Below are 57,671 nucleotides of genomic sequence, written 5' to 3'. Positions count from 1 at the left end.
AAAAATACTTTCAACTTTTAGGGGAGGGACATCGTCAGGAATACGTAATGAATATTGAGCTTGCCCTAGATTGACATCTAGTAGGTCATGATGCAATACACTGGAGCCAGGATCAAACGCTGATTTAGCTAGCATCTCAACCGCGACACTAGGTGTACATTCAACGTTAGGACAATGTTTTTGTAACAGGCCAACCAAGCTTTCATCATTAAAATAGGCGATCATCTGGGATTCTGGATTACGTTGGCTGCAATACAAAGCTGTTGTCATGGTTAAATCGTCTTCTGGGTTATCCATTATAATCACGCTAGCTTTAGCGATACAGGCTTTGTCCATATCTATATCGTTACTAAAGGTGGTAACTTTTACAAACTCAACTTGATCAGGTAGTGGGTTGGTTATGTCGGCTCGAACACATAACACAATGTCTGGATTTTCTTCTATGGAAGAGCGTTCTCGAATTAAAAGTTCTAATAAGCGAATAGTACGGGGGCCATTCCAACCTAAAACTAGAATGTGATTCTCAACGTCAAGACTTTTCAATCCTCTTGCTCCTTTTTGCCATTGTTCAGATACCCAAGCGGCAATCCGCCCTAATACCAAACCAAATATGCTTAACCCTAAAGGTATGATGTAAATAGAGACAATATATTTGCCAGCGGTAGTCGTTGGAGATAAATCACCATAGCCGACAGTAGAGCCTGTCACCACCAACCAATATATAAAATCAACGGGTTGGGTTAAGGCTTGCTCTCCAGCAATAAATAGCAATAACCAGCTAGTTACCCCATAAAAAAGAAGCGCTAGTACAATAGTGTACCAGCGCATCTCGGCGAAGACTCTGACCAACAACTTACGAAACTTTGGAAACATATTCGCCTTATTGATATATCTAGCTATTACTTACCTAATATGCGACTAAGTTCATCATCTGCAGATGTTGTGCCGCCTGCTATACCTGCCTCTGCTAATCGCTTAGATAGGTCATCACTAGACTCTTCACTTGCCAACTCTTCAGCTGCTTGTAATTCAGCATTACGTAAGTTCTGCTTTTCCTGAATTCTTGATAAGGACTCAGTAGCAGTTTTCATTTTACTGTTAGCCCCTAAATGTCTAGATGACACGGCTACCTGTGCTTTTTGAACTGACTCAGTAGCTTTTACCATATCAACCTGTTGTTCCAACCTTTTAAGGTTAGACTTTGCTTGGCTAATATTTGTGGCTAACTGTTTTTCAGACAGTTTAAATTGATCTAGATATTTTTGCTCGCCATCTTGCTCTGCACGCAAATCACTGACTTTTTGTGCACAATCTAATGCCAATTGACGGTCGCTATCTACCGCTTTGCGAGCGTGAGCTTCATATTGCTCAATTGAACCTTGTAAGTTATCTACTTTTTGCTGCGCAAGTTTACATTTTGCTAAAATCTGAGTTCTAGCATGATCTGATTTGCGTAACTCATCTTTAGCATCACGGATTTCTTGTTCAAGAATACGAATTGCCTGGCTATCAACTACTGATTGAGCAGCTTCAGTTGCACCGCCTTTTACTGCAGTGACTAATTTTCTCCAAACTGACATATTATTTCTCCTAATTTTTACAAAACTTATTGCAAATGGCCTTCATAAGCATCTATAAATGCTTCGACATTTTGAAATAATGTTGTTAACTCAATAATGACGCTTTCTGCTTTTGACTGAGAGCTTAGAGAGCCAAATGCAGTGTAATATTCATCACCTGCTACCTGTGAAATACCGACTGTTGTTAATGGAAATATCATGTGAGTTTTCAATATTTCTTCGTTTAATACTGCAGTATCTTTGACTTCAGATTTTGCAAACAATAACGATTCTACCAATATTTGTTCCCCGCTAATGGCGAGCCAAGCATCAATGCCATCACTATTGGCAATTAATAAACAGTTTTCTTCTCTAGTCACAACCAAATCTTGGTTGTCAGCTAAAAGGGTCTCAAGTTGGTTAAGATCCCAAGTCATGGATATTCTCCTATCAGGCTAATGACTATAATGTGTTGATGTTTATATACCGGTGCATCTTTCTTCAAACACAGGCATAGTGTAGCCATTATAAAGTTAATTAGTCAAATTGTTTTTATCAACATTTGATATTTATTTGTTTTAAATGTAAATTATGATTCACGTTTGTTCTGTTTGGTGTTTAATATGTCTAGTCAAAATGACGCAAAAAATTCTCATGTCACTGCATCTCACTCTGGAGATTGGCGACAGCTGGTACAGCGTATTCTAAAAGCTGAAATGTCGAAACGTGGGACTAAGTATCAAGACCTCAGCGATAGATTATCTACTATAGGGATACATCAAAGCGCAGACAACCTTAGAAATAAAGTCAATAAAGGGATTATGGGAGCAGATTTGTTGTTACAAATCATGTACGTGCTTAATATGAGAAGAATCGAGCGAGATGATATTTTAGATATATTTGCCGATTTAGGAAGCCCACTTGAATAAGTGAAAGCTTTGAAGCATGTTTAAAATTTTGTTTTTAGTAAATGTTGAATTTTTGAAAGGTTATCCCCTAAAAAAAAGTCCGAGCAGGGCTCGGACAAGAACAGTTCTGGGAGAAACGTCAATAAAAACTGTAACTTAATAATAAATCAGCTTGCCAAAACCGCAATTGAAATTGGGTATCTTGAGTTAACTATAGGTATAATAAAAAATACCATACGGTAAACCTTTGAATTCTAAATTAGACAATTTGGATTCTCCTAGTCTTCTTAATATTGATTGGGAGCGAATATGCAAGAGTTTGTAGGAATTTTGTGTTTTGGTAAAAAAAGCCCGACATGATGATAACATCACTCGGGCAAAAGCAGTTTTGGAAGAAACGTCAATAAAAACTGTAAAGGTATAGTAATTCAGCACACCCAAACTGCAATCTCGTTTGGGTATACTCCTCCAACCCTAGGTATATAAAATTAAACAAAGCTATAATATTTGTATTAAAGGTAATGAGTTTAACTATCGAAATCGGTGGTAATTTTTAGAGTTTAATTGGAGGGTATTTCAGATTTTTTTTGAAATGTAAAAAAAAAGCCTGAACAGATAAAATTATCATTCAGGCAAAGAGCAGTTTTGGGAGAAACATCAATAAAACTGTGCGTTAATAGTAATCCACACAAATCAAACTTCAATCGAAAAAGGGTATGTAGAGTAAACTATAGGTATAAAAAAGCACCCAAACATACTGTCCTAATTTAGATGCTAATTAAGCTTGCTGGTTAAGTTTTAAAAGGCGTATTTTGCTGTTAGTTGAATTCGTCCCATTGTTCCATCACTTCCTGATTCAAGTTCTTTCTTAGCGTATGCATATTCGCCGCCTAAAGTGAGCTCCTTTGTTGGAGAGTACATTAAGTTAACTCGGGCACTAAAGGTGGATTTTATTGGATCAATAGAGCCATTCAAGCTCATGTCGTTATCAGCACTAAACGCTGAGTACATAAGATTACTTCGAAATTTTTCATTCCAAACATGACGATAAGCAACAGTAAAACCTGTTGAGTCTATAGCTTCTAATTCATTGTCTGCGTTAAGAATAGCGCCATTGACAACGTTAAGGCCTAAATACCTTCCTAAACCTTTGCCGGTGTTCGCCATAAGCCTAATGTCATCTTGTCCTAGTTTGAATTTAGCAGTCAGGCTCAAGCCCATCGATGTTTCAGAAGTGTCTATATCTGTGCCATCTTGCTTGTTAACGTAAGATAATTGACGGGCTAAACCAGCTACCGCAAAATGCCCCCAATCCCCTTTAAATGTATATCTTGCAGTGATATCAGGAAATGCATTATCGTCTGATACTATTCGTCCGCTGGCTTGGTAGTTTGATATGGTACTTTCAGGGTTTTCTGCTGCAATTTCAAAATTTCCTGATGTATATCTAACCATCATTTGACGAACAAAAATGGTACCGTCGGTAACACCAATAAAGTCAACACTTTCAGGTAAGGCTCTTACGTCTTGAAAGGTTGACCATGTTTGTCCAATCAACCAATTGTCATATTTAATAAATGCATGTCGAATCCGTGGCGTATATGAGTTACTTATGCGCTCATCTCCGCCTGCAGTGGCGTGAAAATCAAATTCCAATACGCCTGAAAGCTTTTGACCGTTTGCAAGTGCGGTATCTGTAGTAAAGCGAAAACGACTTTGTTTTACGTGTGCGTCAAATTGTGTTGATTCTTCAGTGCCACCTGTCGGCGTAAGGCTAGGTATGTAAAAGTCTCTGCCAATAGAGCCAGAAGACAAGGTTCCATCGCTATATGAGCTAAACATGGCGTCGGCTTTTATATAGCCGCTAAATTTGACATTGGTTTTTTCTAATACATTAGCGTGGGCAGCGCCGGCTAAACTTGATATGACAACTGCTACTGGTAACACTGTTTTTAGTTTCATTGTTTTTTCCTTACGATATTTACTTTAACATTGTTTTAACATTGGACGATTTATTGAGGTTTGCATATAGGCTGTTGGTCTATAAGACCAAAGTCTCATGTAGAAATTAAGTAGTGCGGTTAAAGTATTAGCAAATAAATTCAAGTTTGGAATAAAAATTATGACTGAATCTCGTTTCCCAGTGCCAGAACAGGCAAAAATAGGCTCTCATCTCACGCCAGAAAAATATCAAGAGATGTATCAAGAATCAGTCGACTCACCTGATGTTTTTTGGGGTAGGCAAGCAGCAACAATTGATTGGTTTAAAGCCCCAACTAAAATTAAGAATACTTCTTTTGACAAAAACAACCTGAGCATAAGGTGGTTTGAAGATGGGGAATTAAACCTTAGTTACAACTGTATAGATAGGCATTTACCAACAAAGGCTAACACAACAGCCATCATTTGGGAGGGAGATACCCCTGATCAAGATAAGCATATCAGCTACCAAACACTACATAATGAAGTGTGTAAATTAGCTAATGGTTTAAAAAAATTAGGAGTGACTAAAGGCGACAGAGTGGCGATTTATATGCCGATGATCCCTGAAGCCAGTTATGCAATGTTAGCTTGCGCACGTATAGGAGCCATCCACTCAATCATTTTTGGTGGATTTTCACCAAACGCTATAGCAGACCGAATTAATGATTGTGATGCAAAAGTTGTGATCACTTCTGATGAAGGACGCCGAGGTGGTGGCGTTGTGCCACTTAAAGTGAACGTAGATGAAGCTCTACAGGATGACAAATGTCCAAGCATTCAACATGTTGTTGTTTTTCAAAATACAGGTGGTGATGTTGAAAAACAAAGTAGGGACATTGATTGGAAAACTTTAACCGATAGTTGCAGTTTCAACTGTGAGCCTACCGTAATGAATGCTGAAGACCCTTTATTCATTCTTTATACATCTGGTTCAACAGGTACCCCAAAAGGAGTGGTACATACCACTGGGGGGTACTTAGTGTATGCTTCTATGACTCATAAGTATGTATTTGACTATCGAGAAGGAGAAATATATTGGTGTGCAGCAGATGTAGGTTGGATTACGGGTCACACATATATGGTTTATGGTCCATTGGCAAATGGCGCAACTACATTATTATTTGAAGGTATTCCGACTTACCCCGATGTCAGACGTATATGCCAAGTCGTTGATAAACATAAAGTAAACATACTATATACAGCACCTACAGCAATTCGTGCTTTAATGGCTCATGGAGATTTTCCAGCTGAAGGCAGCAGTTGTGATTCATTGAGATTGTTGGGTTCTGTTGGAGAGCCTATTAACCCAGAAGCGTGGCATTGGTATTATGAAACTATCGGTAAAGGTCGATGCCCAATAGTAGATACTTGGTGGCAAACAGAAACTGGTGGGGTAATGATGACACCATTACCAAGCGTCACTGACTTAAAACCAGGGGCTGCAAGTACACCATTTTTTGGTATTCAGCCAGCGCTTGTGGATAGTGATGGCAATGAATTATTGGGGGAAGCTGAAGGAAATTTAATCATTAAGGATAGTTGGCCAGCACAAGCACGTACTGTTTATGGAGACCACGAACGCTTCATTCAAACTTATTTTAGCACCTTCGATAATGCTTACTTTACTGGTGATGGTTCTCGTAGAGATGCAGATGGCACATACTGGATAACAGGCCGAGTTGATGATGTGTTGAATGTCTCTGGACACCGTTTAGGTACCGCTGAAATTGAAAGTGCTTTGGTTTCGCACTCAGCAATTGCTGAAGCGGCAGTTGTTGGATATCCACATGATATTAAAGGGCAGGGCATATATGTTTATGTAAGTCCTGTTGAAGGTATCGAGCCTACCGAAGAGTTAACCAAAGAACTGATCAAGTGGGTTAGAAAAGAACTTAGCCCAATAGCGTCTCCGGATTTAGTGCAGTGGACTTCAGGGTTACCTAAAACTCGTTCAGGTAAAATTATGCGCCGTATTTTGCGTAAGATTGCTGCCAATGAACATTCTCAGTTAGGCGATACTTCGACATTGGCTGATCCTAGTGTGGTTGATAACTTAATCGAGAATCGCTTAGTACGTTAGTCACCACTTTTGTTTTTATTTCTATTAGTTAGTCCGATATAGATCAATATCAAGTGATGTTATTGATTTGTATCGGTTATACTGTTTCAATAACTAATTATTAACAAAAATAATCGCGATATCATGTATACACTGCTCGTTGCCGATGATCACCCTCTCTATAGAGATGCTCTTAAAGGAGCTTTAAATGGTTCTTTACAATCACTGTCACTATTAGAGGCTGGCACTCTCGCTGACACATTAAAAATCATTGAAAGTACAGAGATTGACCTATTGCTCCTAGATTTACACATGCCAGGAAGTCAGGACTTATTTGGATTAATTCATGTGAGAAAGTTGTTTCCAGATTTGCCGGTGATGATTATTTCAGGTTTAGAAAATAAAGATATTGTCTCCAAAGTACTAAACACAGGTGCTATGGGTTTCATACCTAAAACTACAAGTTCCGAAGATATTGCCAAGGCTGTAGAAACGGTTCTACAGGGTGATATTTGGGTGCCTGATACATTGGTCAATGAACTTGATTCTCAAGATGATGCATTTACCGAGTTAGCGGCTAAAATAGCCACATTAACGCCAGCTCAGTACAAGGTTTTATGTTTGATGCGTGATGGGTTGTTAAACAAACAAATTGCCTATGAGTTAGGAATAGCAGTGGCAACTGTTAAAGCGCACGTTACAGAAGTGTTTAAAAAATTGTCTATAAATAATCGGACCCAAGGCGTGTTAATTGCCTCACAATTACAATTAGAGCCGCCTAGCCCAGCTAACTGTCATCACTGAGTTTAGTGAGTAAAGAACTGTAAAATAATTTGAGTATTATATTTTAGTTTTAAAGCTATTCAATAAAGCACGCAATTTAGCGGGTTTAATGGGTTTGCTGAGATATTCCACTCCTTGTTGTTTACATTGCTCCAGTAAACTTTGTTCTCGATTAGCTGTCACTAAAATAGCAGGCAAAGCTTTACCCATTTGTTCTCTTAGTTTCGTGATTAACTGTAAGCCATTTTCTGGATCTGATAATTGGTAATCTACCACAAGCGCATTGGGCTCAAATTTGGCTGCGACTGTTATGGCTTGATACGTAGTTTGTACGCAGCCATTTAAAATATTCCACTTTTCAAATAGGGTTGAAATTGCATCTAAATTTTCTGCTATGTCATCAACACACAATACTTTTAATTTCGCTAAGTCGGTTTTAACGGCTGGTAATGTGATGGGTGAAAAAGGTTGAGGTGTTGCTATGGGTAAGATTATTGAAAAACAACTTCCTTTTCCTAATTTAGAGCGAAGTGTCATGGGTATATCAAGTTTTTCTTTTAATCTAGATACCACGCCTAGACCTAGTCCTACACCTTGTACTAGATGTTCTGTAACGCGGTAAAAATCGTCAAATACTTTATTTTGTTCAGATTTTGCCATACCTATTCCAGTATCCCAGACCTGCAATAACACTGATGGGCCATCATCAATTGAGGTGCGAATTCTTGCCGTGATTAGTATCTTTCCTGTATTAGTATACTTAATAGCGTTAGACAAAAGGTTCTGTACAATTCGATATAATGATGTTTTATCCGATGTGACCCAACAATCAGTAAGTCGAGTCCGAAAATCTAATCCTTGCTCTTTTGCTTTCATTGAAAATTCATCGATTAATGGGCTAAGCAACATCCTCAAAGATAGGGGCTCTTTGTTAATACTTAACTCATTCTGGTCTAGTCTGGCTATATCTAATAGAGTCGCGATTAAGGTTTCGCTCGAAATTACGCTGTCATTTAGTTTATTTAATACTTCTCTTACATCATTGGTCACATCTGCTTCATCTAAAACTGATAAATAAAGTTTTGCAGCATTTAAAGGTTGCAACACATCGTGGCTAGCAAAGGCTAAGAAACGCGTTTTACTAGCATTGGCTTCTTCAGCTGCTTGTTTGGCCTTGACTAGGTCGTGTTCCAATTGCGCGCGGCGGTCTATCTCTAACCTAAGCTCGGCATTAATCGCTTGTACTTCTTGGCCTCGTCGCTCAATTCTTCTTTCCAAGTTTATATTGGCTTCTTTTAGTGCTTTTTGAATCTCGATATGTGAAGTAATGTCTGCGAAACTAGTTACAAAGCCACCGCCAGGCAGAGGGTTGCCGACCATCTCAATCATCTTTCCATCGCTACGCTGGCGCACAAATTTATGAGGGTGGCCTGCTTTTAAATGATCGATTCGTTTTTTAACTAAAGTATCTACCTCACCAATACCACATTCACCTCTTACGGCATTAAAATAGACCATTTTCTCTATAGGAGTACCGACACTTATTAAATCGTCTGGGTAGTCGAACAACTGCAAATAACGTTTATTCCACGCTACTAGATTAAGGTTTTTATCTATTACGCTTATCCCTTGCTCTAAATTCTCGATAGAAGTGAAAAGTGCTGAAGCATTAAATTGGATGGCTTGGGTGGTATCGTCGAAAAATGTTACCACTTCTTCAAAGTTGAGTTTTTTACCAATTAGTACACTATCTATCAACCGTTTAGCACTTGAGCTCCCCAAAACTCCTCCAAGGGCTTTTTCACAAAACATTAAAAAGTCGGGTTGAGGTGGCTTCTGCCAATCTAGTTGTATGTCACTGCGGCGTTCAAAATCTACTAACAAACTTTGAGTTCGTGGTTCACCTAGAAAGGTTGAAAGTAGAGTTGATAAATCACTTACTGTTGCTAAGGTTTGCCTTTTTTTGGATTCGTCTACTTGTCCCTCTCGAGGAGACACAAATGCTTGAGACTGTAAGCGGTCAATCAGTCTGTCTGGGGCAAAATACGAGAAGACAATATAGGTAAGTGTATTAATGCTTAGACTTAGGAGAGCTACCATACTGATGGCGTCAGAATGTAAAGTGTCATTAGCCAACTCGTTACTTAAAGGTAAGATAATCCACAATATCCAAGTAAACAAGCCACTTGATAAACCGGCATAGACACCATGAGCATGGCCTTTTTTCCAATATAATCCACCCACAATGGCAGGAAGAAGCTGTATGACTAAAGAGAAAGCGATTAATCCTATGGAAGCTAATGAGCGACTTCCGGTCATCTGTTGTTGATAAATATATGCCAGTAGTAATAAACACCCAATAACCAAACGCCTTACAATTAAAATTACACTCGCATAATTCTTACTGGTGTTAGTTGAAGTGTCTTCATTATGTGGTTTGGATAAAATTTTTGGCATGATGACATCATTGGTGATCATAGTACTCAAGGTAAGGGTAGCGATAATAATCATTGCCGTGGCTGCAGATAAACCTCCTAAAAATACCAGTACTTGAATAAGTATAGTGTCAGATGCCATTGCTAAACTAAGGACGTAAGTGTCAGGATCTTGATGTCCTAAAATGGTTTGCCCTGAAGCGGCAATGATGGGAATTACCGCGGCAGTAATAGCCAAGTACAGTGGGAATAGCCATCGAGCCGTTCTAAGGTGCTTTAATTTAAGATTATCTATGACGGCAATATGATATTGACGTGGCAAGCAAACCACAGCTGCGGCCGCCATTATAGTTTGAGCAATAAATGAAAATGAGCCAAAGTCGCTAATATCGTTAAAGTTTTTTAATGTATTTTTAAACGTCTCTTGATCCACAGATATCGACCAGCGATAGCCAATAAAGCAAACGCCAACTAATGCTGCCAACTTCAAAGACGATTCCAGTGCAATTGCCAGGATTAAACCATGCCGGTGTTCTGTGACATCTGTTCGTTGGGTACCAAAATAAATAGAGAATAACGCAATAAAACCAGTGGCTAACATTACTATAAGCTCACTATTCTCTTGTTTGGTGACTATTTGGAAAGCTGCACCAATGGCTTTTAGTTGCAATGCCACATACGGGATTGTGGCCAATAAAGCGATTATAGTGACTAATAAAGCTACTAACTGTCTTTTGCCATATCGTGAGGAAATAAAGTCGGCAATGGTAGTGATATGTTGTTTTTTGCTAACGAGAGTAAGCTTAAATATAAACCGATAACCAAATAGATACACTATTATTGGTCCGAGTAATATAGGAAGGTATTGCCATGTATTACGGGCGGCTTCGCCCACTGCACCGAAGAATGTCCAAGCAGTACAATAAATTGCTAATGCAAGAGAGTATATAACCGGATGGGAAGTAAGCTTTGTCGCTAAGGGTGATCCCTTTTCTCCCCATTTCGCCACAAAAAACAACCCAACTAAGTAGGTTAACGCTAATATAATCCAACCAAATGCCATTTATTTTCTCTATGAAAGCGATTGTTAACCAAAGGCTTAGGGAACTTTACCATACCTTTAGTGAGGTTTTGTTAACTATACGACTATGGTCTGATCTCTAAACAATAAAGTGCATAAGCTGGCTATTCCAGTTTTGACTCAGGAAAACGAGTGTTTCGTACCCTAAATGTAATAGAGCTCAAAATACTCAGCTTTTTTACACCTTGACTAGAGACATCTTGAGCTAAACGACACATCACCGTAAAATGCACGGCGATTTAATGGCGAGAACCTTATGAAATTATCTGATTTTCAATTTGATTTACCTGAAGCACTTATAGCTCGATACCCTACAAAGCAACGCACAGCGAGTCGTTTGATGCACCTAGATGGTGACAGTGGAGTTGTCTCCCATCAAAAATTTAACGACATAGTCAGTTTAGTTAATGAGGGCGACCTTTTAATCTTTAATAATACTAGAGTGATACCGGCTCGTTTACTTGGGCAAAAGGAATCTGGCGGTAAAGTAGAAGTATTAGTGGAAAGGGTGCTAGACCAACACAGGGTATTGGCACATGTCAGAGCCAGTAAATCACCTAAAGTTGGGACAATACTCATTCTTGAAAATCACTTAAAAGCCGAAATGGTGCAGCGTCATGATGCATTATTTGAGTTGAAATTTCTTAATGAGGAACCAGTGTTAGCATTGCTTGAGCAATATGGGCATATGCCGCTTCCACCATACATCGACAGGCCAGATGAAGAGTCTGATAAAGAGCGCTACCAAACTGTATATAACCAGGTCCCCGGTGCAGTTGCAGCTCCTACTGCAGGTTTGCATTTTGATGAAGCGATTTTACAGCAGCTTAAAGACAAAGGGGTTAATTCTGAGTTTGTCACTTTACACGTTGGGGCAGGCACTTTTCAGCCTGTCAGAGTAGATAATATTCTTGAGCATCAAATGCACTCAGAATACGCCGAGGTTTCGCAACAGGTTGTTGATGCTATCGTTGCCACTAAAGCCGAGGGTAAAAGGGTTATAGCTGTGGGGACCACCTCGGTACGTTCTCTAGAGTCTGCAGCGCAAGCCTCATTAAAATTAGGTAAGCCCCTACAACCATTCTTCAGTGACACCGATATCTTTATTTATCCAGGTTACGAATTTCAGCTAGTTGACGCTATGTTAACTAACTTTCATTTATCTGAATCAACGTTGCTGATGTTGGTAAGTGCTTTCTGTGGTAAGGCAAAAATTGATTTTGCATATCAACAGGCAATCGAGCACAAGTATCGATTTTTTAGTTATGGGGATGCTATGTTTTTAGAGAGAGCAAAAGGCCTAGATAAATAAGCTTTTCACTCTCAACTTGCTAGAACTAATTACAATTTAAATTGATTAACAATGTTGTCTAGTTCATTTGCTTTCTCACGTAAATTGTCAGATGTTTTATTATTTTGCTCAATTATATCGTTTAAACTTGATGTTTGAGTAAATATTTCCACTATCTGTTTTCCAATATCATTACCAACTTGATTTTGTTCTTCTGCGGCATTCGCAATTTCTGAATTCATATTGGTAATTTTTCTTATTGAACCTACGATATCGCTTAGAGTTGTTGAGGTTTGAGATACACTTTGCTCGGCGGCTGAACTGCAAGTCATGCTGCGCTGCATCCCCTCAACAGCTAACTTAGAGTTGCTTTGGAGTTTGGCAATCATTTGTTGAATTTGTTCTGTGCTACCTTGCGTTTTACTTGCTAAATTTCTAACTTCATCAGCTACTACAGCAAAGCCTCGTCCTTGTTCTCCTGCTCGAGCTGCCTCTATCGCAGCATTTAATGCTAATAAGTTAGTCTGTTCTGCAATGCTTTCAATCACTTGTAAAATGGTGCCGATATTTTCAACATCACCACCTACATCTTCCACAATACCATGGGCTTTTTTGATTTCAATAATCAGCTCTCCCATCTCGCTACTGCTTTTTTCTATCTGATCTAGTGCTTCTTTACCATGACTGTTTGCTGCGTTGGCGGCATCAGATGCAGTTTTAGCGTTAATTAATACTTCATTTGAGGAGGCATTCATTTCTGTCGTAGCAGACGCTACTGACTCAACAGATGTTTGTTGTTGACTGCTAAGAAGTTTAATATTGTCTGTTTGCTCTACTAATAAATTAGTCTCTGAATCAACATCCAACGCTACATTGTAAATGTGCTTTATATCATCTTGTAAGGATATTAAAAATGAATTTAGATTCTCTGCAAGAATACCCGTTTCAAACTTGTCTTGAACGGGAATTCTCTGTGTGAGGTCTCCATTACCGGCACTCAGTTGACGAATGGATTCCGAAACTGTATTGAGTGGGGTTAATATGGAACTGACAATAAATAAGCTTACAGCTACCATAAGAATAATCAGAATAATGGATATTACAGTAACCGAGGTTAGTAGTGTGTTACTGACTTCTTCCACGTGCACTTCAAAAATAGCAGAGTCTTTTTCAATACTATCGACATAGATACCGACCCCAATCATTAAGTCCCATTTTTCTAAAAATATTGAATACGATAGTTTAGGTGAGGCCACTGTCTCATTAGGTTTTGCGAAGTGATAGGTGACAAACTCATTACCGTCTCCTAATTTGTTCTTGCGACCTGCTGTCACTAAGTCATTAATAAGAAATACACCGTTTACGTCTTTAAAGTCGCGATAGCTGTTGCCAATTCCTGCACTACTTGTTCCACTAAAAATACGTGTTGAATCTCCATCATAACCAAAGATATAACCATCTTCTCCAAATTCCATACGTTTCATTATTTGAACCGCTTCTTCTCTACTTCCTCCTCCTTCATATAGTGGTTTTATAGAGTGATAAGCTAAATCAATTATATTTTTAAGCTCTGTCTTTTTAGTCTTAGTAATTAGTTGTGTCGCCGACGCCTTCTCCGTTTCTATCAGGTTGCCTAGTTGAACATAAATGATAGATAAGAGTGCGATACATGTAATGACAAGTGGCAGAATTGATGTCGTTAAAAGTCTATTGCGGATCGAAAGTTTATTTAGAAGCATAAGGTAAGATGGCCTTTGTTTGATATTTTAAATCTTACATCTAGTAATAATACAAATCTATTCGAAAGCAAGCTTAATTATTTGAAGTAAGTATGGCTAGCTAGTTATTTTGCTTAGTATGGTCATCGTTAAGTATCTACCGCAATATTATTGGTTAATTTAGAAACCGAATAAAATTTAGTAGTCATATAGTTTTCAAACCAGGTGGGGATTCGTATATAATCTCGCAAATTTTTTAGCTGTTCAAAATGAAATAGAGTTTGTTTTGAAGGGCTTGTTCGCCATCGGACTGTTTTCCGGTAAGCAGAGAGAGATAAATGAAATTTGAATTAGACAATACAGACGGCAAAGCTCGTCGCGGTCGATTGGTATTTGAGCGTGGGGTAGTAGAAACTCCTGCTTTTATGCCTGTAGGTACTTACGGTACTGTTAAGGGGATGACTCCTGAGGAACTAGATGAAACCGGCGCTCATATTTGTTTAGGTAACACCTTTCATTTGATGTTACGGCCAGGTACTGAAATCATCAAACAGCATGGTGATTTACATGACTTCATGCATTGGGATAAGCCAATTTTGACTGACTCAGGTGGTTTCCAAGTTTTCAGTTTGGGTGACTTGCGTAAGATCACTGAAGAAGGGGTGACTTTTCGTTCTCCAATTAATGGTGAAAAAATACTTCTAACGCCAGAAAAGTCTATGCAAGTTCAACGGGATCTTGGGTCGGACATAGTCATGATTTTTGACGAGTGTACGCCATATCCTGCCACAGAAAGTGAAGCAAGAGTATCTATGGAAATGTCGCTGCGCTGGGCTAAGCGCAGCAAAGCGGAGCATGGCGATAGTCCTTCGGCTTTATTCGGAATAATTCAGGGTGGAATGTACGAAGATTTGCGAGATGTTTCTCTGCAAGGATTAGAAGATATCGGCTTTGATGGTTATGCTATCGGAGGCTTATCGGTTGGTGAGCCAAAAGACGAAATGATTAAAATTCTTGATCATACCACTGAACAAATTCCTGCAGACAAACCTCGCTATTTAATGGGAGTGGGTAAGCCAGAAGACATAGTTGAAGCAGTGCGTCGCGGTATTGACATGTTCGATTGTGTGATGCCGACCCGAAATGCTCGCAATGGACATTTGTTCGTGACTGATGGAATTGTAAAAATTCGTAACGCTGTTCACAAGACGGATACAGGACCTTTAGACGATAAATGTGATTGTTACACTTGTAAAAATTATTCTCGGTCATATCTACATCACTTGGATAAGTGCAATGAGATATTGGGCTCTCGTCTTAATACCATACACAATTTACGTTATTACCAACGTGTAATGCAGGGGTTGCGTGATGCAATTGCAGCTAACGACTTAGATAGTTTTGTTAGTGAGTTTTACGCACAAAAAGGATTACCAGTACCCGAATTAAAAGAGTAACGGGTAGCTATTATTTTAACAATTAACAAAGATTAGGGGAATTTATGAGTTTATTTATATCGAATGCTTACGCGCAAGATGCTGGCGGAGCTGCCGGTGGCGGTTTTGAAATGTTGATCATGCTTGGTGTGTTTGGCTTAATTTTTTACTTTATGTTGTATCGCCCACAAGCGAAACGGGTGAAAGAGCATAAAAACTTAGTAAGCTCGCTAAGTAAAGGTGACGAAGTGTTAACCCAAGGTGGCATGGTTGGTAAGATTACCAAGGTATCAGAAGACAAAGATTTTATTGAGATTGGTTTAAACGATAGTACTAATATCGTTATACAAAAGTCTGCCATATCGGCTGTATTGCCTAAAGGTACTATGAAAGCTATATAAAGCTTTAGTTGTAGGGGCTTTGGCCCCTTTTTATTGAAAAACGGAAGGAATGTCTTGTGTTAAATCAAACTCCGCTGTGGAAATACTTTGCGGTCGTCATAGTTGTTGGTATATGTGCCTTGTATGCATCCCCTAATTTATATGGCGAAGATCATGCGGTACAAATTTCTGCTAGTAGTAACGCGGTAATTGACGGGGCTACTTTAGACAAAGTCTCAGCTGAATTAAAGTCAGCGAATATTCCAAGTAAAAGCGTTGTGTTACAAAACGAACAAATTTTAGTTCGTGTTCCCGATTCAGATACCCAACTAATCGCCCGTGAGACCATTGAAAAAGCACTAGGTGATGATTATTCAGTTGCCATGAACTTGGCTCCAGATACGCCAAAATGGTTAGAGTCCTTAGGGGGGACTCCGATGAAACTAGGGTTAGACCTACGTGGTGGCGTACATTTTTTGATGGAAGTAGATATGAAATCTGCTTTGTCAAAATCATATGAAGATATGGTGGGTGATTTTAAATCAGCTTTGAGAGAAGAAGGCATTCGTTACCGCACTGTGAAGCAGGTTGAAGATGGTGTTGAAATTTATTTTCGTGATGAAGAAAAGTTAGACAAGGCTGAATTTTTCCTAAAAAATCGTAATCGTGACTTTGTGTTTAGCAATAAAAGTGACTTAGTTCTTTTGGTGAAAATGTCAGAGCAAAAGTTACTAGAAACACGTGATTACGCAGTAAAGCAAAATATAACGATAATCCGTAATAGGGTAAACCAATTAGGTGTTGCAGAGCCTACGGTTCAAAAACAAGGCCCTGATCGTATTGTGGTTCAGTTACCGGGTATTCAAGACACAGCAAAAGCAAAAGAGATATTAAACGCGACAGCAACTTTAGAATATAGAGAAGTTGATCTTGAACATGATGTCCGTGACGCCATCAATGGACGGGTTCCTGCAGGTTCAGAGTTATTACCTTATGAAAAAGGTGGTCCTCAGTTATTGAAGAAAAAGGTCATAGTAAAAGGTAGCTCTATTATTGATGCCAACAGTGGTGTTGACCAAAACGGCATGCCTAAAGTGTCGATCTCTCTTGATTCTAAGGGAGGAGCTCAAATGCTTAATTTCACTAAACGAGCGGTAGGTAAACCTATGGCTGTGGTATTTATTGAATATAAAGCCACAGATGAGCGTGACGAGAATGACAAACTTATTTTTGAAGAAAAACGTCGTGTTATTAGTGTGGCGACTATTAATGGGGTATTCAGTAATAAGTTTGAAACCACAGGATTAGACTCCCCTAGAGAAGCCCATGACTTAGCATTATTACTTAGAGCTGGCGCATTGATTGCGCCTATTCAAATTATTGAAGAACGTACTGTAGGGCCAAGTTTAGGCCAAGAAAATATTAATTTAGGTATGCAGGCCATTATTTGGGGCTTTGTGGCAGTACTTGTTTTCATGTTGGCTTATTATAAAAAATTTGGCGTGGTTGCAAATATCGCATTAACCCTTAATTTAGTCATGATAGTGGGCATTATGTCTATGATCCCAGGTGCTGCACTGAGTTTACCGGGAATGGCTGGTATTGTGCTGACAGTGGGAATGGCGGTAGATGCCAATGTACTAATTTTCGAGCGAATACGTGAAGAAATAAAAGAAGGCAGAAGTCCCCAGCAGGCTATACATCATGGTTACGATAGTGCATTTTCAACTATCTTTGATGCGAACATTACAACCTTCCTAGTTGGTTTGATACTTTTTGCCGTTGGTACGGGTCCTATAAAAGGTTTCTCTATCACCTTAATGATCGGTATCGCTACTTCGATGTTCACTGCCATTGTGGTGACTCGAGTCATTGTTAATGCATGGTGGGGCGGAAAACGTCTAACCAAGTTGTCAATTTAGGAGCAAAACCATGCAATTATTAAATATGAAAGAAACCGTTGCCTTTATGGCATTAAAAAAACCAGCGGCGGCATTGTCAATTTTGTTGGTTATTGGTTCACTAGTGTCACTTGCAGTTAATCAACTTAACTGGGGGCTAGACTTTACTGGCGGAACGCAAATCGAAGTGGGTTATGAAAATACCGCAAACTTAGAAGAAATCCGTAAAGTATTAGAACAATCTGATTTTAAAGATGCGGTGGTTCAGAACTTTGGCAGTAGTACTGATGTATTGATTCGTCTAGCGTCGCGTGACGGGGTTAAACCCGCTGAGTTAGGTGATGAAGCCCTTAAGGTATTGAAAGAAGCCGATGATACGGCTGAAATGCGTGGTAGTTCTTATGTTAGTTCAAGTGTAGGCGAAGAGTTAACAGAGCAGGGCGGTTTAGCTATGTTAGTGGCTTTAGTTTGCATACTTATCTATGTTGCGATGCGATTTGAATGGCGTTTTGCGCTGGGTTCAGTCGCTGCCTTAACTCACGATGTTATCATTACTCTGGGTCTATTCTCTGTGTTTCAATTAGAGTTTGACCTAACCGTATTAGCGGCTGTATTGGCGGTTATTGGCTATTCACTTAATGATACGATTGTAGTGTGCGACAGGATCCGTGAGAACTTTCGTAAGATCCGTAAGGGTGAATCAGAAGATATAATTAATACATCTCTTACTCAAACCTTGAATCGAACCATAATAACCTCGCTAACCACTATATTAGTATTGCTAGCTCTATTCTTTTTAGGTGGTGCGACTATTCATGGTTTCGCAACAGCCTTGTTGTTTGGTGTGTTAATTGGTACCTATTCATCTATCTATGTAGCTAGTTTAGTAGCGTTAACGCTAGGTATTAGTAAAGAAGACTTAATGCCTACAGAAGTAGAGAAGGAAGGCGCCGATCAAGACGCTGTGGTTTAATCCCCTAATAGAAAAATACAAAACTAAAAACCAGCACTGATTGCTGGTTTTTTATTTCAGTAAGTGAGAACACCCAGTTTTTAACTGTATAAGTAGCACTTATTCTCTGTTAATCAGGTATATTTTAATGCTGAAATTACCAATGTCTTAGTTAGGAAAAACATGATATCAACCGAAAAATACAAGTTTGGCTCAGCAATAGTTCTGAGCATTAGCTTGTTAATTTCAGCTTGTGGCGCTACACATAAAAATGAAAATGAACAGGTTTCAAGTGAGCCTGAGGTGCAGCACCATATAGTCAAAAGTCCTAATGATGATCGTGAATATGCCTCTATTGTTTTAGATAACGACTTACAAATTTTATTGGTATCCGATCCAGATATTGAAAAGTCAGCGGTGGCATTAAGTGTGGCTGTTGGTTCATTTCAAGAACCCAAAGAGTTTGGTGGTTTGGCTCACTACTTAGAACATATGTTGTTTATGGGTACCAAATCCTACCCAGAGGTGGGGGGGTATGGCGAATTTGTTACCTTAAATGGCGGAACCCAAAATGCCTATACAGAGCTCGATCATACTAATTTTATGGTAGCGGTAAATAATGAAGCATACGACCAAGCCTTATCTAGATTTAGTGGATTTTTTTATGAGGCATTATTAAATGAAGAATATGCTGATAAAGAGCGTAATGCGGTGCACTCAGAATGGACTATGAAAAGCCCAAACGATTGGGTCATACTTGCACAGTTAGAAGGGAAAACACTAAACCCTGAACACCCTATATCACAATTTAATTGGGGTAATTTAGAGTCTCTTAAAGATAGCGGTAACCAAAAACTTCAAGACGCTCTATTAGACTTTTATAACCATTATTATTCTGCAAACTTAATGAAAGCCGCCATGATTAGTAATTTGTCAATTGCTGAGATGAAGTTACTCGCAAAACGTCATTTTTCTAACATTCCAAATAAACATACCCCTAAACCAACTATTAATGTACCGGTGGCAACAGCGCAGCAACTAAAAAAGATAGTTCATTATGTGCCACAAGCAGATATGAAACAGTTAAGTCTGCATTTTGTTATTGAAAATAACGCACATGAATTTGCAGTAAAACCAAACGGCTATGTCAATTACTTAATGGCAAATGAAATGCCTGGTACGTTAGCGTCAGAGTTGCGTGATGCTGGATATAGTGAAGCTGTATATTCTACTTACGAGGCCGATGAATATGGTAGTTCAGGTAGCTTTATTTTGTACATTGATCTCACGGAAACAGGCGTTAAAAACAGAGACAAGGTAATGGGTGCGGTAGTGAGATATTTACGCTTATTGCGAGAACAAGGAGTCAACCCACTATATTTCAATGAAATTAAGCAATCGTTAAATAATGACTTTCGTTTCAAAGAGAAAACTAATGACTACAACTACGCAATGCAGATAGCAGCAAACTTACAGCACATACCAACTGAATATGTATTAAGTAGTGAGTATGAATATCAAGGTTTCAATGCTGAGGCGATTCAAAAAGTTTTAAACCAATTAACTTTAGATAATGCTCGTGTTTTTTATATAGATAAAGCGCAACCTGCAGACATTGAAATGAAGTATTTTGCAGGTAAGTATAGTGTGCAAGATATTACTGACGAAAATATTAATACATGGCGAAAATATGGGACACAATTCAACTTAAGTTTACCTAGGGCAAACACCTTAATGCCTGAAAACTTTGATCTTGTTAAAACAGCCTATGTAGAAAAACCTCAATTGTTAGTTAGCGAAAAGGGTTATACGGTTCATTTAGGACACTCGGCACTGTTTAAGCAACCTAAAGGTCGGATCTCATTCGAGTTAAATAGCGGCTTTACTAAAATAAGTGCAAAAAATCATGTTTTAGCAAGCCTATTAAGCAGAGCATTAAGCCAACAGTTAATTGAGTTGCAGTCTGAAGCAGGGGCCGCAGGTATGGGGCTGAATACCAGCTTACATAATGGTTTGTCACTTACTGTGAGTGGTTTTACTGATAAACAAGGTGATCTAGTAACTCAAACATTGCAACAAATACATTCCTTTAACATTAGTGCTGCAGATTTAGACAATATTAAAGCGAGTTTTATATCTGATATTGAAAGCGGTAAGAAGCAAATACTACTCAACCAACTCTTTCCTAAATTTAGCGAAATAGTGAATTTAGATGGGTATAGCGACAATGCATTATTGGCCGAGGTAAATGGCATTTCACCAGCCGATCTTAAATGGTTTCGAGATCAATTATTAAAAAAAGCTAACTTGCGAGTCTTTGCTTATGGCAACTATACCGATGAGCAAGTTAAAGCATTGGCTGAATTAGTGTTAGCCGTGTTGCCAGATAAGCGGGATACTTCTGAGGTTTACCAAACTCCCACTTTACATCCTTTACCAGGAAGTATTTATAGCTGGAAAGAAGACTTAGATATACCCGATGTAGGGTTAATCGATGCTTATTTAACGCCTTTAAACTCCACTGATTTAGCTGCAGCACGTGTGTTGTCGCAGTTGATACGACCAGCATTATTTAAACAAATCAGAACAGAAGAACAGTTAGCTTATGCTGTTAATTTTTTTGGAGAGACTTGGCGAGATCAAATGCTATTCGGTTTTTATATTCAATCACCCGCAAAAGGATTAGTTGAAGTACATGAACGTATTGAATTATTCCGTAAGGAGTTTGTATCTAAACTTGCGGCAGTGACACCAGAAACCTTAACCACCACAGTGAACGGTATTTTAGTTACCCTTAATCAACCCCCTAAAAACCTATCACAGGAAATGGGAGAGTTTATCGAAGATTGGCGTGATCAAGAGTGGACATTTGATAGTAAGCAGAGACTAATTAAAGAGTTGGAAGAAGTTACATTAGACGATGTCATTGCAATTTATAAACGCTTGCAGGAAGGTACCGAATTTGGACGAGTGCTAGTGCAAATGCGTGGCCATAATTTTGCACATAAAAACTTTATTGAATTGGAAGGCTCAGAAACAGTAACGAATGTGGATGTCTTTCATCAAGCATTAAGCAATTAAACCTCTTTCACTAATTTGTTTAATTACCTTAACAGTGATTAGTATTCAGTCGCTTATTGAAGATATAAAGAAAAAGGCGAGTATCACTCGCCTTGTTGTTTTTTTATTTCAAGTGTTTTACTAAAGTTTGGACGATTTTAGGGCTACCTGCCACTATTTCACCTTTGTGCATTGGGTCATTCCCCCCTGCAAAATCGGTTACTAATCCACCTGATTCACGAACCAATAACTCCCCAGCAGCGATATCCCAAGGTTTAATGCCACGCTCCCAGTACCCGTCATAACGACCTGCAGCAACATAGGCTAAGTCTAGCGCGGCAGAGCCTGAACGGCGAATGTCACCTGCTTGCATAAATATCTTATTAAAGCTTTGTTGGTACTCTGGTAGTGTGTCTTTTGCTTTGAATGGGAAGGCAGTGGCTAGAATTGTTTGACTTAACTCTTTAGCTTTACTTGCTCTAATACGAAAACCGTTTAATTGTGCACCCGCACCTTTGCTGGCAGTAAACAGTTCACCACGAAGAGGATCAAAAACTACCGCTTGATCAAGTCTACCTTTATGCATAAGAGCAATAGATACTGCAAAATGAGGGATACCTTTAATAAAATTGGTAGTGCCATCTAATGGATCAATAATCCATTTAAAGTCGTTGTCACCTTCAACTACCCCTCCTTCTTCACCCACAAAGCTGTGCTCAGGGTAAGATTGCTTAATTTTATGAATAATTGCTTGTTCGGCTTCTTTATCAATACGAGTAACATAATCGTTATCGCCTTTTGCTTCTGTCATCAAATCAGTTTGATTTTCAAACCCTTTAACAATAATGTTGCCCGCCGTCCGCGCAGCACGGATCGCTATATTCAGCATAGGATGCATAGTTAACCACCAATTTTAAAAGAACAGTAAGTAGACAGCTGTTGTATAAAAATATAAACAGTTGCACAAAAAATCGCCGCGCAGTTTACCAGAGTGATAAGCGTTTTACTAGCCAGATTGTAACTGATATTCGGGTATATTGATTGTAAAACCTTGAGATTGGACTTGTTAGATTCAGATGATTATGGCGGTTAAATATGGCTTACTTACTGGTTTAATTTGTTGGTTATAAACCTAAAGTCTAATGGAATGGTTTATTTTATCGCTTAATATTATGATAAGTATTATTAGAATTTAAAAAGTTTTGGAGTTATGGTTCGCATTAGGGAAATTTTTAATCCAAGTAACTATATGATCAGACCCAAATCTGTTGTGAATGCATGTGTGTTTACAGTGTTAACTTTCAGCTCCTTTATTACCACAGCAGATACCGTGGTTGAGCTCGAGAAACGTATACAACAACTTGAAATCTTAGTTGATAAACTCTCGTCTGAGAGTGCAGCAGTATCAGACTCCGATGGTATGCAAGAAAATGATGAGCCTGACGATGAGGTTATTACTCGCTCAATTAGTGACTTGACCTTAGAGCTAGAAGAGCAGCATTATTTGATCGAGGAGTTAATTAAAAAAGACGAAAACCGAATGCAGGTCTCAGGCTATGCTGATGTTGAGTATAAAGGGTCAGATAGTCCTGGAGTCAGTGAAGAGTTTAGAATGCATCATTTGTCGCTGTTCTTTACAAAGAAATTTGATAATAAATTTAAGTTCTTTTCTGAAATTGAATATGAAGATGCTCCTAAGTTTGATGGCATAAATGATGGCTCGGGAGAGTTGGAAGAAGCGTCAGGTACGATTTTTGTTGAAGCTGTAAATTTTGATTGGAATTACAGTCAACTGATAAACTTAAGAGCAGGGCGATTTTTTTCTCCTGCTGGAATTTGGTCAGAAGATCACTACCCCCCCTTTGTTGCTACCCAAGAGCGACCCATGCATATATTTCGTATTTTTCCGCAGTTTGTTGATGGAGTTTCAGGTTTTGGGCGCCAGTATTTAACTGATTTAATTAGTGTCGATTACAATGTATTTATAGGAAACGGTGAATCATCTATTTCAGGTAAGAAAGACCTTAATAGTAACAAGGCCACTGGTTTCAGGGGGCGAATACAATTGCCTTTATGGGATGAGTTTAATCTTGGATTCACCCTTTATAATGACAATGAAGACAGCGCTAATGGGAATGCTGACAAGTTTGCATATGGATACCACTTGGAAGCTCGCTATCATAATATTTCTGTTCAAGGTGAATATGCCCTTGCTAATCTTGAGTTCTCCGATGACGCTCTTGATTATGATAGAGAGGGGTTTTACGCTCAGTTTAAGTATCACTTGAACGACTGGGATCTCGGTTATCGCTACGATTACTATGATGCGAACAACCTTGGTACAAATACAGTAAAAAGAAACTCAATTTTTGTAAACTTTCATCTTAATGAAGCAATTACGCTTAAAGGGGAATATCACAGAAACCAATATCAAAACTCTTCAGTTGATGACGTAGGTTTTTATACCTTTTCAATCTCCACGTATTTGGGGAACTAGACTATGAGAAAGCTTAAATCACTTACATTTATCATGTTTTTTTGCTTTTTTTCTGAAAAGGCTTTTTCAGAGACTGTATACGTAGTCGTTAACGAAAAAAATACCGACATAATAAGTCCTGAAATGGTTAAGTTGATCTACTTAGATAAAAACTCTGTTTGGTCTGACGGTACTGAAATTTTAGTGTTCGAGTTGCCAGTGAAATCTGAAGCTAGAGAAAAATTTTGCCAAGAAGTGTTGAATATGTCACCTATATCGAGTCAAAGATATTGGTCTAATCGTTTTGTGAACAATACCATTCAAAATGAAGTGAAAATTAAACCTCATCGTTTAGTAACAAGGTTTGTGAGTGCTAAAGAATCTGCGATTGGATACATTCCGGAGTCAGAAATTGATAATATGCAAGGTGTTAGAATCGTAATGACAATAAATTAAATATTATGTCCTTGGGATTATTAAAAAAATCTATAGCCACTAAATTAATTTTATATGTTGGAAGTGCAATAACCATAGTGTTGTTACTTCAGGCATACATAAATATTAATAGATTTGAACAGTTAGTTACTCCACTAATTGTCCGTGATTTGGATAACGCTTTAGCTCGTAGCCAAATGGTGTTTGAGAGTTTGTCAGAACAAATTATCGAAGATGCTCAAGTTATTACTTCTCATAATGCACTGAGTAATTACATAGATTACGAACTACTTGATGACACCAAGGGAATGAATGAGGAGCTAGTGACCTTAGAACAATTTTTAATTTCTTTAAATGCATCTAAAAGCCATTACCTCAATATTGAAATTTTTACTAAGCGCCGCTCAATAATAAGAATTAACAACGGTGAGGTAGCTGAGTCTACCTATAGTGTTACCCCAAGGTTTATTTTCATTGATAAAGCAAAATTTGATTCCTACTACACAACAAGCGTAAATCAAAAAGTTCTTTATACCCTCAAATATAAATTTTCAATGTCTGGCACTTTTGCAGAAGAGGAAGTGGTAGGAGCTATTTATATTGTGCGAGATGCTAGCTCAGTATTGCAAGAATTAGTTGAAGAATTGCAAGGCTTGAATATGCAACTTACGGTAATGGCGGGTGCTGTGTTAATTGCAGGGGAACCTATAGATAGAAACTGGTTAAGTAGAGACCTTCATGACCCAGATTCGAATTTGACCATATCAGTAGGTATTAGCGAAGAAAACGCGTTGTTGTTTGTTCATGAAATGCAACGAAGTATTATCGTTTTAGCGATATCTCTTATTTTAGTATTAGGCATCTCTCAATTCTTCACTATTACACAGGTCATAGCTAAACCTCTCAAGAACCTAATTGACTTTATGGATAAGCAAGCACTTGGCAAAGTGCCAGCTTCGATTCGATATCAAACTAGGCGTACTGATGAGATTGGACTTTTTGCTCAAGGTCTAAATAATATGCTTGAGCAAATACACACTAGGCAAACTGCTCTGTCTGCAAGCGAAGAGAGGCTGACTTTAGCTATGTGGGGCAGCGGAGAAGGGATGTGGGAGTTTTCTGTTAGCGACTCAACGATACTTTTAGTGGAAGAGAGCTGTGAAATTTTATCTATAGAAACGAGTCCAATTAAGTTTTCTTTAGCCGAGTTTATTTCTAAAATTCATGAAGATGATAGAGCCAATGTAAATACCTATTTTAAGGATTTTAAGATGGAGGCCTCTGACTTATTTGAAGTCGAGTTTAGAGTCTTTGTAAATGACAATCTAAAATGGTTAAAAATGAAAGGTAGAGTCACCAAGCAGGATGACCAGTTAAGCAATGATAATTTGATTGTTGGCACTTTAATGGATATCAGCGATCAAAGAGAAGCTGAGAAAGAAATTAGACTTTATGCAAAAGCATTTGACAGCAGTGCGAGTGCAATCGTGATATTAGACAAAACATTAGTGGTGCTTGCTGTTAATGAAGCTTTTAAAGAAACAACCGGTTCTAGTCTGAGTGATGTGGTAGGGCGTATTCCAGATTTTATCATTAATCACTCACATTCTTCTTTTGATATTAAAGAGTTTACCCATGAAATACAAAACAATGGGAAATGGCAAAATGAATTAATCGGAATGAAGAAAAATGGAGAGCGCTTTATTAAAGATATAAGCATTAACGCTATCCTAGATACTAATGGTGCTCCCACTCACTATGTGTGCGCATTTAACGATATTACCCATAAGAAAAAATCAGAAAAAGATCTCTGGACTATGGCTAACCACGACATTTTAACGGGGCTACCGAATCGTGGTTATTTCCGAAAAAGTCTAGACTCTGCAATTGTTAAAGCAAAAAATGAAGGCGAATCTTTAGCGTTGTTTTTTATCGATTTGGATAGATTTAAGCAAGTGAATGACACCTTAGGGCATGAATCAGGTGATCAATTATTGAGGAAAGTCGGTGCAACACTTGTGAAGTTAGCACGAAAGACAGATTACGCAGCTCGCCTTGGAGGCGATGAATTCGCTATTATTATTGAAAACGTAGCAAATAAAGTGAACGTAGAAAGAATTGCAATGGATTTAGTTAAGCAATTTGACAAAGGGTTAATAGTAAATGACAAAGACTCAGGAGTAGGGGTAAGTATAGGTATAAGCCTCTATCCTGAAAATGCCAAAACTGCTGATGAATTAGTGCACTACGCAGACACTGCTATGTATTTCTCAAAGACGACTGGGAGTAATTTGTTTCATTTCTTTGAACCAAGTATGAGCGACCATGTTAATCGACGGAATTTAGTTGAAAAAGAATTAAGAGAAGCCTTAAAAGAAGACAAATTGTCTCTTTATTTTCAACCTCAAATTAATATCACAACAGGGGCAGTCGTGTCTTTTGAAGCACTTTCAAGGTGGTTTCATCCAACATTGGGAACAATATCTCCTGATGAATTTATTCCTATAGCTGAAGATGCTGGTCTAATTGTTGACTTAGGGAAACAAGTACTGAAAAAAGCCTGCCAACAGGTAAAGCAGTGGCATCAGCACGGTTTTAGTACCATTAAAATTGCCATTAACGTCTCCATTAAACAATTTATGTTATCGGATGTTACTTATGATCTTTCTAACATTCTAAATCAAGTAGACCTCAATGCTCGTTATGTTGAGTTAGAGCTTACTGAGAGCCTTTTTGTCGATGAAGCTGAAACTGTGATTAATACTTTGAAGAAGTTAAAACAATTAGGTGTTAGTTTATCAATTGATGACTTTGGTACAGGTTATTCTTCTCTGAGTTATCTAAATAAATTTCCTCTAGACGTTCTAAAAATTGATAAAAGTTTCGTAAATCAATTGAGTTCAGACAAGACAGGCATGGCTATAACCCAGGCCATAGTGGCTATCGCACATGCATTAGATTTAGAGATAGTCGCTGAAGGCGTAGAGACTGAAGAACAATTGTCTATATTAGATAAAATGGGCTGTCATTATGTCCAAGGCTATTTATATGGACCTCCCATTTCTGCTGAAGAGTCATTTGATTTTCTAGAACATAGTAACCTCTTTGAACAACCTTAAATCTCCTCTGTGATTGATGAAGCTTTGCCTGTTAATAGTTAAATCTTAACTTAGGTGTTTGACAATTATTTTTATTCATTGAACTTGGCATTTCAGTTAGCTTATTTTAATTTTTCTCATGCTTTGAGCTAAGGGTTGCTTATGCTATTATCCGCGCCCAGAAAATTGCCAGCTCAGGAAGTGTGTCTCCGTCATGTTAGAAAATATTCGCGTTGTTCTAGTTAATACTTCTCATACCGGTAACATAGGCTCTGCTGCTAGAGCTATGAAAACTATGGGGTTAAGTCAGTTAGTTTTGGTTGACCCAGTATCTCCTCCTGATGGGAAGTCGAGTGCATTAGCCGCAGGGGCGGGTGATGTATTGGCAAATGCTCGGATAGTCGATACATTGGAAGAAGCTGTTACTGACTGCGGGTTAGTTGTTGGAACAAGTGCCCGCTCACGAACATTGTCTTGGCCCATGCTTGAGCCTAGAGGTTGTGGTGAAAAGTTAATCTCTGAAGTACCCAAGTATCCTGTTGCTTTGGTGTTTGGACGTGAAAATAATGGATTGAGTAACGAAGAACTACAGCTATGTCATTTTCATGTTTGTATCCCTGCAAACCCTGATTATAGCTCTTTGAATCTAGCGGCTGCGGTACAGACATTATGTTACGAAGTACGTATGGCGTACTTGAATCTTACTAGAAGCCAGCATCCCGAAAACCACCCAGAGAACACTGAGTATCCATTATCTGAAGATCTAGAGGGTTTTTATAGTCATTTGGAACAAACCCTTATTAAAACGAATTTCATCATTGCTAAACATCCCGGTATGGTGATGACCAAATTACGCAGGATGTTCAATCGTGCCCGTCCCGAGTCACAAGAACTCAACATTTTACGAGGCATATTAGCGTCAATTGGTAAAACCACTTCAAACAAAGAATAACTATGTTTAACAGAATGAAAGAAGACGTGCAGAGCGTTTTTCATCGCGACCCTGCTGCCCGCACAACCTTTGAAGTGTTGACTAATTACCCAGGATTACATGCTATCTGGCTGCATCGTTTGGGCCATAGGCTTTGGAAAGCAAATTGGAAGTGGTTGGCGCGCTCTGTTTCTACTTTTTCTCGTTGGTTGACCGGGATTGAAATTCATCCAGGTGCCACCTTGGGACGCCGATTTTTTATAGACCATGGTATGGGGGTAGTGATAGGTGAAACAGCTGAAATTGGAAATGATGTTACCCTATATCATGGTGTCACTTTGGGCGGAACCAGCTGGAATGCGGGGAAACGTCACCCAACGTTAGAAGATAATGTAGTGGTAGGTGCCGGTGCAAAAGTGTTAGGGCCAATTACTATGCACAAAGGGGCAAAAGTGGGTTCTAATTCTGTAGTGGTGCGTGACGTGCCTGAAAACGCGACAGTGATAGGCATACCTGGCAGAGTCGTCGTTTCTCAGAAAAAACCTACTCCACCTAATCAAGGTGAAAGAGAAAAAATTGCGCAAAAATACGGATTTGATGCTTATGCTGTTGCCACCGATAACCCTGATCCTGTTGCTCACGCCATTGGCGTGATGGTCGATCATGTGCATCTAATAGACACTAAGGTAGAAGAAATGTGTAAAGCCATTAACAAAATGGGTGGAGATGTGTGCGGAAAATCACTACCAAGTCTAGAATTAGATAATTTTTCTGACGACGAAATGGCAAAAGATATTAAAAAAGCATGTGATGCTTTCGACCCGCAAATTTAACCTAGCGATGTGAACCTTAATACTTGAGTAAAACACTAGGTTAAATACTTGACTAAAATAGTAGGGTATGTGAAGATCTGATACATCATAGATATTAGGTTTATAAGTATGAAATTGACTTCAAAAGGGCGTTACGCGGTAACCGCGATGTTGGATGTATCATTGCATTCTCAACGTGGTCCTGTGTCTTTAGCAGAAATCTCAGAGCGCCAAGAAATTTCATTGTCATACCTAGAGCAGCTTTTTTCTCGTCTTCGTAGAGAAGAACTAGTTGAAAGTGTACGTGGCCCTGGCGGTGGTTATAAGTTAGGTCGTAATGCTAGCGATATATCTATTGGCGAAGTGATCAGTGCGGTAAATGAATCCGTAGATGCTACTAAGTGCCAAGGTCAGGGAGGATGCCAAGGCGGTGAACGTTGTTTAACTCACAATTTGTGGGAAGGATTAAGCGACCGTATCAGTGTATTTTTAAACGGTATTACTCTAGGCGAATTAATGGAGCAACATGAAGTGAAACAAGTTGCGCAGCGCCAAGACAAAAATAAACATCTTAATAATATAGCGTCAAACGACATTACTATCAGTTTGCAGCTTTAAGCGGAGTAAAAAATGAGCGAATTAAAGCTTCCAATCTACTTGGATTATTCTTCAACTACACCGGTAGACCCTCGTGTTGCCGCTAAAATGGCTGAGTGTTTGACTACAGAAGGTGTGTTTGGTAACCCTGCTTCTCGTTCTCATAAATTTGGTTGGGTAGCAGAAGAAGCGGTAGATATTGGCCGTAATCAAATCGCAGATTTAGTGAATGCAGACCCTAGAGAGATTGTATTTACCTCGGGTGCTACTGAGTCAAATAACCTCGGTATCAAAGGCGCTGCTAATTTTTATGGTAAAAAAGGTAAGCATCTAATTACTGTAAAAACTGAGCATAAGGCGGTACTAGATACTATGCGTCAGTTAGAGCGTGAAGGGTTTGAAGTCACCTATTTAGATCCAGAGCCAAATGGTTTACTTGATTTGGATAAACTAGTTGCTGCTATTCGTCCAGACACTATTTTAGTCAGTGTGATGCATGTAAATAACGAGATTGGTGTGATTCAAGACATTACTGCAATTGGCGAAATATGCCGCGAGCGTAAGGTTTTGTTCCACGTTGACGCCGCACAAAGCACAGGTAAAGTCCCAATCGATTTACAGACAATGAAAGTTGATTTGATGTCATTTTCTGCCCACAAAACTTATGGTCCTAAAGGGATAGGTGCTTTGTACGTACGTCGTAAACCTCGTATTCGTTTAGAAGCGCAAATGCATGGCGGCGGTCATGAGCGTGGTATGCGTTCTGGAACGATGGCAACTCACCAAATTGTTGGTATGGGTGAAGCATTCAGAATTGCAAAAGAAGAAATGGGCGCTGAAAACGAACGCTTACTCATGCTACGTAATAAATTATGGAACGGCATTAAAGATATGGAAGCCGTTTACCTAAACGGTGATATGGAACACCGTATTGCGGGTAATCTAAATGTAAGCTTTGCTTACGTTGAAGGTGAGTCATTAATTATGGCTCTTAAAGACATGGCTGTATCATCTGGTTCAGCTTGTACCTCTGCTAGTCTTGAGCCATCTTATGTACTACGTGCTCTTGGGTTAAACGATGAGTTAGCGCATAGCTCGATCCGTTTTACTATGGGACGTTTTACAACAGAAGCTGAAATTGATTACGTTATTGGTGTTATTCGTAATGCTATAGATAAGCTTCGCGAAATGTCGCCGTTGTGGGATATGTATAAAGAAGGTATTGATTTAGATTCTGTTGAGTGGGCTCACCACTAAGTTAACGTGTTTTAAAATTAATGTGTTGTTGGGCTGAAATTTAGCAGCACATAAACAAAGGTAAAGATAATGGCTTACAGCGAAAAAGTAATTGATCACTACGAAAACCCTCGTAACGTAGGTGGGTTTGATAAGAACGATCCTAAAATTGCAACGGGCATGGTGGGTGCACCGGCTTGCGGTGACGTAATGAAGTTACAATTAAAAATTGATGATAACGGCATTATAGAAGACGCAAAATTCAAAACTTATGGTTGTGGATCAGCTATCGCATCTAGCTCTTTGGTAACTGAGTGGGTTAAGGGTAAGTCTATCGATGAAGCAGTAGAAATTAAAAATACTGATATCGCAGAAGAACTTGCTTTACCACCTGTAAAAATTCACTGCTCAATTTTAGCCGAAGATGCTATTAAAGCAGCAGTTGAAGATTATAAAAGTCGCCAAAACTAAGATAAAAATTTTTAAGTAATAGGAGTAGCCAGTGGCAATTACCGTATCCGATAGCGCAGCACAACGTGCTAAAACATTTCTCGAAAATAGAGGGAAAGGTTTAGGGTTGCGTCTTGGTGTAAAGACAACTGGCTGTTCTGGTTTAGCTTATGTTCTTGAGTTTGTTGATGATTTAAATTCAGATGATCAACTCTTTGAAGACAATGGTGTAAAAATTATCGTCGACGGCAAAAGCTTAGTGTACTTAGATGGTACCCATTTAGATTTCGCTAAAGATGGTTTGAACGAGGGCTTTGAGTTTACTAATCCTAACGCTAACGGCGAGTGTGGTTGTGGCGAAAGCTTTAACGTTTAGCCCTTAGTCTTGTTATTTTTCTGCAATTCAAAAACAGTAAGCCTAATAAAATCAGATGAACTACTTCGAGCTTTTTAATATCTCTGTTTCTTTTGATGTAGATTTTTCTGCATTATCTCAAACCTATCAGCAACTCCAGCGTCTGACTCATCCAGATAGGTTTGCTAGTGGAAGTGAGCAAGATAAACTCGTCGCTATTCAAAAAAATGCACAAGTTAACGATGCGTATAGCACTTTAAAATCACCTTTACCTAGAGCTGAGCACATACTTTCATTAAGAGGTATTGATTTGCAGCATGAGCAGCAAACCATTAAAGATACCGCTTTTTTGATGCAGCAAATGGAATGGCGAGAAGCGTTAGCTGAGTTAGACGATAATAGCGACCCTTTGGACGTGTTAGAGTCTCTTGAAGATGAAATTACACAAAACGTAAAAAGCGATTTAGGCAAACTACAAAGTTTGTTAGCAAGTGAGCAAGAAGAAGCAGCGCTACAGGCCGCTGATGTTATCCGTAAGCTAAAATTTTTATATAAAATGTTAGCGGAAATTGAGATCAAAGAAGAAGCCTTAAACGACTTCTAAATTCATTTATTTAAATCAAAAGAATCGAATCATGGCATTACTGCAAATAGCTGAACCCGGTCAAAGCGCCGCTCCTCATCAACGTAAATTAGCGGTTGGAATTGATTTAGGCACAACTAATTCATTAGTGGCTTCTGTTAGAAGTGGTGAAGCACTAACGCTGCCAGATGAGCAGGGCAACCACTTGTTGCCGTCAGTAGTGCGGTATTTACAGCAAAGTGTTGAAGTGGGTAATGCAGCTAAATCACAGGCTAGCATTGATCCAAGTAATACTATTGTGTCTGTGAAGCGTTTTTTAGGCCGTTCAGTGGCTGATATTAATAAGTCTTATCCACACCTACCTTATCAATTTACTGATTCCGACTCCCCTGTAATGACAGTGGCATCTGGTGATGTTAACCCTGTTCAAGTGTCTGCAGAAATATTGTCGGTACTTAAAAGTAGAGCTGAAAAAACTTTAGGTGATGAGTTGCAAGGCGCAGTTGTTACTGTTCCAGCCTATTTCGATGACGCTCAGCGTCAAGGCACCAAAGATGCTGCCACACTTGCAGGATTAAATGTCTTAAGGCTGTTAAATGAGCCTACAGCTGCTGCAATCGCCTACGGTTTAGACTCAGGGCAAGAAGGTGTTATAGCCGTTTATGATTTAGGTGGTGGAACCTTTGATATTTCTATATTGCGATTAAGTAAAGGTGTATTTGAAGTATTAGCCACAGGTGGAGATTCTGCCCTAGGTGGTGACGACTTTGATGCTGTTTTGGTTGAGTTCATTCGAGAGCAAACAGGTTTGCAAGGCGGGTTATCAAAAGAGCTACATAGAAGGTTGCTTGATAAAGCAAAGCAAGCAAAAGAGTTACTATCTAAAGAAGCCCAAGTCACTATTGAGTTTACCGATGATACTGATAAAGGTCATGAGATAATCATTACCCTAGATAGCTTTGAAAACCTTATCGCTCCTTTAATTAAAAATACGTTACGAGCCTGTCGCCGAGCTTTAAAAGATGCCGAGCTTGAGAAAGAGCAAGTGCTTGAAGTCGTTATGGTGGGTGGGTCAACTCGTGTACCAGCCGTTTGCCAAAAAGTAGGGGAGTTTTTTGAGCGGACTCCATTAACATCTATTAATCCTGATAAAGTTGTAGCTGTGGGTGCAGCCATACAAGCAGACATTTTGGTTGGCAATAAGCCTGATAGTGACATGTTACTTTTGGATGTGTTGCCATTATCTCTAGGGATAGAAACTATGGGTGGCTTAACTGAGAAAGTGATTAGTAGAAACACCACCATTCCCGTAGCAAAAGCTCAAGAGTTTACCACGTTTAAAGATGGTCAAACGGCAATGATGATCCATGTAGTACAGGGTGAGCGAGAACTTGTTAGTGATTGTAGATCGCTGGCTAAATTTACGTTAAAAGGTATTCCTCCCATGGCTGCAGGCGCAGCGCATATCCGCGTGACTTTTCAAGTTGATGCTGATGGATTGTTGAACGTGACAGCCATGGAAAAATCTAGTGGTGTTAAGGCTGATATTCAAGTTAAGCCATCTTATGGATTAGATGATACTGAAATAGCAAATATGCTTAAGGCATCAATGGAGCATGCCCAAGATGACATGCAAGCTAGAATGTTAAAAGAGCAGCAAGTTGAAGCTGCAAGAGTATACGAAACCTTAAGGGCAGCATTACATGCTGACGGTGCAGCGTTACTCAATACCAGTGAAAAACAAGTCATAGAGCAAGGCCTAGCAGAGTTACAAGCATTGGCCGAAGGTTCCGATAAAGACGCTATTAAGGCCGGTATTGAACATGTTGATAAATTGAGTCAAGTTTTTGCTGAACGCAGAATGGACCAATCGATTAAAAATGCATTTTCCGGTCAGTCAGTCGACCAAATATAATTTAATTTACAGAATGTTAGGAAGCAAGTTATGCCACAAGTAATCTTTTTACCACACGATGAGTTGTGCCCAGATGGCGCAGTATTAGAAGGCGAGAAAGGCACTTCTGTTTTAGATTTGGCCCTAAAAAACGGTATTGGTATAGAGCATGCGTGCGAAAAAGTATGTGCTTGTACTACTTGTCACGTGGTGATCCGTGAAGGCTTTGATTCTTTAGAAGAAGGTGATGAGCTAGAAGAAGACATGCTTGATAAAGCCTGGGGGTTAGAGCCTGAATCTAGATTAGGGTGCCAAGCTATAATTAAAGACGAAGATTTAGTCGTTGAAATCCCTAAATATACAGTGAATCAGGTGAGTGAAGGTCACTAAGGCTTTTAATCTTTTAAAAACTTGTATTAAATACAACCAGCATTTTGCTGGTTTTTTTATGAGTAATTCAAATTAAACTGTTTTTATATACAGTTGTTATGTTAAGCTTACTTCATTGATTGCACAGGAGATAAAAGTTATGGCCGTTATTACACGTTATGTAGTAGAACACAAAGGGGTGGAGAAGTTTGTGAGCACAGATAAAAAAGCAGCTGATCAATACGACAAGATGTTAGACGTTGCCGATAACTTAAGTGAGTACATTGAAGGCAAAGGCTTCAAAATTGAGGCCAAGGTATTAGAAGAATTATCTATTATGTTATCAAAAAATAAAGACTCTCTAGGCAAGCTGTTAAAAGGCACTGCTGCAGATACATTGTTGACTGAAGAAAAAGCTGAAGTGGTAGAGATTGATAAAAAGAAAGCCTAGTTGTTTAATTAAGTTTGAATATGAGTAGTAATATTGAGGGTTATTCAAATTGTTGTTTGAACTCGTCTTTGTAGCGCCTTGATAATGTGATGGTATGGCCATTTTTTAATTGAATTTTTCCATCGCCACTTGGTTGGTAACTTATGTTGTCTATAGCATTTATGTTAACGGCATAGCTGCGGTGGGTTCGGTAAAAGCCTTTATCTTTAAGGCGTTTTGTTAGGTCTGCAAAGGTTGTGCGAATTGGGTAAATACGTCCGGTGCTATGTAAGTTCACGTAGTTTCCTGCCGCCTCTAACCACTCTATGTCTGCTACTTTCACAAGAAATTCTCTGTCTAATTTTTTAACTAGCAGGTGCGCTGGGGTCTCAACAGTTTGTGCAGATTCAGCACCGATCAAGTTGGCTTCACCTTTTAGACGGCTATAAACAAATCTATAAACTTGATACAAACCAAAGAAAAACACATACCCCCACACGTCTTTACGGTATTCATATAAAAACTCTCTAAATATGGGGCCAAAGTCATAGTTGCTATTCATTAGCCAATATGAGAATTCACGTAGCCAAACCATAATGCATACGTGGAGTACCGAAAAGCTTGACGCTACCAATATATGTTTAACAAGTTGCGTTTTTAGATGGATGAACAACAAGGGGGTTCGTTGCCAAAATATCACCACTAAAGGCAGTAACATCAGGGTACTAATGGCGCTAGTGTACTCCCAAATAAAGGGTTCAATAATGCTGAATTCTGGACTGCCGTCTCGGGTAGTTTCCATCCAGTCTGAGCTAGCATTTATGGTGTTGTTGATTAACTGATAAGTGGCAACGAGTAAAAATAAATACTTATTTTTATGTTTATCAAAACGTTCAAATATTGTCACTAATGTTTATCCCAGTTATCCACCACTTGTCCCTGATATAGGTCATATCGGCCTTCTGTCGTTTTTATATTGCACTGATTACTTGATCATAAGGTGACTCATTTAAACCCAGAGAAGAGTATGACTCAAGAAATACATGTAAGACGATATGACATTGACTGGCTTCGGTGCTTAGCCTTTTTGCTTCTTATTTTTTATCACGTGGGCATGTACTACGTGTTTGATTGGGGCTGGCATATTAAAAGTGCTGAACAAAGTGTTTGGCTACAAGATGTGATGGTGTGGAGTAACCAGTGGCGAATGTCACTGTTGTTTTTTATATCTGGGCTAGTCACCTCTTTGGCGGACCATAAACTAAATCACTGGGCGATACTTAAAGAGCGCAGTTCTCGACTGCTGCCCCCGTTAATTTTTGGCATGTTTGTGATTGTTGCGCCTCAAGTTTACTACGAAGGGTTAACCCAAGATTTGTTTGAGCTAGGTTACTGGGATTTTTGGTTGCATTATATTAACCCAAATAGTGAGTTTCTGTCTGACCACCATGGCCCTATAGGTTTATTAACCTGGAATCATTTGTGGTTTCTACCCTACCTATGGTGTTACAGCCTGATTTTATTAGCCATATCTCCCTGGATAACTCAGGTGTTAAGTCATCGCTTGTTACAATCTATAAATGGTAAGTGTGCGTTGGCAGTTTTGATATTGGTGATGTTAGGGATTTGGTTTTATTTACGACCTAATTATCCGGTAACCCATGATTTATTTAACGACTGGTATAGCCATGGTAAGTACTTTTGGGTGTTTGTAGTGGGGTTTGCTTTAGATAAGTTCCCTGTATTGTGGCAGAGGCTTATTGAGTGTCGCAGTGGATTACTAATTGTTGCCTTTATGTGTTACGTATTCATCATCATGGATAGGCATCAAATGTTTCAACCTTTGGCTGATTTATACACCAGTTCGAACGGGGTGAGATTATTTTATGGAAGTATATTCGTGACAAACCATTGGTTATGGATTTTAGCCATTGTGGGCTATGCAGGGCGGTACTTACAATTTTCTAACCGCTTTCTGAAAAAAATAAACCGAGCCATTCTACCTTGTTACATTCTGCATCAAAGTGTGATCATCGTTTTTGCTGCAAACCTAGCGTATTGGGCTATACCTGCGTGGGTTGAAGCACCATTACTTATTGTATCAACTGCCTTATGTTGTTATTTAGGTTATGAGTTGATAAATCGCAGCAAAGTATTAAAGCCTTTGTTTGGTTTGAAGTAATTTAATGATGTGATTGCTCGGGCATATATCTGGCCCGTTTTTTAGGTTTCAAAGTATCTAGATCGGCAATGACCAAACCATCTACACAGTGGTTAAAGTCTGGGTCTATATTGAAGTCGATAAAATGTACGCCACCGTTTTGATAGGTTTCAGTATATTGTTTGTACAGGGTAGGGACGGCCATGCCCATGTTAGCCAGTAAATGTTTAAGTCGAGTAAAGTCTGCTTTGTAGTCTTCACCGCTAAAGCTATGTTGCAAGTCTTGTGGCAGTAGGTAGGGAATTTGGGCGTGGGCTACTTTTGTTTCTGAGCCAAAATATAAGCTGTAAAACTTTACCAATAAGTCCTTTGCTGCTTTAGGATAATTATCGCTTAAACTCACGGCTCCAAATAAATACCGAAACTCTGGGTGATGTTGTATGAAGGCCCCTAAGCCAAACCATAAATAGTCTAAGCTACGTTTTCCCCAATATTTGGGTTGTACAAAACTTCTACCTAGCTCCAATCCTTGCTCGAAGTATTGTCCCATTTCTGGGGTATAATTAAATAAACTAGCTGAGTACAAACCTTTAATACCTTGGTTAACTATAATTTTTTTGGCTGGCCCAAAACGATAAGCTCCTGCAATTTCTAAATCTTCTTGGTCCCAGAGTATTAGGTGGTAATAGTGTGAGTCGAACATGTCTATGTCTCGACGCTTGTCTGTGCCTTCACCTACTGCCCTAAAGGATACTTCCCGTAACCGGCCAATTTCTCGCATAATAGGAGAGCTACCTTTGTGCTGATACAAAAATATTATTTTGCCATCTTTGGTGACTCCCAAGCGCTGGCAATCTTGCTTTAAGCTAAGGTACAACTCGGCTCGGTTTTCAGCGGGAGCGATCGCCCTCTGTGTTTTAAATACCCCTGTTTTACCCTGCCCAATTTTGTATAAGTGTTTTTTAAATAGAGATATATGTTGGTTACGGCTTATCTTACTATTGTTATAAGATTCAAAGGGTATTAACTCACCAATACGCATGGGTAAATGATGGCGTTTATGTTTAAACATTTCTTTGACTAGCAATATGCTAGCTAACGGTTTGTAAATCATGGATAAACCGTAAAAAAGACGTGAATTTTTAGCGTCTATAAACACAGGGAGTATAGGAGATTTAGCTTGTTTAGCCATGCGTAAAAAGCCACTTTGCCAGCGGGTATCGCGAATTCCTTGGGGCCTTAATCGTGATACTTCGCCGGCGGGAAACACTATTACGACGCCTTCGGTTTGTAAGTGAGCTTGAATGTTTTGAATGTGCTCTCTCGCTGTGCCGCCACTCATATTATTTACAGGTAATAGCATGGGGTGCAGAGGCTCAAGTGCCATTAACATTTGGTTGGCAACAACTTTTATATCTTGTCTAATTTCACTCACTAATTTAATTAGAGCTAACGCATCTAATGAGCCTATGGGGTGATTGGCAATAATAACAAGTTTACCTTGGTTAGGAATGCGCTCTTTTTCTACGTCCCGCGTGGAGTAACTAATATTAAAATACTCCAACACCTGTTCAACGAAATCTAAACCTTGATAGTGGGGGTAGGCTTGCCCAAACTCCTGCATTTCACGTTCATGAAGTAAGCGTCTAAGCACAAACGTTAGGGTTTTTGACAGGATAGGTTTATTGGCTACTTGTGGGTAGTGCTTTTCAAGCACATCAGAAACAGAAAACATGTTACAGGTGTCAATTCAGTTTTAGCTTAGGTAAAGGGTAGTGGCTAAATATGACAGTTTAGTGCTAAAACAATGGCGGTTTTATGACAGGTATTAGGTGCGCTCAGCTTATAATACTAAGCGCAGGTTGAGTCATGGCTTTTTAGTCTAAAGCCTCCCTTAATAAACTTTTAAGTTCAACTTGTTCAGAGTGAGAGAGTGTGTGGTTATCTTGGTTACTGACAATAAACAAATCTTCGGCTCTTTCGCCAATTGTCGTTATTTTAGCTTGATGTAACTTGCAACCTAGTTCTATGAACTGTTCTGTAATAGTAGCCAACAGTCCTGGGGCATCTAAAGCTTCAAGTTCAACTATGGTAGTGTTGGTTTTACCTGAATAGAAACGAACTTTAGTGGGCACGTCTAATTGCTTCATTTGACGAGACATTTTTCGCCTATTGGTATGCTGTACTCCAGGTTTGTTGAGCTGTGTTTCAACTGCTTCTTTTAAGCTTTTTAATCTTGAAGGCGAGATTATTCGATCACCATTTTGTTCCTGAATAATAAAACTATCGAATATGTAACCATCATGGGTACGCATGATTTGCGCATCTCGTATAGAGCAATTCCGGCTATCTAGTACTGAGGCAATTTGTGCAAACATTTTTTCTTTGTCTTTACCATATACTATGAGTTCGGCGCCAGCTTTTGAGGTATCTGCACTTGTTCCAACTAATAGAAAGTCGTCTGTCATAGGGTGAGATGCTAAAATAACGCAGGCGTGCCAAGCAATTTGCTCGGGTTTGAAGCGAGCAAAATAATCATCGCTTAATCTTTGCCAGAACTGAGATATTTGGGTGTTATTCATACCACTACTAAGCAGTGACTTGCGCGCAATGGTTTGGTGCTCACTAATCCTATCTTGCAGTGCAACTTTACATTCAAGGCCATTATCTAGGGCTTTTTGAGTAAGTAAGAATAGCTCTCTTAAGAGTGATGCTTTCCAGTCATTCCAGAGATTATCATTGGTGGCTCTAATATCTGCTAGGGTTAATACATATAAGTGGTTGAGGTTATTATGAGTCCGTACTGCTTGTGCAAACTCGTTAATGACTTGGGGGTCATATATATCTCTTCTTTGGGCAACCACTGACATAAGTAAGTGGCTTTCTACTAACCAACGAATTAATTCTGAATCTTTCTCATTTAAACCATGGGTGTCACAGAACTTTTTGACATCAACCGCCCCTAGTTTTGAGTGGTCACCATTACGGCCTTTACCAATATCATGGAAAATAGCAGCGATGAAAAGCAAATCTGGTTTACTGAGGTTTTTCATTATATTGCCACACCGAGGAAAATCTTTGTTATCAGGTGAACCATAAAAATGAATGTTTTTTACTAGCCTGTGAGTGTGTTCATCAACCGTGTAAGCATGGAATAAGTCAAATTGCATCATACCAACAATATGATCCCATTCAGGAATATAGGCCTGTAGAATACCGTGCTTATGCATGATATCCCATCCAAGCCCAAAGAAATTAGGATGCCTAACTAACTCTAAAAATAAAGCGCGACAAGGTTCAAGCTCAACAAAGTACTGTTTGTTAAAGGCTCGTCTGGCCCGTCTTAGTTGTTGTAAACAGCTTGAATGTAACCCTTTTACTTCTGGTGTGTTCGCGACTAACAATAAAAATCGTAGGGTGTCTTCTGGTGATGCAAACACATTGTCATGTTTAGGTGCAATTAGGCCATCAAGTAATTCAAAGTCTTCATTAACGTCTATGCCTTGTTTTACTTTAAGGGCAAGTACATCTTGCCCAAATCGTTGCAGTAACATTTCGTTTAGTTCTCTGATGCGTCTAACGGTCCTAAAAAAGGATTTCATCATTCGTTCTACCGAAGCTTTACCGTCTTCTCCATAGCCTAAACGTGTCGCTACGTCAGTTTGATAATCAAACAATAGTCTATTTTCGCTGCGCCCAGCTACCAGGTGTAGCGCGAATCTTATGCGCCACAAATTTTCACGACATTCCAATAATTCAGAAAATTCTTCTGGGGTAAAATAGCCATGTTTGACTAATTCTTTGCCATCAATTGCGTTAAAATGCTTTTTGGCAACCCAGCCAATAGATTGAATATCTCGCAAGCAGCCTGGGCTTTCTTTGACATTGGGCTCAAGGTTATAAGACGAGTCCTTAAACTTAGCGTGTCTTTGCTTTTGTTCTTGATACTTAGCCAAGAAAAAATCTTTGCTACTCCAATAACTTCTACTCTGAAGTTTTTGGAGTAAGGCTTCGAAGGTCTCTTCACTGCCTGTTAGTAACCGGGCTTCAACTAAATTAGTGGCAATGGTGACATCTTGTTTGGCTTGTTGAACCGTTTCTTTAATCGTGCGAACTGATTGACCGATATCTAAGCCAATATCCCAAAGAAAAGTGATAAACGTGCCAATTTTTTCTTTTTGGCTTACTGAAAGTGTTTTTTTACTTAATACAAGTAGGTCAATATCAGAATAGGGTTGTAATTGGCCTCGACCATATCCCCCTACAGCCACAAGGCTTATGTGTTTTTGTGATGATAGATCCATTAACTGCCAAGTATGTCGTAGTAAGGCATCAATAAATGTTGCTCTACCCAACACTAGGTCATTAACTTTACCTGTGTGTATCTCTTGGCTGGTAAGCCATTCATAACTCTTACTAATTAACCCTTTGCAGGCTGCAAAATTATCAATGTCGCTGATTGATTTTACTTCGTCTAACAAATTTTGTAGTGACAATGTCGACCCCTTGCAAAGGACTGTTATTATTTGATTATTTTTGTTTTTTGATTCACTAATGGCTAATAATACGGTCTATTTCTTCGTCGTCACGAAGAGTCAGTATTTCTACGCCATTTTCAGTCACTAACAAAGTATGTTCCCACTGGGCGCTTAGGCTTCGGTCCTTCGTTACCACTGTCCATTGGTCAGGTAATATCTTTGAGTAACGTTTGCCTGCGTTCACCATAGGTTCAATGGTAAAGCACATTCCTGCTTCAAGGGTTTCTCCGGTATTAGGTTTACCATAATGAACTACTTGAGGGTCTTCATGAAAGTTAGCCCCAATCCCATGGCCGCAATACTCCCGCACAATCGAATAATTATGGCTTTCGGCATGTTGTTGAATGGCGTGGCCAATATCACCTAAGCGTGCCCCTGGTTTAACCATTTTAATGCCTATGTACAATGACTCTTGGGTTACTCGAATTAAACGCTCTGTTAATATTGAGGGTTTACCTACAACAAACATTTTTGATGTGTCACCGTGGTAACCATCTTTTATAACAGTGACGTCAATATTAACTGAATCCCCGTCTTTGAGTTTTTTGTCTGCTGGAATTCCATGGCAAATGACATGGTTCACAGAAGTACATATGGATTTAGGAAAAGGTGGCTGGCCATAATTCAAGGGCGCGGGGATGCACTTTTGTTCATTGACAATATAGTCATGACAAATCTGATTTAACTCGTTTGTAGTCACTCCCTTCTTAACAAATGGCCCAATCATTTGCAGCACGTCAGCAGCAAGACGACCAGCTACACGCATTTTTTTAATTTCTTCAGCGGTTTTAATGGTACCTGACAAAACGAAGATCCTAATTCATTCAATTTTTAATGGGCGCTATTGTAACTTTTTGGAGAGGTTCTCGCTAGAGGGGAATTTAGTCGCGTTTGCTTGATAAATAGTGGATTTCTATTGTAAAGCTTGAATCCTAAAATAAGCCGTGGTATAAAGCGCACCGCTGAAATTAATGGAGACAAATATGTCTTCAAATTATCGCGAAGCAGCTAGATTTTCTAGCGTAAATAACACACATACATCGACACATTTTTCGGGGTGTCTTTCTAGGGGAAACCTAGGGGATCGAAATCTGGGATGTATGGAGGCCTAACCCCATATTGAGGAATCTATATAATGGCAAATGTATCTATGCGCGACATGCTTCAGGCAGGCGTACACTTCGGACACCAGACTCGTTACTGGAACCCAAAAATGAAACCTTTCATCTTTGGTGCACGTAACAAAGTTCATATCATCAACTTAGAAAAAACTGTTCCTTTATTCAATGAAGCCCTTGGCTTTGTTGGTGGCGTTGCTGCTAAAAAAGGTAAAATTCTTTTTGTTGGTACTAAGCGTGCTGCAAGTGATGCAGTTAAAGAAGCTGCAGACAAATGTGACCAATTTTATGTTAACAAACGCTGGTTAGGCGGTATGTTAACTAACTGGAAAACAGTTCGTCAGTCAATCAAACGTTTAAAAGATCTTGAGCAACAAAGCCAAGACGGAACGTTTGAAAAATTGACTAAGAAAGAAGTATTAATGCTTCAGCGTGAAATGACTAAGCTTGAAACAAGTCTTGGTGGAATTAAAAACATGGGCGGTTTGCCTGATGTTTTATTCGTAGTTGACGCTGACCATGAGCATATTGCTATCACTGAAGCAGGCAACCTAGGCATTCCAGTTGTATCTATTGTTGATACTAACTCAAACCCAGATGGTGTTGACTATATCGTTCCTGGTAACGATGATGCGATCCGTGCTGTTCAACTTTACTTGAACGCAGCTGCTGACGCAGTAATCGAAGGTCGTGAGCAAACTGTTGAAGCACAAGCTGAAAAAGGTGAATTCGTAGAAGCAGCTGAGTAATTAGCTAAATCAATGAATGCACAATGGCAATCTTAACTGATTGCCAAATTGAATAAAAACAAACGGGGGCCAACGCCCCTGTTTTCATAGATGTTTAAAGTTAAATTATATTGCTGAGGAAACAAAAATGGCAGTTACTGCAGCCCTAGTTAAAGAATTGCGTGAGCGTACAGCCGCTGGCATGCTTGATTGTAAAAAAGCATTGGTTGAAACTGATGGTGATATCGAGCTAGCAATTGAAAATATGCGTAAAAATGGTCAAGCTAAAGCCGCTAAAAAAGCAGGTCGTATTGCTGCTGAAGGTGTTATTTTGACTAAAGTTGCTCCAGGTGTAGCGACTATGATCGAATTAAACAGTGAAACTGATTTTGTTGCTCGTGATGACGGTTTTGTTGCTTTCGGTCAAAAACTAATCGACGTTGCTTCTGCAAACAAAATTAGTGACATGGATTCATTGAATAATGCTGAGATTGATGGCGTTAAAGTAAGCGAAGCTCGCGATACTTTAGTGGCTAAAATTGGTGAGAATATCAGCCCTCGTCGTGTTATTACTGTTGAAGGTGATAACCTAGGTGCATATGTTCACGGTGCACGTATTGGTGTTATTGCTATCTTACAAGGTGGTGATGAAGAATTGGCTAAAGATATTGCAATGCATGTTGCTGCATCTAACCCTCAATTCGTTAAGCCTGAAGATGTTGCAGCTGAAGTTGTTGAAAAAGAAAAAGAAATTCAACTAGATATTGCTATGAAATCAGGAAAGCCTGCTGAAATCGCAGAAAAAATGGTTCTTGGCCGTATGAAGAAATTCACTGGCGAAATCAGCTTGACTGGTCAACCTTTCGTAAAAGATCCTTCAACATCTGTTGGTGACTTACTTAAATCAAAGGGTGCAGATGTTATCAACTTCGTACGTTTTGAAGTGGGTGAAGGTATCGAGAAGAAAGAAGAAGACTTCGCAGCTGAAGTTGCCGCTCAAATGGCAGCAGCTAAAAAGTAAGCAGATAAGCTTCAAACCAATTTTTATTTATGCTGAAACATGCATTTTAAAGTTGTTTGGGTATAATACTGGCACCTCACTTTGAGGTGCTTTTTTATATGTACTAAAAAGGGTTCGCAACCCTAAGAGATCTTCGTCTTTTTCATATTAAGGAAATACCACCTATGAGTGTCGCACCTAAATCTACTTATCGCAGAATATTATTAAAATTGAGTGGCGAAGCCCTGATGGGTGATGAAGGCTTTGGTATTGATCCCAAAGTACTACAGCGCATGGCGCTAGAAATTAAAGAAATCGTAGAGTTGGGTATTGAAGTTGGTTTAGTTATCGGTGGCGGTAACCTATTCCGTGGTGAAGGGCTTGCTAAAGCAGGAATGAATCGAGTCGTTGGCGACCATATGGGAATGCTAGCCACAGTGATGAATGGTTTAGCTATGCGTGATGCCTTACACAGAGCATTCGTAAATGCTCGTTTAATGTCAGCATTTCCTTTAAATGGTGTATGTGACTCATACAACTGGGCTGAAGCTATTAGTTTGTTAAAGTCTGGACGTGTTGTAATTTTTTCGGCTGGAACAGGTAACCCATTCTTTACAACTGACTCAGCAGCTTGTCTTCGTGGTATCGAAATAGAAGCCGACGCAGTTCTTAAAGGAACGAAAGTAGATGGTGTCTATGATTCTGACCCTGCAACTAACCCAGATGCAAAATTATATAAAACCCTTTCTTACGATGAGGTTTTAGACAAAGAATTGAAAGTAATGGATTTGGCTGCATTTACCCTTGCCAGAGACCACAATGTCCCTATTCGCGTATTTAATATGAATACTCCAGGCTGTTTGAAAGCCGTAGTGATGGGCGAAGATGTAGGTACAGTGATCTGTCATTCGTAAAACAATAGCAATAATAGGAATACTACCGTGATTGATGAAATTAATGATGATGCGCGTCAGCGTATGGAAAAAAGTATTGTCTCTTTAAAAGGGCAACTTTCTAAAATTAGAACGGGTCGTGCGCATCCTAGTTTACTTGATAGCATTATGGTGCCTTATTATGGCGCGCCGACTCCGCTAAAACAGTTAGCTAATATCGTTGCAGAAGATGCGCGTACCTTAGCATTAACCGTGTTTGATCAAAGTGCAGCTCAAGCTGTAGAAAAAGCGATTATGCAGTCAGATTTGGGGCTTAACCCTATGAGTGCCGGAGCGGTTATGCGTATACCTATGCCAGCATTAACCGAAGAGCGTCGTAAAGATCTAATTCGAGTCGTTCGTGGTGAAGCTGAGCAAGGAAAAGTAGCGATTCGTAATATCCGTCGTGACGCTAATGGTGATATTAAAGAGTTACTTAAAGAAAAAGAAATCGGTGAAGATGATAGTCGTCGTGGTGAAGAGTCGATTCAAAAATTGACAGATATGTTCGTTAAACAAGTTGATGAAATATTATTAGCTAAAGAAAAAGACCTAATGGAAGTATAACTGGGCTTTTTTCTATTTCATGAATACATCTAATTTATCAAACTCAAATATAACACCTGAACATGTTGCCATTATTATGGATGGCAACGGTCGTTGGGCTAAAAATAAAGGTAAAATCCGCACTTTTGGCCATAAAGCTGGTGTTAAAGCGGTAAGAGCGTCAGTTTCTTATTCCCTTAAAAATGGCGTTAAATTTCTTACTTTGTTTGCGTTTAGTAGTGAAAACTGGAACCGACCTGAAGAAGAGGTTGGGGTGCTTATGGAACTATTTAAAATGGTTCTAGGAAGTGAAGTTAAAAAACTGCATAAGAATAACGTGAGATTAAGAGTGATTGGCGATACCAGTCGCTTTGATACAAAATTAGTTGAGAAAATTCGTGCGGCAGAAGTACTTACCGCAGAAAATGACGCATTAACACTCAATATAGCTGCAAATTATGGCGGCCGATGGGATGTTGTTAATGCTGCCAAAAGTCTTGTTCAGAGTGTCCAGGCTGGTGAGCTAAGCTTGGATAATATTAATGAAACGGTTTTTAATCAGTTTACTAGTACCAGTGGCGTACCTGAAGTTGATTTATTGATCCGTACCGGCGGTGAGCAACGCATAAGCAATTTTTTATTGTGGCAAATTGCTTATGCTGAATTATATTTTTCCGAAGAGTTTTGGCCTGATTTTAATGAAGAAGTTTTTCAATCTGCTGTGGATACGTTCAATGAACGTCAAAGACGCTTTGGTAAAACTGGCGAGCAGATTAGTGAATGACTAGTCTTTCAAGAGTAAGGCTTAAGGCGGAAAAATGTTAAAACAACGAATTATCACCGCGCTTATTTTGGCGCCTTTGGCTCTGTTTGCCATTTTATTTTTACCTCTGTTTAGTTTCCAATTGGTCATTGCCGCAATTATAGGTCTTGGTGCTTGGGAATGGTCGAGTATGTCAGGTATTACCAGAACCACTACTAAGTATGCCTATGCAATATTAGTCGCGGCTGTATGTGTTTGCCTGTCTATTCTTTTGCCAACGGATCTTATTTGGTATCAAGGACAACTTAATAGCCTATACATTTATATATTAAGTGCCGCTACAATTTGGTGGGCTATTTCATTTTTCATGATACTTGGCTATCCAAAGTTCAGCTCGATTTGGTATTGCAGTAAAGTGTTAAGGGGTATCTTCGGATTTTTTACACTGATCCCCACTTGGGTCGCGGTGGTATCATTACGCACGAGTTTGTATGACGTTGATCCTTATTACGGCGCGTCTTTAATTTTTTATGTGTTAGGTATTGTCTGGGCGGCAGACATTGGTGCATTTTTCGTGGGTGTTAAATTTGGTAAACATAAATTACGCCCCAGAGTCTCTCCTGGTAAAACCTATGAGGGGTTAATGGGAGGTATTTTTGCGTCTTCTGCGATTATTGCTTTTGCTGCATTACACTACCAAGTAGATCCCTCTCGTATATGGTTACATGTGGTAATTGGTGCCTTAACTGTTGGTGTGTCAGCTTTAGGTGATTTGAATGAAAGCATGTTCAAGCGGTGTGCTGGCATTAAAGATAGTGGCACTCTATTACCAGGCCATGGCGGAATAATGGACAGAATAGATAGCCTAACAGCTGCCTTTCCTATTTTTGCGTTTTGCTATGTAATGTGGATGGCTTAATGTCTCAAGCTATTCAAAAGGTCACGGTATTAGGGGCAACGGGGTCGATAGGAAAAAGTACTATTGATGTCCTGCTAAGACACCCTGAAATGTTCAAAGTATTTGCATTAACTGCAAATAGCAATATCGATCTTTTGTTACAGCAAGCTCTAATATGCTCTCCTGAGTATGTAGTTATAAGCGATATTAAATATTACCCACAGGCTAAAGAATTATTTGCTCAAAGTACGTTAAGTTGTGAAGTACTCGCAGGTAATGATGCCCTTGAGCAGGTTGCAAGTGATGCCAATGTCGATGTGGTCATGGCTGCTATTGTGGGAGCCGCTGGTTTATTGCCCACTTTGGCAGCTGCAAGAGCAGGTAAAAAGGTGCTACTAGCCAATAAAGAGTCTTTGGTAATGTCTGGCGATTTGTTTATTCAAACTGCAAATAAATATAAAGCCCAGTTGTTACCCATTGATAGTGAACATAACGCTATTTTCCAATGTTTACCTGCAGACTTCATTTATGGCGACTTACCTGCATCAGGTATAAGTAAGATTTTATTGACGGGGTCAGGTGGACCTTTTTTAAATCTACCATTGAAAGATTTATCTCATGTTGGTCCAGAGCAAGCTTGCGCTCACCCAAATTGGAGCATGGGCCGAAAAATATCAGTAGACTCAGCCACTATGATGAATAAAGGCTTGGAGTTCATTGAAGCTCGCTGGTTATTCGGCTTACAGTCTGATGATATTCAAGTGGTGTTGCACCCTCAAAGTATTATTCATTCTATGGTGCAATACTTAGATGGGTCAGTAATAGCCCAAATGGGTAATCCAGATATGCGTACGCCTATTGCTCATGCATTGGCTTACCCCCAAAGAGTCGAATCAGGGGTAGCTGCTTTAGATTTTAATCAGCTTACCGATTTTACTTTTAGCCAACCTAGTAAAGAACGCTACCCTAATTTAACCTTAGCAATTGAGGCCAGCAATGCAGGGCAATATGCCACCACTAGCCTTAATGCTGCTAATGAGATCGCCGTAGATAGCTTTTTGCAGGGACAGATTAGCTTCACACAGATAGCAGAAGTTAATAATGAATGTTTGCAGCAAATTACTAGTCATAAGCTAGATACTATTGATGAGGTGATTGCGAGTGACCAAAATGCAAGACGAGTCGCCCTAGATATCATAAAAAGAATAAACCCTCCTGCCATGTTGAGAGCTAAATAAATGTTAGAATTTTTATGGACAGTGGCAAGTTTTGTTATTGCTTTAGGTATTTTAGTCGCTGTTCACGAGTGGGGGCATTTTTGGGTTGCTCGTCGTTGTGGAGTGAAAGTAGAAAAGTTCTCTATTGGGTTTGGTAAAGCGCTTTGGAAAAGGACTGATAAGTTAGGTACTGAATATGTCGTTGCTGCTATCCCTTTAGGTGGTTACGTAAAAATGTTGGATGAGCGGGTCGATGAAGTAGCGGAAGAGGACTTGCCTTATGCATTCAATCGCCAACATGTATTAAAACGTATTGCGATTGTGGCAGCAGGCCCAATAGTGAATTTTTTGTTCGCTATCTTCGCCTTGTTTATTATGTATCTGATTGGCTTAGAAACAGTTAAGCCTGTGGTTGCAGACATTAAGCCCGAGAGTGTTTTTAGTCAAAGTAACATTTCTAAAAACGCCATTATTACCCAAGTGGGCGATCGTAAAGTAGCAGATTGGGAAGATGTGAATTATGAGCTGATTTCTCATATCGGCAAAGATGTGATGAATATTAAGTGGACAGAAGCTAATCATGTAATAGAGCGCTCAACTGTTGTTAATATTGAAGCGTGGCAGTTTGATCCAGATAAAGGCTCTCCGATTGCGAGTTTAGGCTTAGTTCCTTTTCGACCGGCAGTCTCAAAAATCATAGGTTATGTGCAGCCAGACTCTGCCGCTGATGCCATTGGGTTGAGACCAAATGATAAAATTCTGCGTTTAGATGGAACTACTATGGAAAATTGGGAACAAATAGTGGGATATGTTTCATCTAGAGCGAACCAGTTTGTGAAGGTGGATGTATTGAGAGGCGGCGAAACCGTAAGGCTAGAAGGCTCAATAGGTCAAAAAGAAGTTGAAGGAATAGTCAAAGGATATATGGGGTTCACCCCCACCTTTGAAGCTTGGCCTGCAGGTATGTTGTTTACACATCAATATGGCGTTGTTGACGCTGTAACCAAAGCAATGGATAAGACTTGGCGTATGATGACACTCAGTGTCGAAATGTTAGGTAAATTGCTTACGGGTGATGTTTCAGTAAAGAACTTAAGTGGCCCTATCGCAATTGCGCAGGGTGCCGGGATGAGCGCAAGCTCTGGGTTGGTATACTTTTTAGGATTTTTAGCGCTAATTAGTGTGAACTTAGGCATAATTAACCTTTTGCCTTTACCCGTTCTAGACGGTGGACATCTACTGTATTTCGTTATCGAACTTTTTAGTGGTCGTCCTGTCCCGGAGTCAGTACAAGAAATAGGATTTAAAGTGGGTGGCGTATTGTTGCTGCTATTAATGAGCATCGCAATCTTTAATGATATTGCGCGTTTATAATTTTTATCGGTCAGTTAGGCCAAGCATGTTTTGTTTTTGTGCTTTTAGGAAGAATACTAATAAATGAAGTTTATACAGTTAGTTGTTGCCGGATTATTATTATCCATTACTAGCGTTGCAAAAGCTGCCCCTGGTAGTGAATTTGTAGTCGAAGACATTAAAATAGAAGGTTTACAGCGTGTTGCTTTAGGTGCTGCACTCACTTACTTACCCATTAATGTGGGTGATGAGATGAATAGCTTTAGGGTTTCACAGCTTATTCGGTCTATGTATTCTTCAACCCATTTCGAAAACATCGAAATTTTACGGGATGGCAATACATTGATCGTGCGAGTTAAAGAACGCCCGACTATCAGTAACATAGTGTTTGAAGATAATGACGATATAAAAGATGAGCAACTTCAAGAAAGCTTAAATGATGCCAATATCTTAATTGGTGAGCCATTAGACAGAACAGTATTAACCTCTATTGAGAACGGTCTTAAGGACTTCTTCTATAGTATCGGTAAATATAATGCTGATGTAACGGCTATTATTACTCCTTTACCTAGAAACCGAGTTGACTTAAAACTATTGTTTGAAGAAGGTGACTCAGCAAAAATTCAACAAATCAATGTTGTGGGTAACGAAACTTTTACTGATAGTGAGCTACTTGACCCAATCGAGCTAAAATTTAATACCGCTTGGTGGGATTTCTTATCTGAGACTCGTTACCAAAAACAAACCCTAACAGGTGATATGGAAACCATTACTAGTTACTACAAGGATAGGGGGTATATACGTTTTAATATTGACTCTACTCAAGTCACTATGACTCCTGATAAAACCGGAATTTATGTTACCTTGAATGTCGATGAAGGTGAGCAATATACCATTTCTGATATAGAGCTAATCGGTGACTTACTTGGGCACGAAGACTATATCAATGCTGTTTTACCATTGAAAAAAGGTGAAATGTATAATCAAGCAGAAGTCACCTATACCGAAGAGTTTATCAGTAAGTATCTTGGGCGATATGGCTATGCCTACCCAACAGTCACTACTATTCCCGACATCAATGATGAAGACAAAACTGTAAAATTAGTGTTATCCGTAGACCCAGGTAAACGTATTTACGTGCGCCGCATTAACTTTGCCGGTAATACCAGCACTGCAGATGAAGTGTTACGTCAATCTGTATCTCAAATGGAAGGTGCATGGTTGTCTAACGCCACCTTAGAGTCATCTAAGAACAGTTTGTCACGTTTAACGTATATGGAAACCGTAGATTTTGAAACCGTGCGTTTGCCAGGTGAAGAAGACAAAGTTGACGTGAATTTTGCTGTAAAAGAACAACCTTCAGGCGCTTTCAATGCAGGCATAGGTTACGGTGACCGAACTAAATTAAGTTTAAATGCGGGTATTCAACAAGATAATTTCTTGGGTACAGGTAAGCGCATAGCATTTAACATAAGCACAGTGTCTTATCAGAAAAGCATTCAGCTCTCATACACAGACCCTTTCTTTACTATCGATGGTATTAGTTTAGGAGGAAACGTGTCTTATAGTGAATTTGATGGTAGTTCAGCCAACCTAATTCAATACAACAGTAAACAATACTCTCTAGGGGCCAATGTTGGTTACCCAATTAATCAGTTTAACCGTATCAATTTTGGACTGACCTACAGTAATGTTGAGTTATTCCAACGCCAAGCCTATGTTCAGACTACACGTTTTAATGACCAGTTTGTTGATGAAGAGAATCCAGACTCGGCAATTAATTATGATAGCTTTCTAGCTTCTGTTGCTTGGTCTCGCTCAACCTTAAATCGTGGTGTATTCCCAACTGCAGGTTCATCACAACGTGCCTCATTTGGTATTACTACACCCAATTCAGACGTAAACTACTTTAAAACTGAAATTGATGGTAAGTGGTATTTCCCACTTTCACGTAATCAACGTTGGTCTGTATTAGCAAGATTAAAAGCAGGGTATGGTAATGGTTATGGTGACGCCGGTGGTGTAGATCAAATCTTACCCTTTACACAACATTTTACAGCGGGTGGTTCAGATTCTTTAAGAGGGTTTGAAAATAACACAGTTGGTCCTCGTGGGTTACAAGTTACACCATCAGTAGCGGTTACTGATCCAAATGGTAATGATATTTTAGGGGATAGTTCAAGTGATGTGGTTGCTATTTCTACCCGTTCTTTAGGTGGTAATGCCATGGTGTTGGGAGGGGTTGAGTTAATCGTACCTACACCATTTGTTGAGGTTGATTTTGATAACTCAGTACGCACCAGTTTATTTGTTGATGTGGGTAACGTATGGGACACTGAATTTGACTACGATGCTTATAAAGATCTAACGCTGAGCACTAGTTTTAACGATGACCCATTATTAGATTATAGTGATCCATTCCTTTATAGAGCTTCTGGCGGGATCTCTGTACAATGGTTATCACCTATGGGGCCTATGGTGTTTAGTTTTTCTAGAGCCATTAAAGAACGTGAAGGTGATGATTCCAAATTCTTTACCTTTAATATTGGTCAAACATTTTAATTTGTCGATTGCTTAGTCAATCACTATAAGACAGGAGTTTCTTTTGAAAAAATTTACTAAGAGTTTAATAGCGGGTGCATTATTAACTACAGCCATGACAAGTTCGGCTGTTTTTGCAGAGCAAAAAATTGGGGCGGTTAATGTTCAAGGTATCTTCCAGAACATGCCTCAAGCTGCAAATATTCAAGAAGCTATTGCTGTTGAATTTAAAGATAAAACTGAAGAAGTTAGTCGTTTAGAAAAAGATATTAAGTACTATCTTGAGAAGAATCAGCGTGATGCAGCTACTATGAGTGCAGCTGAGAAAAAAGAACTTGAAGAAAAAATTATTGCACTTCGTGGTGAATATACGGCTAAAGCTCAACCTCTTCAGCAAGAAATTCAGCAACGCCTGCAAGAAGAACAAAACAAGTTACTTGGTCTTATTAAGCAAGGTGTTGATGCCGTTGCTGCAAAAGAAAAGTATGACGTTATCTTGAATGCTAACTCAGTTGCTTTTATTAATCCTGACCACGATATTTCTAAGTTAGTTTTAGAGCAGGTTAGTAAAGTTAACTAAAATTATTAGTTAACTATTGTATTTATTGAAATGGGAGGTGTTTTGAGCCATTCAGTTAGTTTAATAGAGTTAGCCAATCACATTGGTGCAGAACTGCATCTAGCGAATAACGATACTCAAAATACTCCAATTACCGGTCTGTCTACATTAGTCAGTGCGGGTAATGGTCAGATTTCATTTTTATCGAATAGCAAGTATCGTAGTCAACTTCAGGATTCGATGGCACAAGCTATTATTTTACATCCCGACGAACTGTCTCACTGTTCACGTTCAGCACTTGTAATGAATAACCCATATATAGGGTTTGCAAAGGCCGCACAACTGCTAGATACCACTCCGGCTGCAGCCCATGAGATATCACCTCACGCAGTTATTGCCGATGATGTTGTGGTTGGTGAAAATGTGAAAGTTGCAGCGAATGCTGTCATAGAGACTGGGGTTAAATTAGGCGATAACGTCCAAGTTGGCCCTGGGTGTTTTATTGGCAAAAATGCAGTCTTGGGTGCAAATACAAAATTATGGGCTAATGTCAGCATTTATCATGATGTAGTGTTAGGTTCAGATTGTTTGATTCAAGCTAATACTGTAATAGGTAGTGACGGTTTCGGTTACGCTAATGAAAGTGGCAAGTGGATCAAAATTCCCCAATTAGGCAGTGTGATAATTGGCGATAGAGTTGAAATTGGCGCAAGTACTACCATTGACCGTGGGGCCATTGATAATACTATTTTGGCAGACGGTGTGATTATTGATAATCAATGTCAGATTGCTCATAACGTTGAAATAGGTGAAAACACCGCCATGGCTGCTTGTTCTGTTATTGCAGGAAGTACGGTGGTTGGAAAAAATTGCAGCATGGCTGGGTTAGTAGGAATTAACGGTCACATCAATATATGTGATGGCGTTGTTTTCACTGGCATGAGTATGGTGACTAAAAGTATTTCAGAACCTGGTGTGTATTCGTCAGGTATACCTGCCGCTGCAAATAAAGAATGGCGTAAAAATATGGTAGCTCTGAGAAACATTACTACCCTCAATCAGCGTGTGAAAACGTTAGAGAAATCCCAACAAGGTAGTTAGAAAGCTACCCAATAGTGAGTTTAGGAGAACCCCCTTTGGCTAATAGTTTAAACACTCTTGCAGTAGAAGAGATCATGGAGTTGTTACCCCACCGCTACCCTTTTCTATTAGTAGATAGAGTGACAGATTATACTATCAATGAATCCATTGATGCCTATAAAAATATTACCTTTAATGAGCCTTGTTTTACTGGACATTTTCCAGGTAAACCTATTTTCCCTGGCGTGATGATACTTGAAGCCTTAGCGCAAGTAGCTGGCGTACTAGGGTTTAAAACTCAAGGTAATAGTGATGATCTATACTTGTACGCAGGTGTTGATAAGGCACGCTTTAAAACCCCCGTTGTTCCCGGTGATCGTTTAGACATGCGTGTAGAGCTAATTAAAGAACGTCGTGGTATTTGGAAATTCCGTGGTATTGCCAGTGTAGACGGAGTTGCTGCGTGTGAAGCAGAGTTTATGTGTGCTATGAGGAAACTGTAAAAAGTGATCCATTCAACGGCTATTATTCATCCTTCCGTAAAACTAGGCAATAATGTCAGTATCGGACCTTATTGTTTTATCGATGAAAATGTCAGCATAGGTGACAATACAGTACTTGAATCCCATGTAGTGGTTAAAGGTAAAACCACTATAGGTAAAGGCAATCACTTTTATCAGTTTTCATCTATAGGTGAAGATTGCCAAGATAAGAAGTATGCAGGTGAGCTGACTGAACTAATCATAGGTGATAACAACATTATACGTGAGTCGGTGACAATTCACCGGGGAACGGTTCAAGATAATAGTGTGACGACTATTGGGTCAAATAATCTACTGATGTGTTACGTCCATGTTGCCCACGATTGCTCTATTGGTAGCAATAGCATATTGGCGACTAGTGCTATTTTGGCAGGGCATGTGCACATAGGCGATTGGGTCATTATGGGAGGGGCTACTGCTGCCCATCAGTTTTGTCGTATTGGTGATCATAGTTTTGTAGGTGGCGGTGCTATCATTCTTGCTGATGTACCTCCTTTTGTTATGTTAGGTAACGACAGCAAACCCCGCACTATCAACGCAGAAGGCTTAAAACGTCGCGGCTTTGATAGTCAAACTATTATGCAAATTAAACGTGCTTATAAGGTGTTATATCGCCAAGGGCATAGAGCTGAAGATGCAGTTAAACTGTTATTAGAAATGCCGGGTGATTTATCAGAAATAAAGCTTATAGCTGATTTTGTTGCCAGCTCTTCTAGAGGTATTGCGCGCTAAGCCATGAGCGACAAAATACTAAGGATAGGCATAGTCGCGGGTGAAACCTCCGGGGATATACTTGCCGCAGGCTTGATTAAACAATTAAAGCGTCAATACCCTAATGCTACCTTTGAAGGTATCGCTGGGCCAAAAATGTTGGCTCAAGGCTGCCAGTCATTATTCGAAATGGAAGAGTTATCGGTAATGGGACTTATCGAAGTACTTCCTAAACTCCGTCGATTGATGTTTATACGCAAATCATTGTTGCACTACTTCTTAGAAAACCCACCTGATGTATTTATTGGTGTCGATGCACCTGATTTTAATTTAGGCCTTGAAGCCAAATTAAAAGCCCAGAACATTAAAACTGTTCATTACGTTAGCCCTACCGTTTGGGCATGGCGGGAAAAGCGAATTTTTAAAATAGCGAAAGCTACTAACTTAGTGTTAAGTATTTTCCCCTTTGAAAAACAAGTGTACGACAAACACAATATCCCCTGTGAATTTGTTGGGCATACCATGGCTGATGATATTGATTTAAAGCCCGATCAACCAAAGGCTAGGCAATCGCTGCAAATTTTAGATAAACACTTGGTCTTAGCGGTTTTACCTGGTAGTCGTAAGCGAGAGGTAGAGACCCTACTAGATATATTTATCAAAGCATCTCTTTTATTAAAACCTCACCTTGAAGACTTTAAAGTGGTGATACCCGTTGTTAATCGGCAGCGTAAAGCACAAGTTGATGACTATATTCGCCAGCACTTACCTGAATTAGATATTCAAATTGTAATAGGCCATGCCAGAGAAGTAATGATAGCGGCAGATGCCGTATTGTTAGCCTCAGGGACGGCAACATTAGAGGCTATGTTTTGTAAGAAGAATATGGTGGCAGCTTATAAGCTGAGTGGGGTAACGTATCAAATGATGAAGTGGCTTTATAAAGCTAAGTATTTTACCTTGCCTAATGTATTAGCTGATGAACCGCTTATTCCAGAGTTATTGCAAGATGACGTTAATCCTCAGACTATAGCGGACCTACTACTACCCATGTTGAAAGATAAAAACTCTGAAGCACAGCAAGCGCTTATTGAAAAATTTACAATATTGCATCAGTCCCTTAAAAAAGGGGCTGACAAACAAGCTGCCATTGCCATTTCTAACTTGATTGAGGCAGAGGTATGAGCCGTTTATTAGCCGGAGTCGATGAAGTAGGGCGTGGCCCTCTGGTGGGAGATGTCGTTACCGCAGCGGTTATTCTTGACCCAAATCAGCCTATTGCAGGCTTGGCAGATTCTAAAAAATTGTCTGAAAAAAAGCGCGTCGTATTGGCTGCTGAAATCAAACAAAAAGCATTGGTTTGGTCAATTGGCCGAGCTAGCCCCAAAGAAATTGATGAGTTAAATATTTTACACGCCACTATGTTAGCCATGACCAGAGCAGTAGAAGGTTTAGTTATACAGCCAGAGCATGTCATGGTTGATGGCAATCGCTGCCCCCCTTGGTCATATTCTAGTGAAGCCATTGTCAAAGGAGACGGACTGATAGCGGAAATATCAGCCGCTTCAATTATCGCTAAGGTTACCCGTGATCAAGAAATGCTTGATTTAGATACGCGATATCCAGAGTACGGTTTTGCAAAACATAAGGGATATCCAACCGCTTTTCATCTAGCTAAACTGTTAGAATTAGGTCCATTACCCGAATATCGAATGAGTTTTAAGCCTGTGCAGCGGTCTCTTGCGGCGCGCCATGGCCAATTAGCAGGCGCA

49 protein-coding genes (1 of these 49 running past the window's edge) are annotated in these 57,671 nt (G+C 39.4%); 38 read left to right on the top strand and 11 right to left on the bottom strand.

What is annotated here, in order from left to right; genetic code table 11:
- The 3 genes in view from ABJE44_RS17890 to ABJE44_RS17880 are tightly spaced (at most 26 nt apart) and all read right to left on the bottom strand, a layout consistent with a single transcriptional unit that may run on beyond the window.
- A protein-coding gene (locus ABJE44_RS17890) for a potassium channel family protein (RefSeq protein WP_348111245.1) crosses the window boundary here: on the bottom strand, window positions 1–873 show its 5' portion. It extends 186 nt beyond the left edge of the window; only the first 873 of its 1,059 coding nucleotides appear in the window; its start codon is at window positions 871–873; its stop codon lies off the left edge, out of view.
- Between the two features lie 26 nt (window positions 874–899).
- Window positions 900–1,580 (bottom strand): PspA/IM30 family protein, encoded by a 681-nt coding sequence (locus ABJE44_RS17885; protein WP_348111244.1) that lies wholly within the window; start codon window positions 1,578–1,580, stop codon window positions 900–902.
- Window positions 1,581–1,606: 26 nt separating this feature from the next.
- Entirely contained in the window at window positions 1,607–1,996 is a 390-nt protein-coding gene (locus ABJE44_RS17880; RefSeq protein ID WP_348111243.1) for a YjfI family protein, read from the bottom strand.
- A 186-nt stretch (window positions 1,997–2,182) separates the two neighbouring features.
- Between ABJE44_RS17880 and ABJE44_RS17875 the strand changes: the two genes are divergently transcribed.
- Window positions 2,183–2,488: a DUF6471 domain-containing protein gene (locus tag ABJE44_RS17875; RefSeq protein ID WP_348111242.1), complete on the top strand. Its 306-nt coding sequence runs from the start codon at window positions 2,183–2,185 to the stop codon at window positions 2,486–2,488.
- A 777-nt stretch (window positions 2,489–3,265) separates the two neighbouring features.
- Here the strand turns inward: ABJE44_RS17875 and ABJE44_RS17870 are convergent.
- Window positions 3,266–4,429, bottom strand: a complete 1,164-nt coding sequence (locus tag ABJE44_RS17870) for a DcaP family trimeric outer membrane transporter (protein WP_348111241.1) — start codon at window positions 4,427–4,429, stop codon at window positions 3,266–3,268.
- A 160-nt stretch (window positions 4,430–4,589) separates the two neighbouring features.
- On the opposite strand from ABJE44_RS17870, the gene acs reads away from it, so the two are divergent.
- A complete protein-coding gene (acs, locus tag ABJE44_RS17865; RefSeq protein WP_348111239.1) occupies window positions 4,590–6,530 on the top strand; it encodes an acetate--CoA ligase in 1,941 nt (646 codons plus the stop codon).
- A gap of 123 nt (window positions 6,531–6,653) precedes the next feature.
- Entirely contained in the window at window positions 6,654–7,313 is a 660-nt protein-coding gene (locus ABJE44_RS17860; RefSeq protein WP_348111238.1) for a response regulator transcription factor, read from the top strand.
- A gap of 36 nt (window positions 7,314–7,349) precedes the next feature.
- Here the strand turns inward: ABJE44_RS17860 and ABJE44_RS17855 are convergent, their stop codons facing one another.
- Window positions 7,350–10,790 carry a PAS domain-containing hybrid sensor histidine kinase/response regulator gene (locus ABJE44_RS17855; RefSeq protein WP_348111237.1) on the bottom strand — a complete coding sequence of 1,147 codons (3,441 nt, stop codon included), beginning with the start codon at window positions 10,788–10,790 and terminating at the stop codon, window positions 7,350–7,352.
- Window positions 10,791–11,064: 274 nt separating this feature from the next.
- On the opposite strand from ABJE44_RS17855, the gene queA reads away from it, so the two are divergent.
- Window positions 11,065–12,120 carry a tRNA preQ1(34) S-adenosylmethionine ribosyltransferase-isomerase QueA gene (gene queA, locus ABJE44_RS17850; RefSeq protein WP_348111236.1) on the top strand — a complete coding sequence of 352 codons (1,056 nt, stop codon included), beginning with the start codon at window positions 11,065–11,067 and terminating at the stop codon, window positions 12,118–12,120.
- A gap of 29 nt (window positions 12,121–12,149) precedes the next feature.
- On the opposite strand, the gene ABJE44_RS17845 is transcribed toward queA, so the two are convergent.
- Window positions 12,150–13,838, bottom strand: a complete 1,689-nt coding sequence (locus ABJE44_RS17845; protein ID WP_348111235.1) for a methyl-accepting chemotaxis protein — start codon at window positions 13,836–13,838, stop codon at window positions 12,150–12,152.
- Between the two features lie 317 nt (window positions 13,839–14,155).
- On the opposite strand from ABJE44_RS17845, the gene tgt reads away from it, so the two are divergent.
- The 5 genes from tgt to ABJE44_RS17820 all read left to right on the top strand — a co-directional run bounded on the left by tgt (window position 14,156) and on the right by ABJE44_RS17820 (window position 21,567).
- Window positions 14,156–15,274, top strand: a complete 1,119-nt coding sequence (tgt, locus tag ABJE44_RS17840; RefSeq protein ID WP_348111234.1) for a tRNA guanosine(34) transglycosylase Tgt — start codon at window positions 14,156–14,158, stop codon at window positions 15,272–15,274.
- A 44-nt stretch (window positions 15,275–15,318) separates the two neighbouring features.
- Window positions 15,319–15,654 carry a preprotein translocase subunit YajC gene (gene yajC, locus ABJE44_RS17835; RefSeq protein WP_133470579.1) on the top strand — a complete coding sequence of 112 codons (336 nt, stop codon included), beginning with the start codon at window positions 15,319–15,321 and terminating at the stop codon, window positions 15,652–15,654.
- A gap of 56 nt (window positions 15,655–15,710) precedes the next feature.
- Window positions 15,711–17,555, top strand: coding sequence for a protein translocase subunit SecD (gene secD / locus ABJE44_RS17830; RefSeq protein WP_348111233.1), 1,845 nt, complete (start codon window positions 15,711–15,713; stop codon window positions 17,553–17,555).
- 10 nt (window positions 17,556–17,565) lie between these two features.
- Window positions 17,566–18,507 (top strand): protein translocase subunit SecF, encoded by a 942-nt coding sequence (secF, locus tag ABJE44_RS17825; protein ID WP_348111232.1) that lies wholly within the window; start codon window positions 17,566–17,568, stop codon window positions 18,505–18,507.
- Between the two features lie 162 nt (window positions 18,508–18,669).
- Entirely contained in the window at window positions 18,670–21,567 is a 2,898-nt protein-coding gene (locus tag ABJE44_RS17820) for an insulinase family protein (RefSeq protein WP_348111231.1), read from the top strand.
- 103 nt (window positions 21,568–21,670) lie between these two features.
- Here the strand turns inward: ABJE44_RS17820 and suhB are convergent, their stop codons facing one another.
- Window positions 21,671–22,444: an inositol-1-monophosphatase gene (suhB, locus tag ABJE44_RS17815; RefSeq protein ID WP_348111230.1), complete on the bottom strand. Its 774-nt coding sequence runs from the start codon at window positions 22,442–22,444 to the stop codon at window positions 21,671–21,673.
- A 351-nt stretch (window positions 22,445–22,795) separates the two neighbouring features.
- Between suhB and ABJE44_RS17810 the strand changes: the two genes are divergently transcribed.
- The 13 genes from ABJE44_RS17810 (at window position 22,796) to ABJE44_RS17750 (ending at window position 35,233) form a co-directional block, all read left to right on the top strand.
- Entirely contained in the window at window positions 22,796–24,043 is a 1,248-nt protein-coding gene (locus ABJE44_RS17810) for a hypothetical protein (protein ID WP_348111229.1), read from the top strand.
- Window positions 24,044–24,046: 3 nt separating this feature from the next.
- On the top strand, window positions 24,047–24,478 hold the full coding sequence (locus tag ABJE44_RS17805; protein WP_348111228.1) for a hypothetical protein: 432 nt from the start codon (window positions 24,047–24,049) through the stop codon (window positions 24,476–24,478).
- 11 nt (window positions 24,479–24,489) lie between these two features.
- Entirely contained in the window at window positions 24,490–27,576 is a 3,087-nt protein-coding gene (locus ABJE44_RS17800) for an EAL domain-containing protein (RefSeq protein WP_348111227.1), read from the top strand.
- Window positions 27,577–27,769: 193 nt separating this feature from the next.
- Window positions 27,770–28,507 carry a tRNA (cytosine(32)/uridine(32)-2'-O)-methyltransferase TrmJ gene (trmJ, locus tag ABJE44_RS17795; protein ID WP_348111226.1) on the top strand — a complete coding sequence of 246 codons (738 nt, stop codon included), beginning with the start codon at window positions 27,770–27,772 and terminating at the stop codon, window positions 28,505–28,507.
- Window positions 28,508–28,509: 2 nt separating this feature from the next.
- On the top strand, window positions 28,510–29,319 hold the full coding sequence (cysE, locus tag ABJE44_RS17790) for a serine O-acetyltransferase (protein WP_348111225.1): 810 nt from the start codon (window positions 28,510–28,512) through the stop codon (window positions 29,317–29,319).
- Window positions 29,320–29,427: 108 nt separating this feature from the next.
- The gene (gene iscR, locus ABJE44_RS17785) at window positions 29,428–29,916 is read left to right on the top strand and encodes a Fe-S cluster assembly transcriptional regulator IscR (protein WP_348111224.1); all 489 of its coding nucleotides are present in this window, start codon (window positions 29,428–29,430) and stop codon (window positions 29,914–29,916) included.
- A 12-nt stretch (window positions 29,917–29,928) separates the two neighbouring features.
- Window positions 29,929–31,152: an IscS subfamily cysteine desulfurase gene (locus ABJE44_RS17780; protein ID WP_348111223.1), complete on the top strand. Its 1,224-nt coding sequence runs from the start codon at window positions 29,929–29,931 to the stop codon at window positions 31,150–31,152.
- 69 nt (window positions 31,153–31,221) lie between these two features.
- Complete coding sequence (gene iscU, locus ABJE44_RS17775; RefSeq protein WP_133470593.1) at window positions 31,222–31,602, top strand: Fe-S cluster assembly scaffold IscU; 381 nt, start codon at window positions 31,222–31,224, stop codon at window positions 31,600–31,602.
- Window positions 31,603–31,633: 31 nt separating this feature from the next.
- Window positions 31,634–31,957: an iron-sulfur cluster assembly protein IscA gene (gene iscA, locus ABJE44_RS17770; RefSeq protein ID WP_133470594.1), complete on the top strand. Its 324-nt coding sequence runs from the start codon at window positions 31,634–31,636 to the stop codon at window positions 31,955–31,957.
- A gap of 55 nt (window positions 31,958–32,012) precedes the next feature.
- Window positions 32,013–32,540 (top strand): co-chaperone HscB, encoded by a 528-nt coding sequence (gene hscB, locus ABJE44_RS17765; protein WP_348111222.1) that lies wholly within the window; start codon window positions 32,013–32,015, stop codon window positions 32,538–32,540.
- Window positions 32,541–32,571: 31 nt separating this feature from the next.
- Window positions 32,572–34,434, top strand: coding sequence for a Fe-S protein assembly chaperone HscA (gene hscA, locus ABJE44_RS17760; protein WP_348111220.1), 1,863 nt, complete (start codon window positions 32,572–32,574; stop codon window positions 34,432–34,434).
- A 30-nt stretch (window positions 34,435–34,464) separates the two neighbouring features.
- Window positions 34,465–34,803, top strand: a complete 339-nt coding sequence (gene fdx / locus ABJE44_RS17755; RefSeq protein WP_348111218.1) for an ISC system 2Fe-2S type ferredoxin — start codon at window positions 34,465–34,467, stop codon at window positions 34,801–34,803.
- Between the two features lie 139 nt (window positions 34,804–34,942).
- Complete coding sequence (locus ABJE44_RS17750; RefSeq protein WP_348111217.1) at window positions 34,943–35,233, top strand: YebG family protein; 291 nt, start codon at window positions 34,943–34,945, stop codon at window positions 35,231–35,233.
- Between the two features lie 40 nt (window positions 35,234–35,273).
- Here the strand turns inward: ABJE44_RS17750 and ABJE44_RS17745 are convergent, their stop codons facing one another.
- Window positions 35,274–36,119, bottom strand: a complete 846-nt coding sequence (locus ABJE44_RS17745; protein WP_348111216.1) for a LytTR family DNA-binding domain-containing protein — start codon at window positions 36,117–36,119, stop codon at window positions 35,274–35,276.
- Between the two features lie 120 nt (window positions 36,120–36,239).
- Here ABJE44_RS17745 and ABJE44_RS17740 point away from each other — a divergent pair, with 120 nt between their 5' ends.
- Window positions 36,240–37,394: an acyltransferase family protein gene (locus ABJE44_RS17740; protein ID WP_348111215.1), complete on the top strand. Its 1,155-nt coding sequence runs from the start codon at window positions 36,240–36,242 to the stop codon at window positions 37,392–37,394.
- 1 nt (window position 37,395) lies between these two features.
- Here ABJE44_RS17740 and ABJE44_RS17735 read toward each other — a convergent pair whose 3' ends face one another.
- The 3 genes from ABJE44_RS17735 to map form a co-directional block, all read right to left on the bottom strand.
- Window positions 37,396–39,108: a lysophospholipid acyltransferase family protein gene (locus tag ABJE44_RS17735; RefSeq protein ID WP_348111214.1), complete on the bottom strand. Its 1,713-nt coding sequence runs from the start codon at window positions 39,106–39,108 to the stop codon at window positions 37,396–37,398.
- Between the two features lie 142 nt (window positions 39,109–39,250).
- On the bottom strand, window positions 39,251–41,869 hold the full coding sequence (gene glnD / locus ABJE44_RS17730; protein WP_348111212.1) for a [protein-PII] uridylyltransferase: 2,619 nt from the start codon (window positions 41,867–41,869) through the stop codon (window positions 39,251–39,253).
- Window positions 41,870–41,924: 55 nt separating this feature from the next.
- The gene (gene map / locus ABJE44_RS17725) at window positions 41,925–42,716 is read right to left on the bottom strand and encodes a type I methionyl aminopeptidase (protein ID WP_348111211.1); all 792 of its coding nucleotides are present in this window, start codon (window positions 42,714–42,716) and stop codon (window positions 41,925–41,927) included.
- A gap of 330 nt (window positions 42,717–43,046) precedes the next feature.
- Here map and rpsB point away from each other — a divergent pair, with 330 nt between their 5' ends.
- The 15 genes from rpsB to rnhB all read left to right on the top strand — a co-directional run.
- A complete protein-coding gene (gene rpsB, locus ABJE44_RS17720; RefSeq protein WP_289030601.1) occupies window positions 43,047–43,778 on the top strand; it encodes a 30S ribosomal protein S2 in 732 nt (243 codons plus the stop codon).
- A gap of 127 nt (window positions 43,779–43,905) precedes the next feature.
- Window positions 43,906–44,778: a translation elongation factor Ts gene (gene tsf, locus ABJE44_RS17715; protein ID WP_348111210.1), complete on the top strand. Its 873-nt coding sequence runs from the start codon at window positions 43,906–43,908 to the stop codon at window positions 44,776–44,778.
- A 164-nt stretch (window positions 44,779–44,942) separates the two neighbouring features.
- On the top strand, window positions 44,943–45,671 hold the full coding sequence (gene pyrH, locus ABJE44_RS17710) for a UMP kinase (protein ID WP_348111209.1): 729 nt from the start codon (window positions 44,943–44,945) through the stop codon (window positions 45,669–45,671).
- 27 nt (window positions 45,672–45,698) lie between these two features.
- Window positions 45,699–46,256, top strand: a complete 558-nt coding sequence (gene frr, locus ABJE44_RS17705) for a ribosome recycling factor (protein ID WP_289030602.1) — start codon at window positions 45,699–45,701, stop codon at window positions 46,254–46,256.
- Between the two features lie 19 nt (window positions 46,257–46,275).
- Window positions 46,276–47,019, top strand: a complete 744-nt coding sequence (gene uppS, locus ABJE44_RS17700; RefSeq protein ID WP_348111208.1) for a polyprenyl diphosphate synthase — start codon at window positions 46,276–46,278, stop codon at window positions 47,017–47,019.
- Between the two features lie 34 nt (window positions 47,020–47,053).
- The gene (locus ABJE44_RS17695) at window positions 47,054–47,917 is read left to right on the top strand and encodes a phosphatidate cytidylyltransferase (protein WP_348111206.1); all 864 of its coding nucleotides are present in this window, start codon (window positions 47,054–47,056) and stop codon (window positions 47,915–47,917) included.
- An 11-nt stretch (window positions 47,918–47,928) separates the two neighbouring features.
- Window positions 47,929–49,134, top strand: a complete 1,206-nt coding sequence (gene ispC / locus ABJE44_RS17690; protein ID WP_348111314.1) for a 1-deoxy-D-xylulose-5-phosphate reductoisomerase — start codon at window positions 47,929–47,931, stop codon at window positions 49,132–49,134.
- Window positions 49,135–50,487: a sigma E protease regulator RseP gene (gene rseP / locus ABJE44_RS17685; RefSeq protein WP_348111205.1), complete on the top strand. Its 1,353-nt coding sequence runs from the start codon at window positions 49,135–49,137 to the stop codon at window positions 50,485–50,487.
- A 63-nt stretch (window positions 50,488–50,550) separates the two neighbouring features.
- Window positions 50,551–53,028, top strand: a complete 2,478-nt coding sequence (gene bamA / locus ABJE44_RS17680) for an outer membrane protein assembly factor BamA (RefSeq protein WP_348111204.1) — start codon at window positions 50,551–50,553, stop codon at window positions 53,026–53,028.
- Between the two features lie 43 nt (window positions 53,029–53,071).
- A complete protein-coding gene (locus ABJE44_RS17675; protein WP_348111203.1) occupies window positions 53,072–53,587 on the top strand; it encodes an OmpH family outer membrane protein in 516 nt (171 codons plus the stop codon).
- A gap of 42 nt (window positions 53,588–53,629) precedes the next feature.
- Window positions 53,630–54,667, top strand: coding sequence for a UDP-3-O-(3-hydroxymyristoyl)glucosamine N-acyltransferase (gene lpxD / locus ABJE44_RS17670; RefSeq protein ID WP_348111202.1), 1,038 nt, complete (start codon window positions 53,630–53,632; stop codon window positions 54,665–54,667).
- A gap of 35 nt (window positions 54,668–54,702) precedes the next feature.
- Window positions 54,703–55,149, top strand: a complete 447-nt coding sequence (fabZ, locus tag ABJE44_RS17665; RefSeq protein ID WP_133470616.1) for a 3-hydroxyacyl-ACP dehydratase FabZ — start codon at window positions 54,703–54,705, stop codon at window positions 55,147–55,149.
- Between the two features lie 3 nt (window positions 55,150–55,152).
- Complete coding sequence (gene lpxA, locus ABJE44_RS17660) at window positions 55,153–55,920, top strand: acyl-ACP--UDP-N-acetylglucosamine O-acyltransferase (RefSeq protein ID WP_348111201.1); 768 nt, start codon at window positions 55,153–55,155, stop codon at window positions 55,918–55,920.
- 3 nt (window positions 55,921–55,923) lie between these two features.
- Window positions 55,924–57,084, top strand: a complete 1,161-nt coding sequence (lpxB, locus tag ABJE44_RS17655) for a lipid-A-disaccharide synthase (RefSeq protein WP_348111200.1) — start codon at window positions 55,924–55,926, stop codon at window positions 57,082–57,084.
- Window positions 57,081–57,671: ribonuclease HII (rnhB, locus tag ABJE44_RS17650; RefSeq protein WP_348111199.1), on the top strand; the 591-nt coding region annotated here is incomplete at its 3' end. The genes lpxB and rnhB, both read left to right, overlap by 4 nt.

It is taken from the genome of Paraglaciecola sp. (assembly GCF_039942875.1).
Lineage (GTDB): Bacteria > Pseudomonadota > Gammaproteobacteria > Enterobacterales > Alteromonadaceae > Paraglaciecola.
Note: the sequence above shows the minus strand (reverse complement) of the source record. Positions and strands in the feature narration are given on the sequence as shown.

What these genes read in the sequence shown, in the direction of transcription:
- pyrH (WP_348111209.1), top strand. Translation starts at nt 44,943, where the DNA reads ATGAGTGTCGCACCTAAATCTACTTATCGCAGAATATTATTAAAATTG.
- ABJE44_RS17855 (WP_348111237.1), bottom strand. Translation starts at nt 10,790, where the DNA reads ATGGCATTTGGTTGGATTATATTAGCGTTAACCTACTTAGTTGGGTTG.
- tsf (WP_348111210.1), top strand. Translation starts at nt 43,906, where the DNA reads ATGGCAGTTACTGCAGCCCTAGTTAAAGAATTGCGTGAGCGTACAGCC.
- rseP (WP_348111205.1), top strand. Translation starts at nt 49,135, where the DNA reads ATGTTAGAATTTTTATGGACAGTGGCAAGTTTTGTTATTGCTTTAGGT.
- ABJE44_RS17780 (WP_348111223.1), top strand. Translation starts at nt 29,929, where the DNA reads ATGAGCGAATTAAAGCTTCCAATCTACTTGGATTATTCTTCAACTACA.
- acs (WP_348111239.1), top strand. Translation starts at nt 4,590, where the DNA reads ATGACTGAATCTCGTTTCCCAGTGCCAGAACAGGCAAAAATAGGCTCT.
- uppS (WP_348111208.1), top strand. Translation starts at nt 46,276, where the DNA reads ATGAATACATCTAATTTATCAAACTCAAATATAACACCTGAACATGTT.
- queA (WP_348111236.1), top strand. Translation starts at nt 11,065, where the DNA reads ATGAAATTATCTGATTTTCAATTTGATTTACCTGAAGCACTTATAGCT.
- ABJE44_RS17860 (WP_348111238.1), top strand. Translation starts at nt 6,654, where the DNA reads ATGTATACACTGCTCGTTGCCGATGATCACCCTCTCTATAGAGATGCT.
- ABJE44_RS17875 (WP_348111242.1), top strand. Translation starts at nt 2,183, where the DNA reads ATGTCTAGTCAAAATGACGCAAAAAATTCTCATGTCACTGCATCTCAC.
- ABJE44_RS17695 (WP_348111206.1), top strand. Translation starts at nt 47,054, where the DNA reads ATGTTAAAACAACGAATTATCACCGCGCTTATTTTGGCGCCTTTGGCT.
- lpxB (WP_348111200.1), top strand. Translation starts at nt 55,924, where the DNA reads ATGAGCGACAAAATACTAAGGATAGGCATAGTCGCGGGTGAAACCTCC.
- secF (WP_348111232.1), top strand. Translation starts at nt 17,566, where the DNA reads ATGCAATTATTAAATATGAAAGAAACCGTTGCCTTTATGGCATTAAAA.
- ABJE44_RS17750 (WP_348111217.1), top strand. Translation starts at nt 34,943, where the DNA reads ATGGCCGTTATTACACGTTATGTAGTAGAACACAAAGGGGTGGAGAAG.
- ABJE44_RS17805 (WP_348111228.1), top strand. Translation starts at nt 24,047, where the DNA reads ATGAGAAAGCTTAAATCACTTACATTTATCATGTTTTTTTGCTTTTTT.
- ABJE44_RS17880 (WP_348111243.1), bottom strand. Translation starts at nt 1,996, where the DNA reads ATGACTTGGGATCTTAACCAACTTGAGACCCTTTTAGCTGACAACCAA.
- iscU (WP_133470593.1), top strand. Translation starts at nt 31,222, where the DNA reads ATGGCTTACAGCGAAAAAGTAATTGATCACTACGAAAACCCTCGTAAC.
- hscA (WP_348111220.1), top strand. Translation starts at nt 32,572, where the DNA reads ATGGCATTACTGCAAATAGCTGAACCCGGTCAAAGCGCCGCTCCTCAT.
- ABJE44_RS17870 (WP_348111241.1), bottom strand. Translation starts at nt 4,429, where the DNA reads ATGAAACTAAAAACAGTGTTACCAGTAGCAGTTGTCATATCAAGTTTA.
- ABJE44_RS17885 (WP_348111244.1), bottom strand. Translation starts at nt 1,580, where the DNA reads ATGTCAGTTTGGAGAAAATTAGTCACTGCAGTAAAAGGCGGTGCAACT.
- hscB (WP_348111222.1), top strand. Translation starts at nt 32,013, where the DNA reads ATGAACTACTTCGAGCTTTTTAATATCTCTGTTTCTTTTGATGTAGAT.
- yajC (WP_133470579.1), top strand. Translation starts at nt 15,319, where the DNA reads ATGAGTTTATTTATATCGAATGCTTACGCGCAAGATGCTGGCGGAGCT.
- ABJE44_RS17740 (WP_348111215.1), top strand. Translation starts at nt 36,240, where the DNA reads ATGACTCAAGAAATACATGTAAGACGATATGACATTGACTGGCTTCGG.
- iscR (WP_348111224.1), top strand. Translation starts at nt 29,428, where the DNA reads ATGAAATTGACTTCAAAAGGGCGTTACGCGGTAACCGCGATGTTGGAT.
- cysE (WP_348111225.1), top strand. Translation starts at nt 28,510, where the DNA reads ATGTTTAACAGAATGAAAGAAGACGTGCAGAGCGTTTTTCATCGCGAC.
- rpsB (WP_289030601.1), top strand. Translation starts at nt 43,047, where the DNA reads ATGGCAAATGTATCTATGCGCGACATGCTTCAGGCAGGCGTACACTTC.
- tgt (WP_348111234.1), top strand. Translation starts at nt 14,156, where the DNA reads ATGAAATTTGAATTAGACAATACAGACGGCAAAGCTCGTCGCGGTCGA.
- fdx (WP_348111218.1), top strand. Translation starts at nt 34,465, where the DNA reads ATGCCACAAGTAATCTTTTTACCACACGATGAGTTGTGCCCAGATGGC.
- suhB (WP_348111230.1), bottom strand. Translation starts at nt 22,444, where the DNA reads ATGCATCCTATGCTGAATATAGCGATCCGTGCTGCGCGGACGGCGGGC.
- ABJE44_RS17820 (WP_348111231.1), top strand. Translation starts at nt 18,670, where the DNA reads ATGATATCAACCGAAAAATACAAGTTTGGCTCAGCAATAGTTCTGAGC.
- ABJE44_RS17845 (WP_348111235.1), bottom strand. Translation starts at nt 13,838, where the DNA reads ATGCTTCTAAATAAACTTTCGATCCGCAATAGACTTTTAACGACATCA.
- trmJ (WP_348111226.1), top strand. Translation starts at nt 27,770, where the DNA reads ATGTTAGAAAATATTCGCGTTGTTCTAGTTAATACTTCTCATACCGGT.
- ABJE44_RS17810 (WP_348111229.1), top strand. Translation starts at nt 22,796, where the DNA reads ATGATCAGACCCAAATCTGTTGTGAATGCATGTGTGTTTACAGTGTTA.
- ABJE44_RS17735 (WP_348111214.1), bottom strand. Translation starts at nt 39,108, where the DNA reads ATGTTTTCTGTTTCTGATGTGCTTGAAAAGCACTACCCACAAGTAGCC.
- bamA (WP_348111204.1), top strand. Translation starts at nt 50,551, where the DNA reads ATGAAGTTTATACAGTTAGTTGTTGCCGGATTATTATTATCCATTACT.